The sequence below is a fragment of the Paraburkholderia caffeinilytica genome (assembly GCF_051027425.1).
Lineage (GTDB): Bacteria > Pseudomonadota > Gammaproteobacteria > Burkholderiales > Burkholderiaceae > Paraburkholderia > Paraburkholderia caffeinilytica_A.
Window position 1 is genome coordinate 1,773,216 of record NZ_CP186552.1, and the last position, 57,102, is coordinate 1,830,317.

Below are 57,102 nucleotides of genomic sequence, written 5' to 3' on the forward strand. Positions count from 1 at the left end.
TGACGAATATCGCTTACATGGGCGGCTATTCGCTGTATCACGTGAAGCTCGAGGCGGGCAAAACGGTGATCGCCAACGTAACGAGCCTCGCGTTGACGGAGATCGATCCGCCCACCTGGGGCGACGAAGTGTATGTGCGCTGGAGCGCATCGGCCGGCGTGGTGCTGACGTCATGAAGCGCGCGATCAGTTCCTTCGCGTCATGGCCGGTGCGTCGTTTCAATCTGACGGGCCGCACCGCCGTGGTGGCCGGCCCGTTCATCTGGCTGCTGCTGTTTTTCCTCGTGCCGTTCCTGCTGGTCGTGAAGATCAGCTTCGCGGATTTGCAGCTTGGCATTCCACCTTATACGGAACTCGCCACGTACACGGACGGTGTGGTTCACGTCGCGCTGGACCTGTCGCACTACGCGTTTCTGTTGACCGACAGCCTGTACTTCGCGACCTATGTGAATTCGGTGGTGGTCGCGGCGATATCCACGTTGCTGTGTTTGCTGATCGGCTATCCGATGGCGTACTACATTGCGCGCTCGAATCCGGCGAGCCGCAATCTGCTGATGATGGCGGTGATGCTGCCGTTCTGGACCTCGTTCCTGATTCGTGTGTATGCATGGATCGGCATCCTGAAGAACAATGGCTTGCTGAACAACTTCCTGATGTCGGTCGGTCTGATCCATACGCCGATCGAGCTGTATCACACGAACACCGCGGTTTATATCGGCATGGTGTATTCGTATCTGCCGTTCCTCGTGATGCCGTTGTACGCGCATCTGGTGAAGATGGACATGACCTTGCTGGAAGCCGCCTACGACCTCGGCGCGAAGCCGTGGCGGGCGTTCTGGCAGATCACCTTGCCGCTGTCGAAGAACGGCATCATTGCCGGGTGTTTGCTGGTGTTCATTCCGGCGGTTGGCGAGTACGTGATTCCGGAATTGCTGGGCGGCGCGAACACGCTGATGATCGGCCGCGTGATGTGGAATGAGTTTTTCGACAATGCCGATTGGCCGATGGCGTCCGCCGTGACGTGTGCGATGGTGTTGTTGTTATTGGTGCCGATGGCGTTTTTCCAGTACGCGCAGGCGAAGGCGATGGAGGAAAGGCGCTGATGAAACCGAACCGGATGTTGCAGTTTATTGCCTTGGGGATCGGGTTTCTGTTTCTCTATGTTCCGATCGTGAGTCTGATTGTGTATTCGTTCAACGAATCGCAGCTGGTCACGGTATGGACGCGGTTTTCCACGCGCTGGTATGCCGCGTTGTTGCAGGACGACGAGTTGATCGCGGCGGCGTGGCTGTCGTTGCGCGTGGCGTTGCTGACGGCGTTTGCGTCGGTGATTATCGGCACGTGGGCCGGGTTTGTTCTGGCCCGCATGGGGCGGTTTCGCGGTTTTACCCTTTACACCGGGATGATCAATGCGCCGCTGGTGATTCCCGAGGTGATTCAGGGGATTTCGTTGCTGCTGCTGTTCATCGAAATGGCCAAGTGGCTGGGATGGCCCGCCGGGCGTGGCATTTTCACGATCTGGATCGGGCACGTGATGCTGTGTATTTCTTATGTGGCCATCATCGTGCAGTCGCGTGTGAAGGAGTTGCATCCTTCGCTTGAGGAGGCAGCGCTTGATCTTGGGGCTACGCCGCTCAGGGTGTTTTTCTTCATTACGTTGCCGTTGATTTCGCAGGCGCTGGTTTCCGGGTGGTTGTTGTCGTTTACCTTGTCTATCGACGATCTGGTTTTGTCCGCGTTTTTGTCGGGGCCTGGGTCTACGACGCTGCCGCTGGTTGTTTTTTCTCGTGTTCGGCTTGGGTTGAATCCTGAGATGAATGCGCTGGCTACTTTGTTTATTGCGGTGGTTACTGTTGGGGTTGTGGCTGCTAATTATTTTATGCAGCGGGCGGAGAGGAAGAGGGCTGTTATGGCGGTATAGGGTTTTTTTTGCCTGCGCGGCGCTTGGTGATGTATGCCTACGGCGGTGGCCTTTCTCCTTGATCTGTTTGTCCGCGCAGCGCTTGTTGTCTGTGTTTTTAGGGTGTTGGCCTTTCCTTGTTTTCTTCGTGGTCTATTAGCGTTCGCCCCTGTGCGGGGCAGGCACTTACTTTCTTTGCCGCCGCAAAGAAAGATAAGCAAAGAAAGCGGCTCAAACCGCTAACTCTTAAGTGGGTCCCCCGCACAGTCGCGGTAGTGGTGCATCTGGAATCCGTGCTCCCGCACATTCGGCGTGAGTGACAAGGGCGTCATACTTCCGGCGCGCGCTGCGCGCGCCGACGCGCACTTCATAGAACCAATCGCCGCATTTCCGTACTCATGTTTCGCTCAGTACCGTGGCTCGCCATTGCCAGTTTCATTTCATAACAGCAGCGTTTTTTTGGCCAGTGGCTTCGTACGTTGATTCGAGTGAAACGCTCGTCTTTTGGGCGCGTAGGCATTTCGCCGAGGTGAAGCCGAGGGCTTCCACAGCATCCAACCGAAGCCCCTGGTTTCCCAGGCAGACCCGTCCGCGACGCACGCAGTGCGGAGTGGGAGCGGATGACACCTTTGTCACTCTGGCTGAATGTGCGAGGGCACGGATTCCAGATGTACCACTACCGTGACTGTGCGGGGGACCCGCTTAAGAGTTAGCGGTTTGAGCCGCTTTCTTTGCTTATCTTTCTTTGCGGCGGCAAAGAAAGTAAGTGCCTGCCCCGCACAGGGGCGAACGCTAATAGACCACGAAGAAAACAAGGAAAGGCCAACACCATAAAAACACCGACAATAAGCGCTGCGCGGACAAACAGATCAAGGAGAAAGGCCAACGCCATAGGCACACAACACCAAGCGCCGCGCGGGAAAAACCAGAACTAAAACCAGAACCTCAAACCTTATACCCAATCCGAACCCCACCCCAATGCCGTCCGGCAACAAACACAGGCGCCGAAGCATCCTTCATCAAAACAAACTGCCCCCCACCCATATCGCGACGATAAGTCTGCAACAAAAACTTCTTGGTATGCGACGCAGCCGCAATCCCGGTACGATCGTCGAACATCCGCCGGTTCCGGCAATTCGCCATATTCCAGACCACATCCTCGCGCTGCGGCAAAGAAAACTTCAGATTGTGAGTCGGAAGATAACCGCGCACATCGACAGCAGCACAAAACGCCACGCGTGGATCAAGCGCCAGTAACGGCTCCTGAATGGCAGGCAAAACCCGATCGGTAAAAGCCGTAAACCGGGTAACGAACTGAGCCGGATTGCTCCCTGCAACAGGCACGTAACGCTGATCGAACAGATCCTCAATCGATACGTCGCCCCGAGCGACGGCCGTTTCGAATGCCTTGCCCACTGCGGCCGCAACCCGCTGGACGGCATCGATAAACGGCGTATCGGTCGTCTCGACCCCCGTTTCCGCAGTCAACTCGATCAAGGTCTCGGACACGCCGAGCAAATTCCCCAGCCGGTCCTTCGCCTGCGCGAAGTTCTCGCTTGAATCTTCGACACCACTCGCCATTTCCAGCACCTGCGCCTCGAGCCCGTTGCACTGGGTTTCGATCTCGCCGGTCAACGCGGCGATCTGCCCGGCCTCGTCGTTGAGCTGCGTAATCGCATCGCCCGTTGCATGGACGACGTCGCCGATCTTGCGGGTGCCTTCGCGTACCCGGTGCGCGCGCGCCGTGTTCACCGAACCCTCGTTGATCAACTGCTCGGTCTGCTGGGTGAGTTGTGCCAGCGTGGTCTCGATCTGGCCCGTCGCCTGAGCGGTTTTCGCCGACAGGTTCTTCACCTCGGCGGCCACCACCGCGAAACTCTTGCCGGAGTCGCCAGCGCGCGCGGCTTCGATCGCGGCGTTTAACGCCAGCAAATGTGTCTGGCGGGCGATCAGCGAAATTTCCTCGGAGACGCGGCTCACATGCGCCAATGCGCTGCGCAACGCGCCGATCTGGCTCTCGATCACCGTCACGCCTTCCACCAGCCCGTGGATGTCGGCGAGCGACGCTTCCAGCGTTTGCTGCGACGCCTGCACACCGGTCGCGGCTTCGGCCGATACGCTGCGCATGGCGCGCGCGGCAGTGGCAATGCGATGATTGCCCGCGAGTGTCTGTGCGGCGGACTCGCGCAGTGCGCGGCAAACCTGCGCCTGATGTTGCACGCGTGTCGCAACTTCCTCGACGTGGCCCGATACGTCGCAGATCTCAATTCCCAGTTTGCCGGCTTGCGCGGCAATATCGCCAACGACCGTGTGCGAGCGGCCGGCCCGGCGAAAGCTGAAACGCGTCATGCTCGTCTCCATGATGGCGCGGTTGGCGCAGTCAATTGGCGCGCTCACCCAATGCGGATGTCGCGTCTTCTCGACACGTTTACGGCAAGCCTGCCAGGGACTTGATACGGAGTATCCCGCGGTCAGTCGTTATCATGTGCGCTGAGCCTGCACCTCCGCAGCCATTTTTTTTCGTCACCGGCAATCCATGATCGACTCTTTCGCGCGCGTTTCGGGCTGGCAACAGCTCTATCACCTGTGGGAGCTGATTGTGATGCTCTGTAAGTTTCTTTGGAGCTTGCTGCGCCTGCTAGGCGGAGGGTGAGGATGGTGGGATGAGGTGTCGGAAGCGTGTACGGGGAGGGCGCATGCAAGGAGATCGTTGCAGGAGAAGGTGCTAGGAGGGCATGCAGGGAGAACGTGCCTGGAGAGGGTGCTGGGAGAACCTGCCTGGAGATGGTGCCGGAAGATTCCTCCGGAAGAGCCTGCCAGAAGAACCTGCCGGAAGAGTTTGCCGGAAGAGTTTGCCGGAAGAGCCTGCCAGAAGAGCCTGCCAGAAGAGCTTGCCAGGAGAGCTTGCCAGGAGAGCTTGCCAGGAGAGCTTGCCAGGAGAGCTTGCCAGGAGAGCTTGCCAGGAGAGCTTGCCAGGAGAGCTTGCCAGGAGAGCTTGCCAAGAGAGCTTGCCAAGAGAGCTTGCCAAGAGAGCTTGCCAAGAGAGCTTGCCAAGAGAGCTTGCCAAGAGAGCTTGCCAAGAGAGCTTGCCAAGAGAGCTTGCCAAGAGAGCTTGCCAAGAGAGCTTGCCAAGAGAGCTTGCCAAGAGAGGGTACTTAGGAGGACGAGCAAGAAAAACGCGCGCAGTCGCGCGCGTACAGACGAACAACTGGAAAAGCCTGGGTCAGACGGATATGCTGCGCGTGCCTTCCGCAGCGGGAGCACCTGCGCCACCCACGCCACCCCCGCCGAGAAATGCCCGCAGATCGACCATCACGCGCTCGGGCGCTTCTTCCATCGGAATGTGACCGAGCCCGGCGTACATCACCGATTGCGCACCAGGAATGCGGCTCGCGAATTCGGCTGCGTGCGCGGTCGGAATCCAGCGATCCTTCGCGCCCCACAGGACCAGCGACGGCACCTTCACCGTCTTCAGTACGTCGGTATCGACGTCCTTGAAGTCGAGTGTCGGCACCATCTTGCCGATCGCCTCACGCGTGCCTTCGCCGTGGAAGAATTCGACGTAACGCCGCAGCGTCACCGCATCGATCTTGCGCGGATCGCCATACACATTGCGTACCGCGCTCTTGATAATGACTTCGGGCAGCCACCATGGCGAACTCACCCGCACCAGTGCGCTGTTGAAAAGGCCAATGTAAATCGGCAGCTTCATCGGAAAACCGGCCGAGTCGATCAATACGAGCCGTTCGACGGCCTCGCGATGACGTACCGCGTAATCCCATGAAATCAGGCCGCCGAGCGAGTTGCCGATCAGCGTCGCGCGGGAGATGCCGAGCGCCTGCATGAAGGTATCGATGAAACGCCGGTAGGTCGGCAGATTCATCGTTTCGATTTCACCGGAGCTCGAGCGCAGCGGTCCGGTCACGCCGAATGGCGGCAGATCGAGGCGGATCACGCGATGCCCGCGCTTGAGTTCGTCGGCGACGCGATTCCACGTATGCAAGGAAGACGCGAAACCGTGAATCATCACGATCGTGTCGCCGCTGCCTTCATCGACGTAGTGCACGTCGGCCCCCATGATCTTGACGAACTTCGACCCGCTTTGGGTGTAGCGCCGCTGCAATTCGGCCCGCGGCACGCTGGTGATGCCGAGGCGCGCGGCGAGCGAGCGGGGCGGCAGTGGCGCTGTTGATGCGGATGTCGCGGAGTCGATGCTTGCCATGGTTGTTGTCTCCCTTTAGTTCGAGTTCGATCGTTTCTGCGGCTACGTGTACGTTTGCATCTGCATCTGTGTTGACCGCAGCGTCACCTTGAGCTTTAGTCTCGCATCTGCATCGCGATGCCTCGGCACAGACCTCCGCACATGCCTCTGCACCCGCCTCGGCATTCGCACGACCCCTGCCTCTGCACCCGCCGCTGCATTCGCACGACCTCTGCCTCTGCGTCCACCACACGAGCGGCCCCTCGGCCTAAGGCGCGAAGCGATAATCGTGCGGCCGCACACGCCGCGTGCGTTTGCGAAAGCTGAATGTGAAGCCCGGCCACAGCGCCGTGACCTTGCCGCTCTTCGTCTGATACCAGCTATGGCAGCCGCTGACCCACACGGAGTGCTGCATTTCCTTCTGCAGACGCTGGTTGAAATCGCGCTGCACGTCGGGCCGCAGGTTCATCGTGCGCGCCTTGCGTCGGCGCAATACGCGCAGGCAATCGGCGATGTACTGCACTTGCGACTCGATCATGTAGATCATCGAGTTGTGGCCCAGCCCGGTGTTCGGACCGACGATCATGAAGAAGTTCGGGAAGTTGGCGACGCTCGTGCCGAGGTAGGCCTCCGGCCCGTCGCGCAGCCATAGCGCGCCGAGATCGGCGCCGTCGAGGCCGGTTACGTCGAACGGCGCGCCCACGTCGTTCACCTGGAAGCCCGTGCCGCAGATGATCGTATCGGCCTGGTGATGCGCGCCGTCGTCGGTGACGATGCCGTCGGCGACGATTTCGCGGATGCCGGTCGTCACCACGTCGACGTTCGGCTTGCCGAGCGCCGGATAATAATCGCTCGACAGCAGCACGCGCTTGCAACCGAGCCGGTAGTTCGGCGTCAGCTTGGCGCGCAGTGCGGGATCCTTGACGCGCCGTTCGAGGTAGCTCATGCCGAATTTCATCGGCAGCTTCATCAGTTTCGGATTGACGACGAACGCAATCGCACGCGATTCGAGTTGCCAGTAAATTGCATTGCGCACGAAGCGCTGTGTGAACGGTAGATGGCGAAATAGCCAATGCGCGCGCGGACCGATCGGCTTGTCGGGCTTCGGCATGATCCACGGTGCGGTGCGCTGGAACAGCTCGAGTTGCGCGACGCGCGGCTGGATCTGCGGCACGAACTGGATCGCGCTGGCGCCGGTGCCGATCACCGCGACGCGCTTGCCTTCGAGCGGGTAGTCATGATCCCAGCGAGCCGAATGAAACAGCTTGCCTTCGAAACGATCGAGCCCAGGGATTCGCGGCATCGCCGGGCGCGACAGCGGACCGCTCGCCGCGATCACGACGTCGGCCTCGATGCTTTCGCGCGTGTCGTTCGAATCGATGTCGACTTGCCAGGTCTGGCGCACTTCATCGAAACGCATTGCCGCCACGCGCGCATTGCAACGCACGTACCGATCGACGCCGTATTTGCACGCGCAATGCTTGAGGTAAGCGAAGATCTCCGCCTGGCCGCCGAACGAGCGTGACCAGGCCGGATTCGGCTCGAACGAAAACGAGTACAGATGCGAAGGCACATCGCAGGCCGCGCCCGGATAGGTGTTGTCGCGCCACGTGCCGCCAACATCGCCGGCGGCCTCGTAAATCGTGAACGACGTGACGCCCATCCGCAGAAGGCGGATCGCCATGCCGATGCCCGCAAATCCGCTGCCGACAATAGCAATGCGTGGCGCGGCGGGTTGGGCGGATGAGGCAGGCGTCACGACGGGTCTCCGGGGCAGGCAAAAAATCGGGTGTCTACATATGTCTACACCACCATAACGCGCAGGGTAGACAACTGTACACTTCGCGTCAAGATCGTTTAGAGTACGACTATTAAACGCGCACGCCGCGCTCTGACTGAAAGCCGATGAAACTCGCCCCCGACGCGGCGTCCGCCGCCGACCATGGCGCTTTTGCCGGGCAGGACCTCCCGCCCGGCAAGCGCAAGCTGATCGAAGCCGCGTTGCGTCTGACCGCGGGCGGGCGCAGTTTTGCAAGCCTGGGTTTGCGCGAACTGGCGCGCGAGGCGGGGCTGAATCCCAACACGTTCTATCGCCATTTCGACACGCTCGACGACCTGGCGCGCGAAGCGGTCGAATCGGTGAGTCGCCGCCTGCGGCCGATGCTGCGGCGCGAGCGCTGGCTGGCCGCGCACGACGAGCCGCAAAGCGTGCCGCGTCGCGCGTGCGTGGCGTTCTTTGCATTTGCGTTGGAGAACCGCGAGGCGTTTCTGAGCGCGCTGGCCGAGTATCACGGCACGTCGCCGGTGTTGCGCGAAGCGGTGCGGGCGAACCTTCACGAGGTGTCGGCGGAAATGGCGGACGACGTCGTCCAGCTGGAATTGATGCCGACGCTCGCCCGTGCAACCGTCGACGAAGTCTGCACGCAGATCGTGTTGCAACTGTTCCATTTGTCTGCGGAGTACATCGACGCGGACGCCGCGCGCCGGGAAGCGCTGGTCGCGTATGCGGAGCGTTTTATTGTCCGGCTGTTCGCGGGTTCGATGCTGCTGGCGCAACATGAGCCGGTGAGGGCGCCGGCGTCAGCAGGGGCGTAACGGGCGCCGGCATAAAAAACAGGCTCCATGCAGGAGCCTGTTTTCGTTACAGCTTGAGCGATTGGCGTTTGCCTGACTGCATCTCAAGCAATACCGCGTTGCTCAGGTATCGCTCCAGCCGCCGGAATCGTCGTTGCTGCCCATGTCGACGCCACCGCCGCTGTTGTCGCTCCAGTCGTTCGAGCCCTGACCGAAGTCGAGGCCGCCGCCATTGCCGCCGTCAGCGCCGCGGCGGCGTGCTTCATCGTCGACAATCACGTCGCGCTCCACGACGCGTTCACGCCCGGAATTCAGCGCCTCGCCGAGCAGCACGCCGGTCAGCAGACCGCCCATGCCGCCGCCGAAACCGCCGCCACCTTGTTGCACGATGACCTGCGGCTGCTGCTGATACGGACCTTGTTGCGGATACGGCTGCGGCGGGTTGCCGAAACGCTCGGCTTCCTGCGCATACGGCGACTGCTGCGTGCCGGCGGCCGGAGCGGCATACGGATCAGGCCGCCCGTCGGCGCGGGCACGCATGCTGCCGATGCGTTGCTCCAGTTCGTCGAGCTGATACGGCGGCACGGGATTCTTGCCGTTCGACAACGTTTCGACGACGCCGCGCAACTGCTCTTCAGTCGATTCGACTTCCTTCTCCAGTGCCTCATGACCTTGCACGGTGGAGAGTTTCACGTCGAGCTTCAACGAGCGCACGGCGTTGAGCATCTCGGTCGCGCGCTTGAGCTGCACGCGACGATCGTCGTCGGCACGCGAATCGTCTTGCGAGCGGGCGCGGCGCAAGGTCCAGCGCAACACTAGCGCGATCACGCCGATCAGGAGAATGATGCCGACCCACATGCCCATTCCGGGGCCATGCCGTTGCGGTGCTTGCGACACCATCGCCGACTGTTGTTGCACTGCCGGCGAAGTCTGCTGCACGAACGGGTTGGCCGCGCGGCTCGTGGTGTTGCCGCCGGCGGCGCCGGCACGTTCCGCGTTCTTGCGGATACGCGCTTCGGTTTGGGCGAAACGGGTCGGGTCGGTGAAGCGGATTTGCGGGTCGAGCGTTTTGGCCTGCTGCACCTGGGCGAGGGCGTCGGCAGAGCGGCCTTCGCGATCGAGTACCTGGCTGTACAGGTAGTGTGCGCGTGCGTTGTTCGGATGCGCCTGCAGCACTTCACTCAAACCGGCATCGGCTTGCTGCCAGTTGCCTTGCGACATGGCGGATTCGATCTGCTGAACCGTCGGCACAGCGAACGCCGCGGCCGACACGAACATCAGCGAGGCGAACGCGCTTGCGAGAAATTTTTTCATTTGCGGACCGGGTGCGATGCACCCGTCTCCTTCAGTCTTCAGTCGATTCCTGCTGCGCTCGTACGGCAGCCGGTATTTACTGCTGACGCACTTACTGGGCCGGCGTGTTGATCTGCTTCTTCAACGCTTCGAGACGGTCTTCGACGGACGGGCCACGGTTCAGATCCGCGAGCTTGTCGTCGAGTGCCTTGCCGCTCTTCACGTCTGCCGAATTCAGGCGCGCGTCGGAGCGGGCATTCGACAACGCAACCTTGTCTTCCAGTTTCTGGAAATCTTCGGACAGATTCTTGCCGCCGATACCGCCCAACGCGGTGGCTGCTACATCTTTGGCCTGAGCGATCTGCTGCTTGGCCTGCAGGATGTTCGAGCGCGCGTTCAGGTCGTTGCGACGGCCGCGCATGTCGTCGATCTGGCTCTTCAACTGCTCGACCGAGGGCTCCAGCGTGACCAGTTCCCTGGCCAGCGCATCGCGCTCGGCTTCGGCTGTGGCCTGCGCGCCGAGAGCTTCGCGTGCGAGTGCTTCGTCGCCGGATTGCAGGGCGCGCTTCGCGCCGTCTTCGTACTTCTTCGCCTTGTCGGCGGCAACATCGCGCTTGCTCTGTTGTGTGGCGACTTGCGCCTGAATCTCGATCAGCGAGTTCTCGGCTTTAGCAATGCTCTCATCGAGTTCGCGCACGATCTGGCGCGAATCGCGCGACGGGTCCTGCACGGAATCGGCTGCGTCGTTCAGGAGACCTTTAAGCGTGCGCGAAATGCTGTCAAAAAGCGACATGAAAACCTCCAAAGAATGAAATCGGCGCTGAATAATTCCACGCGCTTTAACTGCTTTCCAATGCTACTTTACGCCGCTGCGCGCAAAGCTGCGCAGCGTTCGGACCGGAGTTCGGGGCGCACATGCCAATTGCAATAGCGGCGCCGTAAATTTACGGTTTTGAAACGAATTGCAAAGCGCTTGAAAAACGCGCGGTGGGTTAATCAGCCGCTCGCGGATATTACACCACGCATTCTCTTAAAACGGCCTTAAAGGGCACGATGACGTAATCGCCGACTTTACGCATGGCGGGCAGGGCGCGACGACGTAATCGTCCACTCTGCGCGCGGCGGGTGTCGTGGATGTGAATAGGCGTGGCGTGTGAGCGGCGTTGCCGGCGCTTCACCCGCAACGTGTCGATGCGCTGCGGGTCGGGCGTTTGCCCTTACCACGTTCGATTCAGGCGAAGCGGCCGCCTTCCGTGCTCGGATCGTTGCGTGGATCATCGTCTTCGTCGCGCGCGGGGTCGAGGCGCGGACGCTTGAGCACGTTGCGCAACGGCGTGTCCACGTCGGCCGGATTCTGCGCCGAATCCGCAATGGATGCCGCCTTGGCCGCGGCGACGCGCCCCACGGCTTCGGCGGCTGCGGCGGCTTCTATTTCCTCGTCGGTAGCGGTAAGCGCGGCCAGAACGCCGGCCGGCAGCAACGGTGCCGGGCTGGCACCGGCGGGTGTGCCCAGCAATTCATCCGCATGCGATGCGGCTGCGCCCGCCGCCGGCGCAGCGGATTCGTTTTTACCGTGAGTCTGCAAGGCCGTCGGGAGCGCCGCCCGCGCATGGCGGGTGCCGCGGGCAACGCGCTGCAGCGCCGCGTTGAGCGGGTCCGGCGCGCGCGGGGCATTCAAGCGGTCGACAATACCGGCCGCTTTCACCTGCTCGCTGGTCGCGCCGAAACTCAACACCGCGCGCCGCATCAGTTCGCTGACGCTAATTCCCAGGTTTTCGGCAGTAGCGGCGATCGCGCGTTTCTGCGCGGTCGTGACAAATACGACGATGCGTTCGCTGGGCTTGTTCATGGTCGGCTCGCATACTTGTTGGCATGGGCGGTTCAAGGCGTGTATCCGGCGCACGCCGCCGCGCGCGCCGGTAACGGCTCGCGCGACGAGTCCATCATATGACGAGTTGCACCGATGCGGAACGGGCGCGACATGAAAATCCCGTGACATCAATGAGTTGTAGCGTTTCCAACGGGCTTGTCCACAGGCCTGTGAACATTTTCTGTTGATAACCCCGCATGCGGCGCCGGACGCTTGTGTATCTGCCACGATCTACCGCCAGGACGCCGCGCGAAGGGAATTCTTACAAAAAAACTGTCTTGGACGGCGCTTGATTTCTTTAAAATGCGCTGTTACGTTGCGCCGGACGATCTTCCAGGCGTGCCGTGCGGCTGCCCGGGGACGTAGGGCCGCGCGGTGTTTTGCGCCTCATGCAGTCCGTTTGCTATTGTCGTGTGTTGTGCCGCCTGGTTTGCCGTTACTGTGAGCCTTGGGTTCGCTGTCAGGCCTGGCGTGCGGCAACGGCGTTCGCGCTACGACCACGATCCATGCACGCGCCAGGAGCGTGTGCAGAAAGGCGTTCAGTTACGCGCCCACTATTCCAGTCATGCCAATCATCAAACGACCGCATTCTTCAAATTCTCCGGCTGGTGAAGACCGGGACTCCTACCACCGCACTCCAGGACGCAACGCTGCTTCGCGCGACGGGGAGGCCGGCCGCCGTTCGATCGGTACGTCCATCGCCCTCTGGTTTATCGGTCTGCTGGCGACTATCGCCGTGGTGGGCGCGCTGATTGTCGGTTACGCGCTCGTGGTGATGGGGCCGCAACTGCCGTCGCTCGACGCGCTGACCGACTATCGCCCGAAAGTGCCGCTGCGGGTGTACACCGCGGATCATGTGCTGATCGGCGAGTTCGGCGAAGAGCGGCGCAGCATCGTGCGCTTTCAGGACATCCCGGACCAGATGAAGAAAGCCGTGCTCGCGATCGAAGACTATCGCTTCTACGAGCACGGCGGCGTCGACTTCGTCGGCATTCTGCGCGCGGGCATTTCCGACATCACGCATGGCGGCGCCTCGCAGGGCGCGAGCACGATCACGATGCAGGTGGCGCGCAACTTCTTCCTCTCGAGCGAGAAGACCTACACGCGCAAGATTTACGAAATGATGCTGGCGTACAAGATCGAACGGGCGCTGACCAAGGATCAGATCCTCGAGGTCTACATGAACCAGATTTATCTGGGCGAGCGCTCGTACGGTTTTGCCGCGGCCGCGCGCGTGTATTTCGGCAAGGATCTGAAAGACATCACGCTGGCTGAAGCCGCGATGCTGGCGGGTTTGCCGAAAGCGCCGTCGGCGTATAACCCGGTGGTCAATCCGAAGCGCGCGAAGATCCGTCAGGAATACATCCTGAAGCGCATGCTCGAGCTGAAATACATCACCCAGGATCAGTACGATCAGGCCGTCAAGGAAGAGATTCACACCAGGAATCCGGGCAACGAATACAGCGTGCATGCTGAGTACATCGCTGAAATGGTTCGCCAGATGATGTACGCGCAGTACAAGGACGAAACCTATACACGCGGCCTGAACGTCACCACCACGATCGATTCCGCCGACCAGGACGCGGCCTATCGCGCGGTGCGCAAGGGCGTGATGGATTACGAGCGGCGCCACGGCTATCGCGGACCGGAAGGCTTCGTGCAATTGCCCGCACCGGGCGACGACCGCGATCAGACTATCGACGACGCGCTCACCGATCACCCCGACAACGGCGAAATCATCGCCGCGGTCGTGACGGATGCGAATCCGAAGCAGGTGAAAGCGCAACTGGTCGACGGCACCGAAGTGACGATCAGCGGCGACGGTCTGCGCTTTGCCGCCGGTGCGCTCTCCGCACGCGCGGCGGCGGCCACGAAGATCAAGCCGGGCTCGATCGTGCGCCTCGTTGCCGACGACAAGGGCAACTGGCAGATCACGCAGCTTCCGCAAGTGGAAGGCGCACTGGTTTCGCTGACACCGCAGGACGGCGCGATTCGCGCACTGGTGGGTGGCTTCGACTTCAACAAGAACAAGTTCAACCACATCACGCAGGCGTGGCGTCAGCCGGGTTCGAGCTTCAAGCCGTTCATCTATTCGGCCGCGCTCGACAAGGGGCTCGGACCGGCCACGATCATCAACGACGCGCCGCTGTACTTCCCGCCGAGCACGCCAGGCGGCGATGCGTGGGAGCCGAAGGACGACGACCAGCCGGATGGTCCGATGCCGCTGCGCCTTGCGTTGCAAAAGTCAAAGAACCTGGTGTCGATCCGTATCCTGTCGTTCATCGGCACCAAGTACGCGCAAGACTTCGTTACGCAGCGTTTTGGTTTCGACGCCGACAAGACCCCGCCGTATCTGCCGATGGCGCTCGGCGCCGGTCTCGTCACACCGCTGCAGTCGGCGGGCGCATACTCGGTGTTCGCGAACGGCGGCTACCGCATCAATCCGTATCTGATCAACGAGGTGACGGATGCGCGTGGCGAGCCGCTATCGAAAGCGCAACCGTTGACAGCGGGCCAGGACGCGCCGCGTACGCTTGAACCGCGTAACGCCTACATCATGAACAGCCTGCTGCATTCGGTGGCTACCGCGGGTACGGGCGCGGGCACCAACGTGCTGCATCGTTCGGACTTGCAGGGCAAGACCGGTACGACCAACGACGCGAAGGACGGCTGGTTCGCCGGTTATCAGCAATCGCTGGTCGCGGTGGCGTGGATGGGTTACGACCAGCCGAAGAGTCTCGGCAGCCGGGAGTTCGGCGCGCAACTCGCGTTGCCGATCTGGGTCGAGTACATGCAGCGTGCGCTGCGCGGTGTGCCGCAAAGCGAACCGGCGCAGCCTGACGGCGTGACCTCGGTCGATGGCGAACTGTTCTATACGGACATGACGCCGGGCAATGGTTTCGTGGCCAGCATCGGTCTGGATTCGGCGAATCCGACCGCTGGTGCGAGCGATGCGGTCGGCGGTGTAGGGCCGGCGGGTATGACGCCGCCGGCGGTGCCGCCGCCGAGCGTCTCGTCGAATGAAAAGAAGCAGATCATGGATTTGTTCGAGACGAACAAGCCTTGATGTCCGCGAGTCCCCCGAGGGATTTCCTTCGGGGGGGCGCTTGGGGGCGTAGCTCGGGGACGTAACCTGGGGACGTAACTTAGCGACGTAGCGAGTGTGTGCGGCCTGCGTTGGGCTGCACACGCAAGTTTTTGAAAGAGTAGGGAGGTCACGCGTCGGCGCGGGTTTTTGTCGCGCTACCCGGGTCTCGTCGAGCAGATTTTGTGCCCGCCCTTCGCAGTGTGTTTTAATCACGCCTACGGTGCTTTTATATTGGGTCCTATACGGACGCACGATTCCTAAGCGGTTTCGGCCTCCAGCACTGCAGCGCCTTGCCGCGAGCGAGGCGCCCATCTTCGAAAGTCGCGCCGCGCAAGACCCGTTGACGCGCGCACATGCCACTTCACTCGTGGACAACTGCCAGGTTGCCGCGGCTGGAGTGTTTGTTACACAGCATCCACCGGGTCGTTGCCTCGTGAAAAGTCGAATACTCATCTGTCTGATGACAGGTCTGCTGCGCGCGTTTGCGTTTCTGCCATATGGGGTTGTCGCGCGCATCGGCACCGGCATCGGTGCGTTGCTGTACCGGATTCCGAGCGCGCGCCGGCGCGTCGTGCATACCAATCTGAAATTGTGTTTCCCCGACATGAGCGACGAGGCGCGCGAGCGGCTCGCGCGCGCGCATTTCTGTCATGTGATCCGCAGCTATGTCGAGCGCGGTCCGCAATGGTTCGGCAATGCGCAGGCGCTGGCACGTCTGGTCGAAGTGGAGAGCGCGATCGATCTGACCGACATGCAGGGCAAGCCGACGATTTTTGTGGGCTTCCATTTTGTCGGTATCGAGGCGGGTTGCATGATGTATTCGACGCGGCATCCGGTTGCTTCGCTGTACACGCCGATGTCGAATCTGTTGCTCGATGCGATGGCCAAGCGGCAGCGCGGGCGCTTCGGTACGGAGATGATTCCGCGTAGCGATAGTGTGCGGCGTGCGTTGCGGGTTTTGCGTGACGGCAAGCCGGTCATGCTGGCTGCGGATATGGATTTTGGGCTGCGGGATTCGGTGTTTGTGCCGTTTTTTGGGGTGCCGGCTTGTACGCTGACTTCTGTTTCGCGGATGGCGAAGGCTGGGAATGCGCGGGTGGTGCCGTTTGTGACTGAAGTCCTGCCGGATTATCGTGGCTATAAGCTCACTATTTTTGATGCGTTAGCTGATTTTCCTTCGGATGATGTGGCTGTGGATGCGAGGCGGATTACCGAGTTCCTCGAGACGCAGGTGCGGCGGATTCCTGATCAATATTATTGGGTGCATAAGAGGTTTAAGAATCGGCCTGTGGGGGAGGCGGGGGTTTACTGATGTTGTTTTGCGCGTGGCGTGTTGGGTGAGGTTTTTTTACTTTTTGCCTTCGCGGCGCTTGTCTGTATGCCTGCGGTGTTGGCCTTTTCTTGTTTTGTTATTGGTTTATTAGCGTTTGCCCCTGTGCGGGGCGGCACTTACTTTCTTTGCCGCCGCAAAGAAAGATAAGCAAAGAAAGCGGCTCACACCGCCAGCTTATAAGTGGGTCCCCCGCACAGTCGCGGTAGTGGTGCATCTGGAATCAGTGTCCTCGCACACTCCGCCCTGGTGACAAGGGCGTCATACTTCCGGCGGCGCTGCGCGCGCCGATGCGGTATCTCAAACAGCAACTCGCTGTTTTGGGCGCGTCCTGAACATCTATCCCTGATTTCGTTGCGCGCTCAAGCACTTACCCCGCATGTCCAGGTGTTATCAACAGGCCTTTCAACAAAATCTGTGGATAAGGCGCCCTCCGTAATACACCCGTCCTCGCGCGGCGCGTAGTCGATCACTCCCTGCATCAGCTCGCACCCCGAGCAACAAATCGATCCGCATCAAGCACTTAAGCACGTAGCCCCGTAGTTATCAACAACCCTGTCAACATAAACTGGGGATAACGTTGGGGCATCTTGAGGCCTCCCAATGGCTTCGGCCAGAATCAAAAGGCACATTCCGCACCCCCTGGTTCATTCCGCACCGCATCCAAAAACTACAGCGCGCTCAACGTGTTAGTCCGCTTGTCAGATAGTTTTCAACAGCCTCATCAACATAAACTGGGGATAAGTCCGTAGCCATCACTACGGAATCCCAGGTTTAGTTCGATATGCCCACGTTCGCCGTGGAAACACTCGGCACCGTGGAGGTCGCCTCCGCAGATGCAGACGCCGCAGACGAAGACGTAGACGTAGACGTAGACGTAGACGTAGACGTAGACGTAGACGTAGATGCAGACGAAGACGCAGACGGCCCCGGCTCCAATGGCGGGTTTCCCATTGCCTGGAACAAGGCCGCCGTGTCCGTCAGCCGCGCGCTCGTATAGCGAATCTCATCGAGCTGCGCATTGCGAAACTGCTGCTCGCTCGAACGCGTGGATGCGATCGGCACTGCGCCCAGCCGGTAGCGTCCCGACGTTTCGTCGAAAATTCCCTGCGCCGAACGTGCTGCTGTGTTCGCGGCGTCGAGCGCCTGTGCGTCGTGCTCAAGCGCTGCGAGCGTATCGGCAACGTTCTGGAACGCGGCCAGCACTGTTTGCTTGTATTGCGAAACCGTGGCGTCGTACGTGTCGACTGCGGCGCGGCGTTGTGCGAACAGGGCGCCGCCGTGAAACAACGGCTGTGACAGGGACGCGCCAATACTCCAGATTGCCCCCGCGCCAGATAGCGCCACCGGCCAGCTAAAGCCGCCTTGTCCCATCGATGCACTCAGCGAGAGGCTCGGGAACATCTGCGCCGTCGCGACGCCGACGTCGGCTGCTGCGGCCTTCAAGGCGGCGTCCGCGGCCTGAATGTCGGGGCGGGTGCGCAGCAGCTCGGATGGCACCACCACCGGCACTTGTTCGGGTACATGCAGTTGCGCGAGATCGAGGTCGTCCGGGGCCGCGTCCGGCGTGCGGCCGAGCAGCACGGCCAAAGCGTGGCGTGTCGTCAGCCATTGCTGTTTCAAACCCGGCAAACTCGCGGACAGGCTCGCCGCACTTTGTTGCGCGCTCAACTGGTCGGCATGCGAGACGGCACCCAGGACGTAGCGCCGTTGCGTGTCGCGCGCCTGATCGTTGGCAATCGTCACGAGACGCTCGGTTGTGTCGATCTGCGCCCGCAACGCCGCGCTCGTGATCGCCGCCGTCACGATGTTGGCAGCCAGCGCCCGGCGCGCGGCATCGAACTGATACGCCTGCACATTCACGCGAGCCGCAAGCGCGGCATCGGCGAGACGTGAAGCGCCGAACAGGTCGAACGTGTAGTGCGCCTGCAATTGACCGACGAAGATGTTGTACAGAAACGTATTCGGACCGGCCTCGGGAATCGCCAACGCACGGTTGCGGGTGGCCTGGCCACCCAGGTCGATGGTCGGCAGCATCGAACTGCCGATCTGTGCGCGCAATTGCTCGCGCGCGGCGGCAAGGCTCTTGTCAGTGGCGGCGAGCGTCGGACTGTTGCGCAAGCCTTCGTCGACCAATGCGTTCAGCGCCTCCGATTGATACAGCTTCCACCATTCGGGCACGGGCTTCGCGCCGACCACGAATTGCTGGGTGACGCCTTGTGCGGACACGGTTTGCGCCGGTTGTGCCTCGGCGCCGTAGTGAGCCGGTTGCGGCATCGCGGGCGGCTTGCCGTTCGGCCCGAACGAGCAGGCGGCCAGTGCCAGTGCGGCGGCGGCGGGAAGCGTGAGGCGCAGATGTCGAGGGAGTGCAAAGGTAGCCATGATCTCAGTTCCCCGAATGCGTCGTGCCGGACGGCGCGGGCGGCTCGCGCTCGTCGCTGCGTACTCTGAACGACATGGCGTACAGGGCCGGCAGATAAAACAGCGTGAGGATGGTCGCGCTGGTGATGCCGCCCATCAGCGCGGTTGCCATGGGGCCGAAGAAGTTCGAGCGCAACAGCGGAATCAGCGCGAGCACGGCAGCTGCCGCGGTCAGCGTGATAGGCCGGAAGCGCCGCACCGTTGCGCCGACGATCGCGTCGAAGCGCTTATGTCCCGCGGCAATGTCCTGCTCGATCTGATCGACCAGAATCACCGAGTTGCGCATGATGATGCCGAACATGGCGATCACACCGAGCATCGCGACGAAGCCGAATGGCTGGCCGAACAGCAGCAGCGTCAACACCACGCCGATCAGGCCGAGCGGCGCGGTCAGCACCACCATCAGCACGCGCGCGAAACTCTGCAACTGGATCATCAGGAGCACCAGCACGGCGATGATCATGATCGGCATCTGCGCGTTGATCGATGTCTGCCCTTTGCCGCTTTCCTCGACCGACCCGCCGATCTCGATCCGGTAGCCGACCGGCAGCGTGCTGCGAATCTGGCCGAGGGCTTTGTCGACCGCATGCGTGACGTCGATCCCTTGCGCGCCCGGCGCGACGTCGGACTGCACGGTGATGGTGGGTTGCCGGTCGCGTTCCCAGATCACACCGTATTCGAGGTCGTTGCGCAGATGGCCGAGCGTGCCGAGCGGCACCGGGCCGTTCGGCGTGGGCATCGCCAGCGTGATGAGCTTCGCGGGGTCGACGCGCTCCGCTTTGGGGGCGCGCAGATCGACGCTGATCAGCTTGTCGCGTTCGCGATACTGCGTGACGGTGTAGCCGGAGAGCGTCATCGCGAGGAAACTCGAAATGTCTTCGGAGGTTACGCCGAGTTCGCGCGCCTTCTTCTGATCGACTTCGAAGCGCACCGAGCGCTCGGCGGGCTCGTCCCAATCGAACTGGACATTGCGGGTGCCGCTGTCGGCGCGCATGGTCGCGGCGACGCGCTCGGCGATCGAACGCACAGTGGCGATATCGTCGCCGCTCACACGGAACTGCACGGGATAGCCGACCGGCGGGCCGTTCTCGAGGCGCGACAGGCGGGTGCGGATCGCCGGAAAGTTGTTGCGCAATTCCGGTTCGAGCCACTGCGCGAGTTTCTCGCGGTCCTTCACCGATTTCGCCGTGATCACGAACTGCGCGAAATTCGGTTGCGGCAATTGCTGATCGAGCGGCAGATAGAAACGCGGCGCGCCGGTACCGACGAAGTTCACCGTGTGATCGATTTCCGGACGGCCCACCAGCGCTTTCTCCAGCCGCTCTGCCTGCCGCAACGTCGCGTCGAACGACGCGCCTTCGGGCAGGCGCACATCCACCAGCAACTCGGGACGGTCCGAGCTCGGGAAGAATTGCTGCGGCACCAGCGTGAATCCCGCCATGGCCAGAATGAACAGCGCGACGGTGATCGCCAGCACGACGAAACGCCGCTCGATGCACCAACCGATCCAGCCACGCAGCCGCTGATAGAACCGGGTGTCGTAGATGTCGTGTTCGTGGTCCTCTGCTTCGTGTGCCTGACGTTTGCGCTCCGGCAGCAAGTGATAACCGAGCAGTGGAATCAGCACGACGGCCGCGAGCCACGACGCGATCAGCGCGATCGCCGAGACTTCGAAGATCGAGCGCGTGTATTCGCCGGTGCTCGACTTGGCCAACGCAATCGGCAGGAAGCCGGACACGGTCACGAGCGTCCCGGTCAGCATCGGAAACGCGGTACTGGTGTACGCAAAGGCGGCGGCCCGCGTGCGGCTCCAGCCTTGCTCGAGTTTCACCGACATCATTTCGACCGCGATGATCGCGTCGTCGACCAGGAGTCCCAAGGCAAGCACCAGCGTGCCCAGCGACACCTTGTGCAGGCCGATGTCGAACAGATACATGCACAGCGCCGTGACGGCGAGCACCACAGGTATCGAGATCACGACCACCATGCCGGTGCGCACGCCCAACGACAGCAGGCTGACCACCAGCACGATCGCAATCGCCTCGGCGACGGCTTCGAGAAAATCGTCGACCGAATGCGCCACCGCGTTCGGCATGCTCGACACTTCGACCAGGTGCAAACCGGCGGGCAAGGAGGCCCGCAGCGTGACCATCTGCTGATCGAGCGCCTTGCCCAGACGGATCACGTCGCCGCCCGGTTGCATCGTGACGCCGATGCCGAGCACGGCCTTGCCGTCGGCGCGCATTTGCGTGGCGATCGGATCGTCGTAACCGCGTTTGATGGTCGCAATGTCGCCGAGACGGAACGAGCGGTTGTTGATGCGGATCAGCGTGTCGGCGAGCGCATTGACATCCTTGAACTGGCCGGTGGGGCGCACGAACACGCGGTCGTCGGTGGTGGTCAGCGTGCCTGCCGGCGAGACGCTGTTCTGCGAATTGATTGCCTGGCCGAGTTGCTGCGGCGAGATACCGAGGCGCGTAAGTTGCGTGTTGGCGATCTCGATGTAGATGTGCTGATCCGGATCGCCGAAATAGTCGACCTTGCCGACGCCCGGCACACGCAGCAGCACCGTGCGCAACTGGTCGGCGTAATCGTGCAGTTGCGCGGCGGAGAACCCGTCGCCTTCGAGCGTCCAGATGTTGGTGTAGACGTCGCCGAATTCGTCGTTGAAGAACGGGCCCTGAATGCCTGGCGGCAAGGTCGCGGCGATATCGCCGACTTTCTTGCGCACCTGGTACCAGGTTTCGGGCACGTCCTTGACCGGCGCCGAGTCTTTCATCGAGAAGAACATCAACGATTCGCCGGGGCGCGAGTAGCTGCGCACGAAATCGATCGCGGGCGTTTCCTGCAATTTCCGGCCGATGCGGTCGGTGACCTGTTCCTGCACCTGGCGCGCGGTCGCGCCGGGCCAGAAGGTGCGGATCACCATCACGCGGAACGTGAAAGGCGGGTCTTCGGATTGGGCGAGACGGGTATAGGCGAGGATGCCGAAAGCGGTTGAAAGCGCGATCAGGAAGACGACCAGCGCCTGATGGCGCAGCGCCCATGCGGACAGGTTGAAGCGTCCTTCTTCATGCGTGGTGCTCATGAAGCGAAGTCCTCGGGATGCAGCGGCGGGATCACGTGGACTTTTTCACCGGCGGTCACGGTGTGCACGCCTTGCAGCACGACGCGTTCACCGTCCTTGAGCCCCTGGCCGATCACGATCGTGCGCTCGTTATAACGCGTGACCGTGACGCGGCGCAGTTCCAGAGCGTTATCCGCGGCACGCACAACCCACACGGCCGGCTGCGTGCCGTCGTGGAACAGGGCGGTGGCGGGCACGGTGAAGGCATTGCCCTGGTCCGCGGAATGTGAAGCGGAAGGCGCGGCAAGCGCGATGTCGGCGGTCATGCCGAGGCGCACGTCCGGGCCGGGATTGTCGAGCGTGAGCTTGGCGCGGTAGGTACGGCTCTGCGGATCGGCGGCGGGCGACAGTTCGCGCACGCGCGCGTTGAAGCTGCGGCCCGGCAGCGCGGCCAGCGTGACCTGCGCGGTCTGCCCGACCGAGAGCGCGGCGAGCGCGCTTTCCGGCACGTCGCAGACCACGTCGATATCGCCGCTCCATGCGAGGTTGTAGACGGCTTGACCCGCGGACACATTCTGGCCGGTGTCGGCCTGTTCCGCGGTGATCACACCGGCGTGGTCGGCAATCAGCGTGGTGTACTGCAACTGATCTTTCGACAACGCCGCCTGCTGCGCGGCCTGGTCGCGCTGCGCGGCGGCCGACGCGTAGGCGTTGGTGGTCTGTTCGAGCTGCGCGGGCGCGATCAGGTTTTCTTTGGCCTGGGCCTGGTCGCGATCGAGTTGCTGCTTTGCATACACGAGACTGTGTTGCGCGGCTTCGAGTTGAGCCTGCGCGCTGGCGGCATTTTTCTGCGCATCCGCCGGATCGAGCCGGGCGACGATCTGCCCGTTCTTCACCACGTCGCCCAACCGCACGCGCCGCTCGACGATTTTCCCGCCGACGCGAAACGACAGCGGCGTGGAATAGCGCGCCTGCACTTCGCCAGGCAGCGATGCCGCCGCCGTTGCACTGCCGTCCGCATGCACGGCGACGGCGACCACGGGACGCGGTGCGGAAGTGGACACCTCTTTCTTCGAGCACGCGGCGAGCGTGACGATACCGGCGAGAGCGAGGACGAATACCGCGCGGCGCAGGCGCGCGGCACGGCCATACCGATGGGACTGCTGGCGCATCGCAGACGATGCGGGAGAACCGGGACGCTTCACAATTACCCCAACTGGAGACAGCGAACGAACACGGCAAGCCGCAGCGGCCCGCCAGCGAAGACTCGCGGCCGAAAACATGCAATCGGCATACGCGTCTGACTTCGAATGAATAGATGCATTCTAATACACACATGTATTTGAATGTTGTGGTGAATCGGGATTCTTTTCGGTGCTAGACTTGCGCCCATGAAACGGCAACGACTTACACGTGAGCAAAGCAAAGACCAGACGCGTTTGCGTCTGCTCGACGCTGCGCAAGCAATTTTTATGAAGAAAGGTTTTGTCGCGGCGAGTGTCGAAGACATCGCGGCGGCGGCGGGCTATACACGCGGCGCGTTCTATTCGAACTTCCGCAGCAAGAACGAGTTGTTCCTCGAACTACTGCGGCGCGACCACGAGACCATGCAGGCGGGTCTGCATGCCATTTTCGAAGACGCGATCTCGCGCGAGGAAATGGAAGGGCGCGTGCTGCGCTACTACAGCAACCTGCATCGCGAGAACAAGTGCTTCCTGCTGTGGGTGGAGGCGAAGCTGCTCGCCATACGCGACGGCCGCTTCCGGATACGCTTTAACGCGTTCATGCACGAGAAGCTCGAACAGTTGAGCGCGTACATCCGCGAGTTTTCGGTACGGGTCGGCACGCCGCTACCGTTGTCGGCGGAGACCCTGGCGATGGGCTTGATGGGGTTGTGCGACGGCGTGCAGTTCTTTCACACGGTCGATCCGCAGAATGTGTCGGCGGAGATGACTGAAACGGTGCTGGCGGGATTTTTCGCGCGCGTGGTGTTCGGACGCGACGCGTAATGTTCTGACAAAGGCGCATCGGACCGATGCGCTCTGACAGTTGCCGGCGAATCAGCTCGCCGGCAACTGCGCGCAGGCGTCCGCAACCGGCGTGGCGCAGACGAACGAATATTGCCCGCTGTAGCGCAGGACTTCTTCGCCGGCGTGCAGCACGACCTTGATCTCCGGGCACCGCTCATAGGCGATGAAGGCCGAACAGGCTGCGGCAGACCAGCAAACCAGTGAAAAAGCGATTTTTTCGAAAAGCTGAAAACGATGTGGCATAGCGATTAATTCCTCTCGGCCGCTATGTTACCAGCATCTAAGGGTTTATACCTACTTAATATCCACAATAAGCCTCGCAATCGTGTCGCGAGCGCCTCGGAAAGCTGACCGGATTGTCATGTTCGGGTCAGGGTTGGGACATGTCGGATCGATACAATCGAATCGTTGGGCAAACCCCTGCGCGCCTTGTCGCACGGGTCGACACAGGCGGCAGCGTTGCGCCGGCCCGGCTTTACCGAGGCAGGAGTCGTCCCATGAATCAATTGCAGTCGATGCGCGTATTCGTCAAGGTGGCCGACCTTGGCAGTTTCGTCGGTGCAGCGGGTGCGCTGGATATTTCCACTGCCGTTGTCACGCGTCATGTTGCCGATCTGGAAGCACGCCTCGGCACGCGGCTGCTCAATCGCACCACGCGGCGTCTTTCGCTGACCGAATCCGGCACGACCTATCTGGAACGCGTGCGTCACATTCTCGAGGACCTGGAAGGCGTCGAGCAGATGGTGGTGGCGCGTAATCACGAACCGGTCGGCACCTTGCGCATCGTCGCGCCAGTCGTGTTCGGGTTGCATAGCCTCGCGCCGGTAGTGCAGTCGTATGCCGCGTGTTATCCGGATGTGATGCCTGACGTTACGCTGGCGGATCGCCATGTCGATCTGGTGGAGGAGGGTTTCGACGTCGGCATTCTGGTCGCGCGGCAGATGCGCAGCGCGAGCATCGTCACGCGGCGTTTGACCACCGGCTACATGACGGTGTGCGCGACGCCCGCTTATCTGGCGCAGCACGGTACGCCGACCCGTCCGGAGGATCTGCTGGCGCATCCGTGTCTGAGCCGGCCGGCCGAGCAGGGCGGCGACGAGCGGGTGTTCACCGGACCGGAAGGCGAAGTCCGGGTGAGGCCCACCAATGCGATCGCCGCGAACAACGCCGAGATGCTGAGGCAGTTCGCCCTGCTAGGCATGGGCGTGGCGATTTTGCCGAGCTATCTGATCGGCCGGGATCTGGCGTCCGGGCGCCTTGTGCCGTTGCTTGGCGATTACCGTCTGCCGCAAGTCGAGATCACGATTGCTTATCCCAGCCGCCTTCATTTGCCGGCCAAGGTGCGTACCTTTATCGACCACCTGGTCGCGCATTTCCAGCGAACCGACGAGTATGCGCGCGATCCGCGCGACCTGATGCCGCGGCGCGCCGTCGAGAGCGCGCCGGTTTATGCCGACGACCTGCCGGTGTCCGCCTTGCCGGACGACGCGCCGCGGCCGAAGCATCCGGTTTCGCGCGCGCGGATCGTGGCGTCGTCGCCGCTGTGACGCGTGCGAGGCACGCAAACGTCTGAGGCGTAGCCTCGCTGCGCCTGGAATCTGCGTGCACGTCGCGGTTATTTATTCGCTGTGCCCGGCGCCCGCCTGCACGTTCCGGTTATTCCATCGCTTCCGAAAGACAGGGCGGTGCCGCGTGCGTCTGCCGCTTTTATCCAAAGCCGGCAGCACGCCGGCCTAGATCCACACGTCATTCGCCGCCGTGCGTTCGTTGCTTTCTTCACCGGTGTTCTTCACGCCACGCGGCTCGATCAGCAGCAGCTTGACCTCGCGTTCGGCATACGGCTTGTGCTCCGTGCCCTTGGGCACGACGAACATTTCTCCTGCCGAAAGCAGTACGGACCCATCGCGCATGTCGATGCGCAACTGCCCGTCGAGCACGATAAACGTTTCGTCGGTGTCGGCATGTTCGTGCCAGAGAAAATCGCCTTCGATGCGCACCAGCTTGAACTGGTAGTCGTTCATTTCCGCGACGACGCGCGGTTGCCATTGGTCGTTGATGAGTTGCAGCTTTTCGGCGAAGTTGATGGCGCGGTGAAGCGGTTGAATCGTTTGATGAGCGGACATCGAAGTGCTCCTCCTGAGCGGTAGGTGTCAGCCACCAGCGTAGGGCGCAAGGCGCTATCGGGTCTTGTACGTTTGTGCGCGCGGTTGGTGGGCGGTGAGCGATGGACGATGAACAAAGAGCGATGAATGTGGCGGGATATCCGCCGGGTTGCCGCTTAACGCGCACCGTGCGTCGACGGCCCCAGCATCTTGAGCCAATGCGCCGGCGCCACGCCCCACGCGCGCTTGAAGTGCCGCGTCATATGGCTCTGATCGGTAAAGCCGGCCGCCGCCGATGCGTCGGCGAGCGCCACACCCTGAACCGCGAGGCGGCGCACGAGATCGAGGCGGCGCATGGTCAGATAACGGTGCGGACTCGTGCCGAACAGCGCACGAAAATCCCGCGACAGGCTCCAGCGGTCGCGGCCGGCGGCTACCGCCAGTTCGTCGAGCGTCACCGCGCTATCGAGCGAGCCCAGCATATACTCGCGCGCCCGTTCCGCCGCGAGGTAATCCACTGGACGGCGCGTCGCCGCCACGCCAGCTCCGGCGTCGAGCGCGATGGCCAGTTCGTAGAGCGCGTCGTCCTGTTCGAGCGAGTCGATTGCGCAGTCCATTGCGCGCAACAGGCTTTCGGTGGCCGCGAAGAGACGCGGATCGTTCGACAGGCCGCCTTCGAGAAATGGCAGTGGCTTGCCGCCGAGCACCTGCTGGAACAGTGCCGGGTCGACATAGATCATCCGGTAATGAAAGCCGTCGCGGGTGCCGGCCTGGCCGTCGTGCGGTTCATCGGGATGCAGCACCATCGTGCCGCCGGGCAAACTGTTACGCATGCTGCCGCGATAACGGAAGCTTTGCACGCCTGCCAGCGTGCGGCCGATCGCATAGGTATCGTGCCGGTGCATGGCATAGCCGGCACGATGAAAGAAGGCTTCGATTCGCTCGATGCCGCCTGTGCCGCTCGTGCCACCCGAATGCGGCGAGCGATGGATCCAGTCGGCAGCGGGTTTCGGATCGGACGAAAGCGAACTCAGCCTCAAGATCTGCTTTCCGCTCATGCCCCCAGACCCGGCCCGTAATTGCCGCCGATCAGGCGCGTGATCGACGCCACGTCGGCGTAATCCTGTTCCGGCAAACCGTCGAGCATCGACAGGACTTCGTTGCTTGCGCCGGCTTCGCGCGCGGCGTCGACTAGCGCGTCTTTGTAGGTCGGGAAGCTGACTTCGCGCAAAACGTCGGCGATCTGCAGATCAATCGATTCGCCGGGAATAGCCGATGCGGTCATGCAAGCGCTCCGAGGGAGAGTGTTGTCAGGTCTGCAGGTGCTCGTTCTGGCCCGTGAAGCTTCGCTCCGGATGCCGCGACTTGGGCAACGCAATATGCTGCCATTGTTGCGGACGATTCTCGTCCGTGACGGCGACGTCCGGGGCCGCGGGGGCGACGGGTGCGGAGTCGGCGCGTTCGGCAAGGCTATTGGCGGCCGTGCTGTCCGGCGCGGTATGAACCGGCGCGGCAAAACACGAGGCTGACAGCGTCACCATGGTCAACAGTGTCGAGGTTTTCATCGCCCGACCTCCTAAGCTCATGCGGCGCTGACAGTTGAGCAAGTGCCGTGCCGTCCCCGCGTCGAAGGGAGGGCGCAACTACACGCGGCGTCGCGCAATGCGGGCAGCGTGCATTTACCATCTTAGATGGCAAACCGCCGCGGCGCGCGCGCAAAAGAAACAAAACCTGATTGTAGATTTCAGATGATGGCAGGAACAAGGCAGCACCGTCGCGAACGGTCGTTCAGAGTTTGTGTTGCAGTGCGGTAACGGCTGCTGCCTGAATCCGCGTGCAAGCCCCTGATCTGCCCGGTGCAACTCGGTCCAATAGTCCGGCGGCCGGGTAAGCGCAATCTTCTAGCGCAGCACGTCGAACCGCGTCCACGGCCACGACGGCCGGTCGCGCATATAGCCGTTGAGCCAGTTCCACTGAGGATGGCGTTTCATGAACGCCTGCGCGTCGAACGGGCGGCCGCACGGATGTCCCCAGCGCGCGCTGAACGCCATATTGCGCGCCATCTCGCTGTCGACCACCTTGCCGTCGTTGGCGCCCCACGGATTGAACGGCCCTTGATCGGAGCCGCCGAAGCGCGCGTCGTCCAGTTCCAGATGCCCGCAGATGGTGCGCGAGCACGGGTTGTCGTTGCGGTCGAGGTAGACGTCGTGATGATCGGCGATCATCTCTTTCGCGAGTTCGACGTCGATCTTGCCGTGATGCATTTCTTCGAGCTGCATGAAGCGCAAGCGGCGCGCGCCGTTCTTGCGCACGTCCGTATAGTCTTCGCCTTCGCCGATGCATTCCTGGTTGCGGATCTTCAGATCGGTCGCCGTGTTGTAGCCGCTATAGAAACCGTCTTTCGTGCTTTCGAAGCCGGAATAATGCAGTCCCAGTTCGTAGCGCGCGATCTCGCCGGTCTTGGTGTCGCCGAGCAGCCAGCTGTTCGCATAGCCGCCGTTATTGGCGACCGCGAACATCTCGCACCATTCGCCGATGTTGTTTGCATACTGCGATGCGCGCCGTGAGCGATAGAACTCCGGCGCACCCGCTGCGTTGTAGCCGACAAAGTTGGAGATCGTGGTTTCGGTGACCATCAGGCCGGCCTGGGTGACCCAGAAATCGGTGAGGCTGGAGATGCAGCCTGGCAGGCCTTGCATCAGGATGCGGTTGCCGCGATCCGGCACGATGTCGAACACCACGTTGAAGGCGTCGCCCGCGGCGTAGCGGTCCCACGAGTTGTGCGCCATCACGATGCGGCCGTCGCGGGTGGCGTTGCCGGTGGCGATGAATGCGCTGCAGTGATGGCCGCGGCGTCCGCGCCACGGTTTCAGGCCGAGCTGTGGTTTCTGGGCTGCCGCATGGCTCGGCCACCAGCTTTGCAGCAGATCCATGTAGCCGTTCCAGGCCAGCACCTCGGCGAACGGCAGTTTCGCGCCATCCGCGATGCCCTGGATTTCGTCGGCGAATTCAGTGTCGAGTTTGTTGGCGAACTGGGCGACGGCCGCGTCGACGAAGGTATCGAAGTCTTCGCCGGTATCCCATTTCGCGAGGTAGCGGGCGGTGTGGATCGCGTTCCGGATTTCAGTGGCGAGCAACTGGCCGTGCTGCTCGCCGCGATCGTACGGCTCGCCTTCGATATGCAGAAAAATCCAGCCCGCCTGATCGCGGCGTACGGCATCGAGGGACGGTTCGCTCATCTTCGCTCCGATCGAAGGGCGGGCGTCTCGGTGCGCCCGTCTTGGCGTAACGCACGCTGCTCGCAATCGCTGCAGCGGTTTTCCCATTGTAGAGAATCTGCCGCGCTTTGCACGGAGGAGAAGGGCATGTGGGTGAGCCGCCGCGCCGTGCCGTCCGGCCTTGATGAACGGTTTAGCGATCAAGTAACTCAGTGCCCGAAAGCCCGAAAGCCCGAAAGCCCGAAAGCCCGAAAGCCCGAAAGCCCGAACCCCGGCCTAGCGCGTCGGATTCATGCGGAAATACGCATCGAGCAGCGAAGTCTTGTACACCACCCCCGCCAGTTTCGGATCCGCAGTGCTTTCGACAACCGGCAGCCGCTCCCCCTGGAATGCCATGAAGTGCTGCAACGCAACGCCGAGCGGCATATCCGGCGTGAGCACATCGAAATGCGGCTGCAGATAATCCGCGGCGGTTTTCGCGGCAGTGTCGCGCTTGTCGAGCAGATCGGAGGTGATGTCCTTGAGCGCGACCACGCCGAGAAACGCACCGGAATCGTTGGCAACGTACAGATACTTCACCGGATATTCGAGGAACACGCGCGTCATGTCCTGCACGGTCGCGTTGGGTGGCACGACAGTTTCGGCGGGACGGATCAGCTCGCGCATCTGCGTCGCGCGCAGACGGCTACGTTCCTGTTCCTCCTGATTGCGGCGCAGCGTGATTTCATACATCGACGTCTTGCCGATCGCGCGCGACACGAAATACGCGACCACGCATGACAGCATCAGCGGCAACACCACCTGATAGCTGAGCGTCATTTCGAAGATCATCAGGATCGCCATCAGCGGGGCCTGGGTGGCACCGGCGAGAAACGCGCCCATGCCGACCATCGCATACGCGAACGGCGCCGAGGTGCCGTCCGGCCACAGTGCGTGCATGCCGAGGCCGAATAGCGAGCCGACAACCGCGCCGACGAACAGCGTCGGCGTGAACACCCCGCCGATCGCGCCCGAACCCACGGTCGCCGACGTCGCGACGATCTTGAACACCAGCACGAGGACGAGCGCGGACCATGTCCACGGCGAATGGAGAATGGAATTGACGACGCTATAGCCGTTGCCCCACACCTCGGGCGACCACACCGACAGAATCCCGACGATCAACCCGCCTAACGCCAGCCGGATGGGCAGCGGCAAAGGCAGCTTGCGAAAGTTGGCTTTCGAAAAATCCATCAGCCGCAGAAACTGCGGTGCGGCCGCACCACAGAGCAGGCCGAGCCCGACGAACAACAGCACTTCGGCGCCCGCCACCGGCGGAAACACGGGCATTTCGTACGGCGGCTTGTAGCTGGTGAACTCGCGCATCGTGATGTTGGCGACCACCGCCGAGACCACCACGGGGCCGAAGCTTTCCATCACGATCGAGCCGAGCACGATCTCCGTGACGAAAAACGCGCCGGCAATCGGCGCACTGTATGCGGCGGTAATCCCGGCCGCGGCGCCGCATGCGACGAGCAGGCGCAGACGCGGCGGATCGAAATGCACCCAGCGCCCGATCAGCGACGCAGCCAATGCCGCCAGTTGCACCATCGGCCCTTCGCGGCCGATCGAGCCGCCGCTCGAAATCGTGAATAGCGACGAGACGCTGCGCCAGAAGCTCAGCTTGACCGGCACCACGCCATCGCCGATCGCGACCGCCTCCATGTAGTCGATGTGATTGCCCTTGTCGAGGTGACGCTGCGCGATCAGCAGAAAGAAGCCGGCGATCAGCCCGCCCGCGGCGGGCAGCCACACACGCACTGTCCACGGCAAGCCGCGCGCCATGGCGACGAAACTGCCGGACTTGCCGACAACCGCCAGTTGCAGCAGCGCGATGCCTTCGCGAAAGGCAATCGTTGCGAACGCGCCCGCGACGCCGACCACCACCGACCAGACCAGCATCGTATGGGCGTCGGACAGACGGAACAGGGTTTGGGCGCGGGTGCGCAGCTTCAGCAGGAATGAAAGCACGTCGGCAGGAGAGGGCGTGATGGGTGGATGAAATGTGCGTACGGTAACAGCATCGCGCCCGCTGTCGGAAGCGGGCGCGATGCTGAGGGTTCGCGAAGGAGGTCGGCGTGGATCAAGTCCCCGCCTTGTCGAGTTCCGGGTAGTGCCGGAAGACACAGGCCTCGTTATGCTCGATGCGCCGCTCGGACTGGAGATACGCAGCGATGTTCGGCCGCTCGATCACCGCGTCGTGCAAGGCCGCGAGGCGCGGATAGTGTTCGCCGAAACGCTTGAGCGCGCGAGGAAACGCGTACAGCAGACCGTCGATCAGCTGGAACATCGACAGGTCGACATACGTGAGCGCGTCGCCCACCATGAACGTGTCGCCGGCCGGGTTCTGTTTCAGCACGCGCTCGAAATACGTCATGAACTTCGGAATCCGGTTGTCGATGAAGTCGTGCGCGCGTACTTTGGCGGCGTCTTTCTGGTCTTCGTAATACAGGGCGCTGGCGAGCGGATGGTGCGTGTCGTGCGCTTCGGTCACCATGTCGGCGATCGTCAGTTGCAGTCCGTTGGCGACGTAGCGCAGGTTTTCAACCGATGGCGCGAGATTGAGCTTCGGGCCGAGGTAGAACAGGATGTTGGCGGTCTGTGCGATCACCAGATCGCCGTCTTTCAGAAATGGCGGGGCGAATGGCGGATAGGGCTCGTTCTTACTCTTCATGATCGCCATCATCGCGTTCGTGCCCAAGCCGTCCGACGGCTCGCCGCGCGCCACTTCCACATAGTCCGCGCCGGCTTCTTCCAGGGCCAGCCGCACGAATTCGCCACGGCCTTGCAGGCCGTCCCAATAGTAAAGTTCCAGGCTCATCGATCGATCCTCATTCCGGTTGCATGAACGGGTTTGCATGAATGGGTGACGTCAGCAACCAGTATGCCGCGCATGCGTGACGGATGGTTCTCCTGAATGCACAAAACCCCGCACGCGGCGGGGTGGATGAGGGGGCGAGGATGTTTTAGCCGAACAGGTGCTGGACGGTCCATGTGATCCCCAGTCCGCCGGCAATCAACCACACGTACAGAATGAAGCCGGTGGTCAAGGCACGGGGGCCGGCCTGACGGATCTGCGCGATACGGGTTTCGATGCCGAGCGCGGTCATGGCCATGGTGAGCGCGAAGGTGTCGAGCATGTTCAGCGTGCTGGTCGTGCTTTCCGGCAGAACGTGCAGCGAATTGATCACGACGAAGGCCAGGAAGCCGAGCGCGAACCAGGGAATCGCCAGCTTGCGCGGAGCGTGCTGCTTGCCGTCTTCGGCCGTCGCGTTGGCGGCGGCGCTGCGTGCCGAGCGGTTCACCCACATGCCGACGATCAGCAGCACCGGCACCAGCAGCATCACCCGGGTCATCTTGACGATGGTCGCGATGTGGGTCGCTTCCGGGCTCACGTTGCTGGCCGCGCCTACCACCTGCGCCACTTCATGAATCGTACCGCCGAAGAACAGCCCTGCGCCAACCGTGTCGAGATGCAGCCAGCCCGCCTTGAACAGCACCGGGTAGAGGAACATCGAGAGGGTGCCGAACAGCACCACGCTGCCCACGGCCATGGCGCTCTTATGCGGCTTCGATTGCAGCGTCGATTCGAATGCGAGCACCGCAGCCGCGCCGCAGATCGCGCTGCCCGCAGCCGTCAGCAGCGCCGTGTCGCGGTCGAGCTTCATGATCTTCATGCCGGCCCATGTGCCGATCACCAGTGTGCTCACGACGATCAGCACCGATTCAGCGAGACCGGGCAAGCCGACCTGGGCAATTTCCTGCAGGCTGACGCGCAGCCCGAAAAACGCCACGGCGATGCGCAGAAGTTTGCGCGCCGAGAAGTTGACGCCGGCCGCCCAGCTCTCGGGCATGCCGTCGCGCAGCGCGTTGCCATAAATGGCGCCCGCCACAATGCCGACGATCAGCGGGCTCAAACCCAGACCGGCAATGGCCGGGATCGACGCGATGCGCGTCACGGCCGCGGCAAACAGGGCGACGAACAGAATGCCGTTGAGCTGGCCGCGGGTGGAGGATCCCGCGGACCCGGCGGGTGTGGCAGAAGCAGTGAGATGAGCGGTGGACATGGCGTTAATGCCTTCCTATGACTGTCTTGATTCGATAGGTCTAATCCTAAATTAGATATATCGATATGAAAAATCGTGATTTAGAATGTAAAGTATCGGTTTCTCGGATACTTCAGCCGCCATGACCCCGGATCAACTTATAACGTTTGCCGCCGTTGCCGAGCATCGCAACATCAGCCGGGCGGCGGTGGCGCTGCATTTATCGCAGCCGGCGGTGTCCGGCCAACTGCGGCAGCTACAGGACGAATTCGGCGAGCCGCTTTACCTGCGCGATGGCCGCGGCGTGCGCCTCACACCCGCCGGCGAGCAACTCGCCAGCTATGCCATGCGGCTGCGCGATACATGGCGCCAGGCGCATGCGTACCGCGACGCGCTGCGCGGCCTCGAGCAGGGCACCTTGCGCATCGGCGCCAGCACCACGCCCGCGAGCTATCTGCTGCCGTACCTGATCGCCGACTTTCATCGCCGCTATCCCGACGTGACGCTGCATACCGCCGACGGCAATACCACGGAGATCGTCAGCGCGCTGGGCTCGGTGGATATCGCCCTGATCGAAGGGCCGGTGGGCGAGGATTTGCCGCCGGACACCGCGGTCCATGCGTGGCGCGAGGACGAGATCGTCGCGATCATGCCGCGCACACATCCGCTGGCGGCGCGGGCGCAGGGCGATGGGGCGGACAAGGCTGTCAAGGCTGTCAAGGCAGCCGGGGTGGGCGGGTTCGGCGTGTCAGGAACGGTAGAAAGCGGAGCGGACATCAACACCGGGCGAGCGGAACTGGCGGCGTTCGGCCCACATCCGCTGGTGTTGCGCGAGGCCGGGTCGGGCGTACGGCAAATCGTCGAGCGGGCCTTTGCCCGGGCGGGTGTGCCAATGCGCGTGGCGCTGGAGATTGCCGGCGTCGAAGGCGTCAAGGAGGCGGTGCGGGCGGGCATGGGCATTGGCTTCGTCTCGGCGATGTCGATGCGACACGAGGACGGCGCGCTGTGCCGCGTCTCGTTGAGCCCCGAGCCGCTGACACGGCGGCTGTCGATTCTGGTGCCTCACGCGAGTGCGCCGTCGCGGGTAGTCGAGCAATTCCTCGCGTTATGTCTCGCGGATGGGCCTTGATCGGATTCCCCTGGGGATTTCCACTATGGTGCACGACGTCGCGCCCGGCGCACTATTCGGGCATCGCAAGCGCCTCGGCGCTTTTTTTCGAAACGTGTTTGGAACCGGTTCCAAATGCCGATCAAGTGACAAGTTTGAGTAAATTCGACATGGTTGACGCAATTGACGTGGTGATCGTCGCAAGCGCTTTCGGGATGGATGCGGTTCGTACGCACGGTCATCTGAAGTGGGCCGAAGCGAGCAAACGGGCCGGCGCCACGGGCTTCGAAGTGCGTCGCGAACTGTTCGCGGACGAGGCCGACGCCGCGCCGCAGGCGCTGCGCGCGCTCGGCCAGGAGATTGCGGCACTCGGGCTGTGGTCGGTCTACTCGACGCCCGCATCGCTGTACGCGACGGACGGCACGCTCGACGCCGACGCTCTGCGCGTCTCGATTGAGGAAGCGATCGCGCTGGGCGCGCGCTTCGTGAAGCTGCAACTCGGCGGGTTCGGCGCTGAGGCCAACGCTTCGGTGATTGCCGATTACATGCGCTGCGCGAACCTGCGGCTTGTCGTCGAAAACGGTCAACTGGCCGAGGGCGGCTCGCTCACGCAGTTCGTCGGCCTGTTCGACGCGTTGGAGCGCGAAGGTTGCGCCGGCGTGCTCGGCATGACTTTCGACATCGGCAACTGGGCATGGCGCGATATCGCGCCGCTCGATGCTGCCGGGCCGCTGGCGGCGCACGTTGAATACATCCATTGCAAGACGACGGTAGGCGAGGGCGCACGGCGCTTTGCCGCCGCGCCGGCCGCCGGCGACACGCAGTTCGCCGCAGTGCTCGACAAGTTGCCGCGCCACGTGCCGCGCGGCATTGAATTTCCGTTCGATGCGAGCTGTATCGATGAGGACGCGGCGCACTACGTCGCGTGGCTGGCCGCCGCGTAAGCGGCGCGTAGGACCTGAGAGAGCAGTCGTCAAAAAACGCCCGGCAAAAAAGCGAGTGTGGAGACGCGCACGCGGTACGGGCGGAAACATGTAACGCAGCGCACGCAAAGCGGCACATCTGCGGCACACGTGCAGCCCACGCAAAAAAAACGGCAGCAAACAAGTCGCAAACCGGTAGCAAACAGAAACACGCAGGAGCGAAGGATGAGCAACACAACCGCAGCACTCGATGTCATCACCTACGGCGAAGCGATGGCCATGTTCGTGGCCGCCGAATCCGGCGCGCTCGCCGGCGTCGGGCAATTCACCAAGCGCGTCGCGGGCGCCGATCTGAACGTGGCGATCGGCCTGTCGCGATTGGGTTTCAAGGTGGGCTGGATGAGCCGCGTCGGCAACGATTCGTTCGGCCAGTACGTGCGCGACACGCTGACGAAAGAAGGCATCGATCAGCGCTGCGTCGCCACCGACGAGCGCTATCCGACCGGTTTCCAGCTCAAGTCGAAGAACGACGACGGCAGCGATCCCGCCATCGAGTACTTCCGCAAAGGGTCGGCGGCGAGCTACCTGTCGCTGGCCGACTACGCGGCCGACTATGTGCTGTCCGCACGTCATCTTCATCTGACCGGCGTGGCGCCTGCAATCTCGGCGAGCTCGCGCGAACTCGCGTTCCATCTGGCGCGTGAAATGCGTGCCGCCGGCAAGACGATTTCGTTCGATCCGAATCTGCGTCCGACGCTGTGGCCGTCACGCGCCGCGATGGTCGAAGGCTTGAATGCGCTTGCCGCCCTGGCTGACTGGGTGCTGCCCGGCATCGGCGAAGGCGAGATCCTGACCGGCTACACGCAGCCGGATGACATCGCCAGGTTTTATCTCGATCAGGGCGCGCGCGGCGTGATCATCAAGCTCGGCGCAGAAGGCGCGTATTTCCGCACCGCCACCGACGCCGCCGTAATCGCCGGCCAGCCGGTCGCGAAGGTGGTGGACACGGTCGGCGCGGGCGATGGCTTCGCCGTCGGCGTGGTCAGCGCGCTGCTCGAAGGCAAACCGTTCGCGCAGGCGGTTGCGCGTGGCAACCGGATCGGCGCCCTTGCGATTCAGGTGATCGGCGATTCGGAAGGTCTGCCGAGCCGCGCCGAACTCGACGCGCTTGAATGCGCCGACGTGCGGTGCGTTGCAAACGCGGCTTGAGTGCGCGTGAGTTATGCACAACGGTGCGTCCGGTGCGTTCAGTGCGTTCAGCGTATTCGGCGCATTCGGCGCATTCAGCACTAGCCAGTTCGATAACAGCAAGAGCGCTCGCACAGCGCCCCATGACCGCCCAGTTTTGTTTCGGGAAGCCGCAAAAGGAGACACACATGACTTCATCGCTTGCAATTCGCCGTTGGTGGACGATCATGCCGATCGTATTCATCACATACAGCCTCGCTTATCTCGACCGCGCGAACTTCGGTTTCGCGTCGGCCGCCGGTATCAACCAGGATCTCGGCATCAGCAAAGGGCTGTCGTCGCTGATCGGCGCACTGTTCTTCCTCGGCTATTTCTTTTTCCAGATTCCCGGCGCGATTTACGCGGAACGACGCAGCGTCAAGAAGCTCGTGTTCTGGAGCCTGATCCTGTGGGGCGGGTGCGCGGCGCTGACCGGCATGGTCAGCAATATTCCCTCGCTGATGGTGATCCGCTTCGTGCTCGGCGTGGTCGAAGCCGCGGTGATGCCGGCCATGCTGATTTTCATCAGCAACTGGTTCACGAAGCGCGAGCGCTCGCGGGCCAATACCTTCCTGATTCTCGGCAATCCGGTGACGGTGCTGTGGATGTCGGTGGTGTCGGGCTATCTGGTGCATTCGTTCGGCTGGCGTCATATGTTCATCGCCGAAGGTGCGCCCGCGATCCTCTGGGCGGTGTGCTGGTGGTTCATCGTGCAGGACAAACCGCAGCAGGTGTCGTGGCTCACGCAGCAGCAAAAGGACGATCTCGCCGAAACCTTGCGCGCCGAACAGGCCGCCATCAAACCGATGCGTAACTACAGCGAAGCGTTTCGCACGCCCGCTGTGATCAAACTGTGCGCGCAGTATTTCTGCTGGAGCATCGGCGTGTACGGTTTCGTGCTGTGGCTGCCCTCGATCCTGAAGAACGGTTCGACGCTCGGCATGGTCGAAACCGGCTGGCTCTCGGCGTTGCCCTATCTGGCTGCCACGATCGCGATGCTTGCGGCTTCGTGGGCATCGGATAAACTCAACCGCCGCAAAGTGTTCGTGTGGCCGTTCCTGCTGGTCGGCGCGGTGGCGTTCGCCGCGTCGTACGCGCTCGGCTCCACGCACTTCTGGTTGTCGTACGCGTTGCTGGTGATTGCCGGCGGCGCGATGTACGCGCCGTATGGGCCGTTCTTCGCGATCGTGCCGGAACTGCTGCCGAAGAACGTCGCGGGCGGCGCCATGGCGCTGATCAACAGCATGGGCGCGCTCGGTTCGTTCGTCGGCTCGTACGTGGTCGGCTATCTGAACGGCGCGACCGGCTCGCCGGCGGCATCGTATGCTTTCATGAGCGTGGCGCTGGTCGCCGCGGTGATTCTGACGTTGATCGTCAAACCGCAGCAGCAGGCGCAGACCCAGGCCGCCGCGCTCGCTACACCATTGCAAGGAAAATAAGCTGATGAAGAAGATCGTTGCCTGGAAGTCGCTGCCTGAGGATGTGCTCGCGTATCTGCAACAGCATGCGGAAGTCGTGCAGGTCGACGCCGCGCAGCACGACACGTTCGTCGCGGCATTGAAGGACGCGGACGGCGGCATCGGTTCGAGCGTGAAAATCACCCCGTCGATGCTCGAAGGTGCGAGCCGGCTGAAGGCCTTGTCGACCATCTCGGTGGGCTTCGACCAGTTCGATGTCGACGATCTCACGCGCCGCGGCATCGTGCTCGCGCACACGCCGGACGTGTTGACCGAGTCCACGGCGGATACAGTGTTTTCGCTGATTCTGGCGTCGGCGCGGCGGGTGGTCGAGCTGGCGGACTGGGTGAAGGCCGGGCAGTGGACGCACAGCATCGGACCGGCGCATTTCGGCGTCGACGTGCAGGGCAAGACGCTCGGCATCGTCGGGTTGGGACGGATCGGCGGTGCGGTCGCGCGGCGCGCGGCGCTCGGCTTCAACATGAAAGTGCTGTACACGAATCGCAGTGCGAACGCGCAGGCGGAACAGGCTTACGGCGCGCGCCGTGTCGAGTTGGCGGAGCTGCTTGCCACGGCTGACTTCGTCTGTCTGCAAGTGCCGCTTACGCCCGAGACGAAGCACATGATCGGCGCGGCAGAGCTTGGCTCGATGAAGAAAAGCGCGATCCTGATTAACGCATCGCGCGGCGCCACGGTCGATGAACAGGCGCTGATCGAAGCCCTGCAAAACGGCACGATTCACGGCGCGGGTCTGGACGTGTTCGAGACCGAACCGCTGCCGGCCGATTCGCCCTTGCTGAAAATGGCGAACGTGGTCGCGTTGCCGCATATCGGCTCGGCAACGCGTGAGACGCGTCACGCGATGGCGCTTAACGCGGCGGAAAATCTCGTCGCCGCGCTCGACGGCAAGCTCGCGGCGAACATCGTCAACCGGGAAGTGCTGAAGAAATGAGCACGACGCCGCAGGCCGCCACCCGACGCGCGACGATCACCGACGTCGCGCGCGAAGCCGGTACCGGCAAGACCAGCATCTCGCGCTACCTGAATGGCGAGATGAGCGTGCTGTCGCCGGAGTTGCGCGCGCGCATCGAGGCGGCGATCGAGCGTCTCGACTATCAGCCGAACCAGATGGCGCGCGGTCTCAAACGTGGCCGCAACCGCCTGATCGGTATGCTGCTCGCCGATTTGACGAACCCGTATTCCGTCGAAGTGCTGCAAGGCGTGGAAGCCGCCTGCCACGCGCTCGGACTGATGCCGCTGATCTGTCACGCGGCCAACGAAGTCGAAATGGAGCGGCGCTATCTGCAACTGCTGACCACGTATCGTGTGGAAGGCGTGATCGTGAACGCGCTCGGCGTACGCGAGGAAACCCTGCGGCCGGTGGGCGGCGGGGGGATTCCGGCGGTGCTGGTCGACCGTTCGGTGGACGGGCTTGTTGCCGATATGGTCGGACTGGACAATCGGGCGGCCGCTGAACTCGGCACGCGACATCTGCTCGAAAACGGCTTCGACGATATCTGGTTTGTCGTGCAGCCCTTCGAGCAGATCAGTTCGCGGCAACTGCGCGAGGCGGCGTTTCGCGAGGTGATGAGCGGCGTGGGCGGCGAGAGTGGGATTAGCGGGAAAGGTGAAGGCGGTACAAGCGGTACAACAGGTGTAAAAGGCGTAGAAGGGACAAAGGGTACAAAAGGTACAAGTGGCAGCAACAGCGGCGCGCGTGGACATACGCTGGTGCTGAACCTTGGAGAGCCTGCAGCCGTGGAGCGTGCACTCGCCGAACTGGACCGTGCAATCGATGCGAGTGGCGGCCTTGGCGGCGCCGCGGCCAGCGTGACAGATAGCGCGGCAAGCAGCGCCACAAATAGCACCCTCGGCAAAGCCAGGCGCATCGCCTTGTTCGCAGCCAACGCGCCGGTCGCGTTGTGCCTCGCCCTGCATCTGAAAGCGCGCTACGGCGCGGATTGGCAGGCGCGTGTCGCGCTGCTCTCGATCGACGATCCCGAGTGGGCCGAATTGACCGGCGTCACCACGATCCGCCAGCCGACCTACGAGATCGGCTACCGTGCGGTCGAGTTTCTCCATGAGCGCATCGAAGGGATTCAAACCACGGCGCGCGACTGCCTCTTGCCTGGCGAATTGATCGTCCGCGCTTCGACTTTGCGCTGACTTCGCGCTGATCTGCGATCATTCGGGCTGCGGCGTGCAGCGGGTGCGCGCCGGTCATCGCAAGGAAACTCATGGTTGTTGCACCGATTACCCTCTCGAGTCTCGCCGTCGCGACCCTGTTCGTCGCTGCTTTACCGTTCCTGATCTACCGTCGTTTGCGCCGGCCGCTCGCGCTGAATCCTCGCGATGCGATCACCGGTGTCGCCATATTCGCGCTGTTCGCCATGGTGATCGAGCGCGCGCTGAATGACTACGTGCTGCATCGGAACGAAGCGACCGCCACCTTCCTGTCCAATCCGCTGGCCTTCGTGGTGTACGGCGCGCTGGCCGCGGGTATCTGCGAGGAGGTGGGACGTTTCATCGGGATGCGCCTGCTGCTCAAGCGCGCGACGGCGAAGTCCGCGTCCGCCGTGGCAGGCACGGGCGACGGCACGGCACTGACGTATGGCCTCGGCCATGGCGGCGCTGAAGCGTGGCTCGTCGGCGTGCTGGTGCAGATTCAATGGATCCTGTTCGCCATCTTTGAAAATCGCGGCGAGCTGGACGGTTACCTGAGCAATCTGCCGACCGACTCGGTGATGCGCATCCACCTGATCCTCGCCAGCCTGACGCCGCAGACGGCCGGCATTTTCGCGCTCGAACGGGTGGCCGCGCTGGTGTTCCAGATCGGTTTGTCGGTACTGATGTGGCGCGGCCTGCGGGCGGGCTGGCGTGGCATCCTGCCGCTCGCGATTGCGCTGCACGCGCTGGTCGACGTGCCGGCCGCGTTGTTCCAGGCACAGCTCATGCCGCTCGCCGCCGTGGACGGTATGTATGCGGTGGGAGCGGTGATTGTGGCGGGTTTGTTGTTCAGGGTGTTCCGCCGCCCGGCGGTTGCCGCGTGAGCCTGTCGTGACGCGCCTGTTACGCAGACCCTTCGTGATTCACTAATTTTCGGCGTACCCTTCCGGTACGCCGTTCAGGCCTATCCTTTCGGCACACCTCATGGAAGAAGCTTACCAATACGACTGCGCGAATCCCGAGTTCGAGGAGTTGGCGCGCGTCATCAGCGATCTGTTTCCCGAGCAGACGCAGTTCATTCAACATGCGGGCGAAGACGGCACACCGACGCTGGCGATTCACTGGGTCGCCATGCGTTTCGGTGCGGCTGCGCGCCGCATCGTGATGACCGTGGTGATCGCGCCGACGGCGTTGGCGCGTTATCGCTCGTTGCCGGCGCGGCTGCGCGGCCGGAGTTTCGCGGTGCTGCGGGCGTATGTCGAAGCGAGCATCGGCTCGCTCGAAGAACAGTATGCGAACGGCGAAGCGGTGCCGCGCGATGTGACGGTGGATCTCGGCGACGAGTTTGCGTGAGAGGGGTGACTCAGTCCGCGAGCCGATAGACCTTCGCAAAGCGTGCGGCCTGCACCACGCCATAGTCGCCGGGGGCGTACTGCATGATCCAGTCGCCGGCAGCGCCGTGCAGCACGTCGCCACCACTCGCTGAGCGGGCCAGTGAAAACGCCTCATTCATCTGTTTGGCCAGCACGACGGCCGGACGATTGCGGTATGCACCGGGTTCGCCGTGAGCGAGGGCAGCGTCTTCCGGCAGGTATTTGGCATCGAAGCGTTCGCGTGAAACGACCCAGCGGTCGCCGGTCGATCCGGTGATCAGCGCATCGCCACGAGCATAGCGGTTCGGGCCTTCCAGGCTCATCAATTCGCCTTCGACGGCGGCAAATTCAACGCTCACGGTTTCGTTTTTGACGACGCGCCGGGCGTTTGCATCTTTACTCAGATCGAGATTTTTGAGTTCGGTCATGAAGCGAGTGGGTGTGGAAATATTGACAGCCGCGCCTGGAGGTTGCGTTGGAGGTTACGTCCAAGCGTACGTCCAGGCGCGGCATACTCGCATCATGCCAGATGCATGTGAGGATCGGATTCTTTTGGCCTACACATCGCACCACCAGAGGCAAAAGAACCAGGCGCGCGGCGTGGAAATCCACGCCGCGCGCAATCAACTACGCAACCAACCGCGCAATTAACCTTTTACGGCTTCACAGCCACGCCTTACAGCCAGGCTTCACCGTCGAACTTCACAGCAATATCACTCGGCGGCGGCCGGCGCCTTCTTGCTGCCGCCCTTGCCATGGTGGCGATGGCCACCTTCAGGGCCGCCCTGATGGAACGTCGTGTCGGCCAGCTTCTTCTGCTCCGGCGAGAAGCTGCTATACAGCGGATCGAATGCATCGACCAGTTTCTTCATGCCGTCCGCATGCGCCTGGGCGATCTCTGCATATTGCTTCATGTCGTCGACTGCCGACAGGCCCGTGTCAGCCTTGCGCTGCTGGAACAACTGTCCCATCGTCTGGCCATTGTTGCGCATGACGTCGGCAAAAGCGTTCCATTGCGTTTCCTGCGCCGAAGTGATCTTCAACTGTTTGTGCAGGTAAGCGATGCGGTCTTCGACGTTGCGCTCGTGACCCGCTTTGGCGGCAGGCGCCGAAGCTGCGGCGGCGACCGGTGCCGAAGCCGGTGCGGAAGTTTGTGCGAACGCGCCGCTCATGGCGACTGCGGTGGCCAGCATTACGAGTGCTTTTTTCATCGAAACTCCTGATGTCTGTTCGAATTATGACAAGGCGAGCATGGCGAGCGGCCCAATGCGCGACGCCATGGCGACGCACGGCGGCCGGCTGCCCACTTCACCGTCGCCGCTATTTGTATCACGATATCCCTACAATGCGGCTCTTGTGCGACAAACGCTTACAACCGAAACGAACAGGAAATAGCGGGTGGACAAATTCGTCAGCATGGAAATCTTTGTCGCCGTGGTCGAGGCGGGCAGTCTCACGGCGGCCGCCGAGCGCTTTGACATTTCGTCGGCGATGGTGGGCAAGCATATCCGCTCGCTCGAAACACGGCTCGCGACGCGGCTTCTGACGCGGACCACGCGTCGTCAAAGCCTGACTGAAATCGGCCGGCAATACTACGAGCAGTGCCGGCGCATTCTGACGGACGTCAAGGAGGCGGAGTCGCTCGCCGAAGCAATGGCCGCGGCGCCGCGCGGCGTGCTGAAGGTGACGGTGCCGCTGACCTACGGCGTCGAAGTCTTCGCTCCGGCGATGACCGACTACCTGAGCGCGTGGCCGGACGTGAGTCTCGAACTGGATCTGTCGAATCGTGTGATCGACCTCGTGGAAGAGGGCTTCGATGCATCGGTGCGAATCGGCCATTTGCCGGATTCCAGTTTCGTCGCGCGGCCGTTGAAGCCTTACCGGATGCGCGCGTGCGCGTCGCCGGCCTATCTGGAGCGGGCCGGCACACCACGCACGCCGGCCGATCTCATGCAGCACGAATGCCTGGGCTTTCTGCATTGGGGCCGCGAGGGCCTGTGGCGGTTAGGCGGCGAGAACGCGAACGAAAACCAGCTGCGCGCCGGGCGGTTTCGGGCGAACAACGGCCAGGCGCTCAAGGTTGCCGCATTGCGCGGCTTCGGGCTGGTGTTGCAGCCGGAGGCGCTGCTGGCGAGAGAGATCGCCAGTGGCGAACTGATATCCGTGCTGGAGGACTATCTGCCCGAGGGCGCGCCCGTCCATCTGATCTATCCGCGCGATCGTCGCGCCACGCCCAAGCTGACCAGCTTCATCGATTTCGTGATCGAGCGGTTCGGAGCGTGATCGCACCGCTTGCCACGCTCCGTCTGCCGCTTCACGCTTGTTGTTAGCCGTTCATCGTTGCGTTGCCCATGGTCGGGGTGGCCTCTGCTTGCCGCCTCATACCCAGGACGCGCGATAATCCGCCCACCGTTGACCAATTTCTTTCGCCCCGATGAGACCTCCGCGCCTCGACCAACTCGACGACCTCGACCGCAACCTCGTTGCGCTGCTGCAAGCCAACGCCCGTGAGAGCGTCGCCAATCTCGCGCGTCAACTGGGCGTGGCGCGCACCACCGTGATCGCGCGGATTGCACGGCTCGAACGCAGCAACGTGATCGGCGGCTATAGCGTGCGGCTCGGCCAGGACGTGCTCGACTCGAGCATCCAGGCGTACGTCGGCATCATCATCGCGCCGAAGTACGGGCCGGCCGTGCAGAAGCGCCTCGGCAAGATGCCCGAGGTGCAACTGCTATGCGCGGTGAGTGGTGATTTCGACTATGTCGCGTGGCTGCGTGCCGATTCGCCCGACCGCCTCAACGATCTGCTCGACGAGATCGGCGGGCTGGAAGGCGTGGAGCGAACCACGACGTCGATCATTCTTGCACGCAAGATCGACCGTGGCATGGTGTGATCTCGCTGCCCAATTTTTACGCGGTTTTAACATGTTTTCGACATATCAACTGATTGAATCGTCATAACGTCGAAGTTCATGGTCATAGCGCAGCATTTTGCGTGTATGAACTGTTTTTGCTTCTCCCTAAACTGTGTCTCAAGGGTTCAGCCCGCCGGGCGCCGCGCCTAAGCGCAGCGCACTTCCCATGCTGGAGACAGCAGACACAAAACCATCTTGAATGGGACCGGAGTAAGTGCTTTGCATGAGACCAGCGTAACGCGCTAAAGCGCGAACTCTGGTCGGCAGCTAAAGCGCCGGCTCCGGACGACAGAGGAGAAGCGACATGAAAGTTGCCATCGTTGGCGCAGGTTTGATCGGTCACACCATCGCGCATATGTTGCGCGAAACGGGCGACTATGACGTCGTCGCATTCGACCGCGATCAGCATGCGCTCGATAAGCTCGCCGCCCAGGGCATTCCGACCCGCCGTGTCGACTCCGCCGATGCCGCCGCACTGCGCGCCGCCATTCAAGGCTTCGACGCGCTCATCAACGCGCTGCCGTATTACCTGGCGGTGAACGTGGCCTCGGCTGCCAAGGGCGCGGGCGTCCATTACTTCGACCTGACCGAAGACGTGCGCGCCACCAGCGCGATCCGTGCAATCGCCGACGACGCCGATCATGCCTTCATGCCGCAGTGCGGTCTCGCGCCGGGCTTCATCGGCATCGCCGCGCATGAACTGGCGAACCGTTTCACGGAAATCCGCGACGTAAAGATGCGCGTCGGCGCACTGCCGGAGTTTCCGACCAATGCGCTGAAGTACAACCTGACGTGGAGTGTCGACGGTCTGATCAACGAGTACTGTCAGCCGTGCGAAGCGATCCGCGACAGCCGCACGCAGTGGGTGCAGCCGCTCGAAGGCCTCGAACACTTCTCGCTCGACGGTACCGAATACGAAGCCTTCAATACGTCCGGCGGCCTGGGCACGCTATGCGAAACGTTGTCGGGCCGTGTCGAATCGCTCGACTACAAGTCGGTGCGCTATCCGGGTCACCGTAACCTGATGCAGTTCCTGCTGGAAGACCTGCGTCTTTCGAGCGACCGGGACACGCTCAAGACCATCATGCGCCGCTCGGTGCCCGCGACGGCGCAAGACGTCGTGCTGGTGTTCATCACCGTGAGCGGCATGCGCGACGGTCAACTGGTGCAGGAAGTATTCACCCGCAAGATTTTCGCGAAGACGGTATGCGGTGTGGCGATGAGTGCGATCCAGATCACCACGGCCGGCGCGATGTGCGCGGTGCTCGATCTGTTCCGCGAGCAGAAGCTGCCGCAAAGCGGTTTCGTGCGTCAGGAGCAGGTGTCGCTGCGCGACTTCCTCGCAAACCGCTTCGGCCAGTTGTACGAAGGGCAGTCGCTGGATGCGATGGCGACGGTGTAAGCCGCGCCTGTCGCGTTGAGGCTCAAAACCGGGGGCCGTGCGATGACGCGGCAGTGACTGCCGCGAGTAACGAAGCAGGCCTCGCAGAAGGCCGCATGAAGAACGCCCCGCTTTGCGGGGCGTTTTCCGTTTGAGACGCCGATGCTATGCAGGCAACTGCACTGGCTGTGACATGGGCTGCGACGCCGACCGCTGCACAGGCAAGCTGCACAACCGGCGCAAGCTGCGCAGGCAACGGCGGCAGCATCGCAGACGACGCATACGGATCGCCAACGATGCGCGTGAGCAACGCTTCGTGGTCCGCGTGAGTTGGCGCGGTGTTGTCGAACATCAACAGGTCTTCGCAAATATCGCCGCTCGGCTGGAAGCGGCGCTGCCGGTACTCGTCCCAATGCGCGAGTTTGTAGGCATCGTTCGGATTGCCGCGATCGACGATACGTTGATGCGCCATCTCCTCCGATAGGTGGACCCACACCACCCGCAGCACCACGTCCGCGCCGATACCCAGCCAGGTGCGATCGAACAGGCGCCGCTCGCGCACTTCGCGCGACAGCGGCCCGACCACCAGCGCGCTGATGCCGAGTTCGAGATTGTCGCGGGCCGTATCGAGCAGACCGCGATATTCGGGATCGCGCAGGTGCTGGAGGAAAAGCGGGCTGTCGCGGTCGTTCGGATCGCCGGTCAGCATGGCCATGGCGGCCGCGCTGTAGCCGCCGAACAGCGTATCTTTGTCGAGCAGGCAGAAGGGCGACGCACTCGCCTGCATGAGCGGGCCGATCAGCTTCTTCGCCAGGGTGGTTTTGCCGGTGCCTGCGTGGCCGCAGAAGAAAACCAGATGAGTCACGAAGACGTGTCCTTGGGCGTAGCGGGCGAAGTGCCGGCATGCTGCGGGTCACGCACGAATTTGCCGCTCGCTTCCAGCCACATCACATTGATGATGCCAAAGCCCAGTGCCACGCCGATGCCGAGAATCCAGGTGAAATACCACATTGCAGTCTCCTTGATCGTATGTCCGGCGAGGCAGGCGGTGGGGCATTACGCATAGCCGGTACAGGAAAGCGAACATGCGGGGGGACAAAGATAGTGCGCAGCGGAGGCGGCGTGAGGGTAAATACCCAACACGGAGCTCATAGCGCAGCCCTTTGCAGCGATCATGAAGAAGAACGCGGCAACGCGCAAGAGGACGTGTAGACCGTTGGCTGTTCGGCCAGGATGGCAGAACAGCCGCGCGTTGCTATGATGCGTGGCAGTGTGTGAGCAGGAGAAATCAGGATGGCAAATCTATGGATTCGTGACATTGATCAAACGTTGTATGACGCACTCATTCGGGAAGCTGAAGCGAATGGCCGCTCGGTGGAGGAAGAGCAGCGGGCGATCCTGGAGGGGGCGTTGCAGAAGGTGTACAACCGGCAGTTCGTCAGGGCACTGATGAGCATCCCCGATGTTGGGGAGGACTCGGATTTTGAGCGGGTGAACGACAGGCGCGAGGCTCCCGTTGTATTTGATTGATACCAATGTCATTAGCGAAATCAGACGTTGGGAGCGTGCTAATCCGGGTGTACAGCGATTTTTCAGGCAAGCAGAGAAGGAGGAGCGCGAACTCTATCTTTCTGTCATCACTGTAGGAGAATTGCGACGCGGCGTTGAGCAGGTACGGCAACGTGGGGATCTGCCACAGGCAATCGTACTTGAACGATGGTGAATGCCGTGCTGACGAGGTTTGCCAGGAGCATTTTGGCCATCGACGAGGCCGCTGCCCATGCATGGGGCAGGCTGCGCGTGCCGCAATCGGAGCCTGCCGTCGACAAACTGATCGCCGCCACCGCGCTGACGTGCGACCTCGTAGTGGTGACACGCAATGTCGCCGATTTTGCGGCGCCCGGCATTCGTGTAGTCAACCCGTTCGACTGACCGTTCAACGGGCGGGCAAGAGCCAACGGGCGCACAGGATCGCGCGATGCGCCTATAACAAGAGCAACATCACCAGAAACACAACCCGCAACACGGGAGACCCAGCATGCCGATGCGCCCGATCTTCTATTACAAAGCCGCGTTGCTTGCGCTTGCCATCGCGTCGCTCGCCGGTTGCGCCTCCACGCCGGCCGAACCCGTCCCGTTCAAGCCGGTGCCGCAGGCGCGCATCGTTCAGCCCGGTTACACCGAGCCCGGCACCGGACTGGTTGCCGTGGACGTGCGGCGTGAACGTTCCCGCGACGTGATCGTCCGGTTACGCGATGCCCTGGTCTATATCGACGGCGAGCAGGTCACCGATCTGATGAACGGCGAACATGTGGTCTTCTACCTGAGCCCGGGCGTGCACCGCATCGGCGTGTCCACACAATTCGACCCGGTCGTGGAGATGCGCTTTATGGTCACGGCCGATACGCGCTATACGAACCGCGCGTCGGTCACCTTCGGTGAAGATCGCAACATCGCTTTGCGCAGGGTCGCCCGATAGCGCAGGGCAGGGACTGATAACACCGGATTGCGGCGGACAGCGTTGAACTGCGCCGAACTGAGTTCGCGGCCACCGCCCGCAAGCTTTAACAATTGGATACATGACGGTCACGCACAGCCCTTAACATGGCGGCTGTCGTGTATTCGTTCATACTGATCCGCCGCCAGGCTTACGCGTGGTGCGAAGCCGGCCGGGTTATTCCGTTTTCAAGGTAATTCAACATGCTGATCAATTGCGCCGCTTATCAGGACGGCCGGAAGCTGGGCGACATCGAGATCGAGAGCATCAGCGACTACGTGGCGCGGCCCGAGTGCTTCGTCTGGGTCGCGCTGAAAGACCCGGGACCGGATGAACTGGCCGTGATGAAACACGAGTTCGGCCTGCACGAACTCGCGATCGAGGATGTGCAAAACGGCCATCAGCGCCCGAAAATCGAGGAATACGGCGAGTCGCTATTCGCGGTCATGCATACCGTGGAAATGGACGAAGAAGGCGAATTGCTGATCGGCGAGGTTGACGTGTTCGTGGGGCACAACTATGTGTTGTCGGTGCGCCGCGGCACGCGCACCGGGTTCCAGAACGTCCGCAGCCGCTGCGAACGCGAGCCGCAACTGCTCAAGGAGGGCGCGGCGTTCGTGCTGTACGCGCTGGCGGACGACATCGTCGATCGTTATTTTCCGATCGTCGAGGCGATGAACACCGAGATCGAAGCACTCGAAGACCGTATCTTCGAGCGCAACAATTCGGCGGCGTCGCGCGCGATCATCGAGGATCTGTACTCGTTGAAACGCCGCCTCGTGATCTTGCAGCACCATATCGCTCCCCTGCAGGAAGCGATCAGCAAATTGACGGGCGGGCGCATTCCGAGCGTTTGCGAAGGCATGCAAGCCTATTTTCGCGACGTCTACGATCATCTGGACCGGATCGTCAGAATCATCGACGGCCGGCGCGAAATGGTCGTCACCGCGGTGCAGGTGAATCTGGGGATGATCTCGCTTGCCGAAAACGAGGTGACCAAGCGCCTTGGCTCGTTTGCCGCCTTGTTCGCGGTGCCGACCATGATCGCCGGTATCTACGGGATGAACTTCCAGAGTATTCCCGAGCTGCACTACAAGTTCGGCTATCCAGTCTGTATTGCCGTGATGTTCACCGTGGACCTGGTCCTGTACTGGCGCTTCCGCAGGGCGGGCTGGCTCTGACGAGCCTCCTCGCCCATCGCTGCGCTGTTCCTGCTTGCACCGTGCGCAATAAAAGTCCAGCATAAACGGCCCGCCGGCCGCCGAGTTTGCAGCCGGTGGCAAAATTGCCACGCACGGACCAAACGAGGAACCTTTGCCAACCTGCAGCCTGACGGCGCGCTTATCCGCTGCGCCGGATCGAATCCACCGAGCGTGCCGCATCGACGCACTTTTTGCGTACCGGCACGCCACAACGTTGCGATTCGTTGACAATTTGGGCAGGACGCGCTGAGAATAGCTCATCGCAAACGTTTGCGCGCAACTAAAAATACGGCTCGGCCGCGAGCCCGACAAACCCTGGAGATAGGCATGAGCCATCGCATTCGCCGCCGCATGCTGGCGGCCGCAGTTCTCGTCACCGCTACCGCCGCTTTGCCATTTTCCTCCGCTTACGCGCAAACCTCGTCCGCCCATAAGCCGAGGGTCGCACTGGTGATGAAGTCGCTCGCGAACGAGTTCTTCCTGACCATGGAAAACGGCGCCAAGGATTACCAGAAACACAATGCCTCCCAGTTCGATCTGATCACCAACGGCATCAAGGACGAAACCGATACCGCGAACCAGATCCGGATCGTCGAGCAGATGATCGTGTCGAAGGTCGATGCGATCGTGCTGGCCCCGGCTGATTCGAAGGCGCTGGTGCCGGTCGTCAAGAAGGCCATTGATGCAGGCATCATCGTCGTGAACATCGACAACCGGCTCGACCCGGACGTGCTCAAGTCGAAAGACCTGAACGTGCCGTTCGTCGGCCCGGATAACCGCAAGGGCGCGCAGAAGGTCGGCGATTACCTGGCCAAAAAGCTCAAGGCGGGCGACGAAGTCGGCATTATCGAAGGCGTGTCGACCACCACCAACGCGCAGCAGCGCACCGCGGGCTTCAAGGACGCCATGCAGACCGTCGGCGCCAAGGTCGTGTCGGTGCAATCGGGCGAATGGGAAATCGACAAGGGCAACGCGGTGGCGTCGGCCATGCTCAATGAGTATCCGAACCTGAAAGCGCTACTGGCCGGCAACGACAACATGGCGATCGGCGCGGTCTCGGCCGTGCGTGCGGCGGGCAAACAAGGCAAGGTGATGGTGGTCGGCTACGACAACATCGGCGCGATCAAGCCGATGCTCAAGGACGGCCGTGTGCTCGCCACCGCCGATCAGTATGCCGCCAAGCAGGCCGTGTTCGGCATCGACACCGCGTTGAAGGCGATCGGCGAGCACAAGAAGCAGTCGCAGTTGTCCGGCGTGGTGGAAACGCCGTGCGATCTGGTGACCAGGTAAGCGCCGGGTAGTCAGTGCCGGAAAGTACGGAAAAGTACCGGAAGAAGCATCACGGAACGCACCGCAACACGTTGGAGCACGCGGGTTCGCGCTGACGCCGCTGCAGCTTGGATGCACGGCAAAAATACGCGAATCCGCACCAATTCAATAAACGCTCAAGAAACCCGCTGCGCCGCCGTTAATTCCAGAGGTAAGCGTCATGACGGTGGTTGCGCGGCGGGAGGGTGCGCGGCCGACCGCACCTGCGCATTCCGCGCATTGGGCCGGCATGACACGTGGCTGCCGTTGGCGGCTTCATTCGAGCGAATCGCATGAAGCCGCGCCGGGAACCATGGAACCGGGATTGCAATGGATTCAACTGATCACGACGCCTTGCCTGCCGTACTGTCTGTCAGTGGTATCGGTAAGACTTATGCCGAGCCGGTGCTCGCTGACGTTTCGCTGTCGCTGCGTGCCGGTGAGGTACTGGCGTTCACCGGCGAGAACGGTGCTGGCAAGCGTACCCTGTCCAAAATTATCGGTGGCCTGGTCGAGCCGACCGCCGGCACGATGTGTCTCGGCGAGGCGCTCTTCGCGCCGGCTATCGCAGCCGCGAAGCGTTGCTGCACGCCTCCCGCCACCCATGAAGCAGGGAGCCTGTCATGACCGATCAACCGGTGCGTGAAGGATCGAGTGGGCAATCGGGTGCGGCCAATGTGGCCAGTGCGGCGAACATGATGCCGCCTCCGGGTTCGTCCGCGCCGCTGGCACGCGGCAAGCCGGCCGGCACGCGGCTCGGCTTTTTCGAACCAATTGGGTCTCGCGGGTGCGTTGCTGGCGGTGGTGCCGGATACTTATCGCCGCCGTAAGCGCGCATGAAGCCGGGACGGTTGTGAACAGCGTAGCGTATCGAAAGCAGTCGAAGCAGGAAGCGCGGTAAAGCGTAAGTATTCATGGGTGTGGTCTGTCTTCGATGAAGACGTCCGGTGGGTCGCCAGGTGGCGTGGCCGGCGGGAACAACAGGCAGGAGAGCAACAGGTTATGGCGACGATCAAGGATGTAGCGGCCGTGGCGGGCGTGTCGTTCACGACGGTATCGCACGTTGTGAACAATTCACGACCGGTGTCGGCCAACGTGCGCGAGAAGGTCGAACACGCGATCCGTCAGCTTCACTATGTACCGTCAGCGGTGGCCCGCTCGCTCAAGGCGCGGGCGACGGCGACGATCGGTCTGGTGGTGCCGAACAGTACGAACCCGTATTTCGCGGAGATGGCGCGCGGTATCGAGGATGGTTGCTCGCGCAACGGCTACTGCCTGTTCTTCTGCAATTCGGACGACGATCCGGCCAAGCAGCGTAACTATCTGCGCGTGCTGCAGGAAAAACGTATCGACGGGCTGATTGTCGCCTCCGCGGGCGACGACGCGGTGCTGGCGCAGACGCTCGCCGACGCCCGTGAGCCGCTGGTCGTCGTGGACCGCAATATTGAAGGCGTGAACGCGGATCTGGTGCAGATCGACCACGAGAAGGGCGGTTACCTCGCCACGCGTCATCTGCTCGAACTGGGGCATGTGCGGATCGGCTGCATCACCGGGCCGGTGAAAACGGCGGTGAGCGCCATGCGGGTGCACGGCTTCATTCGCGCCATGGCGGAGCGCGGCATCGAGATTCCGGCCGGGGCGATTGTCGAAAGCGATTTTTCGGGGACGGGCGGCCATCGCGCGGCCGGACAACTGTTCGATACCGTGAAGCCGTCGGCGATTTTTGCCGGCAACGACATGATGGGCATCGGCGCGCTGCGCGCCGCGGCGGAGCGCAATATCAGCGTGCCGCGCGATTGCTCGATCATCGGTTTCGACGATATCGAACTGGGACGCTTCACCTATCCCGCGCTCTCGACCGTCGGGCAATCAGTTCGCGCGCTCGGCGATATGGCCGCGCAGACGTTGATCGAACGGATCGCCGGGACGTCGGCCGGCACTGTGCGTGCACCGGCGCGCCGGCGCGTCGTGTCGCCGCGGCTGATCGTGCGCGAATCCACCGCGACCTGGGCCGGCTCGGCGAGGCGCGACCTGGCTGCCTGATCCAGCCGTACCGCGTTAGCGGACATCGAGTACTGCAGGACCGGATGCGAACCGCAAGACTTCGCGTCCGGTCCTGCGACCCGCTTCGGCCTGAAATCAATTCCCTCAATACCCCTGAACTCCCAGAATGCTGCGCGATTTTCGCGCTGGCGCCGCTCGTTAGTTGTTTGTAATTTCGTCTAATTTCTTACAACGTCTTTCTTCATACCATATAAATACTTCAAGTATGCAAGACGAGTGCCGTAAACGGGAGTATTAGAGCGCCCTCTCAAACAGGCGCCATGCACGCAGACGTCACACGTTACCCCGCGCTGCGAACACAGCCTCTCATTTGCCAGGTACAGGAACAAGCATGTTGAACAAAGGCATCACGATCAAGGCACGGATTGGCCTCACGACGGCTTTTCTCGCCGCACTGCTGGTCGCCATTGGCGTTTTCGGTCTATTCGGCATGAGCCGTTCGAACGATGCTTACCAGGACACGTTCACTAACGCCATGCCGAGCGCGGTCGCGATCGGCAACGCCGAGATCTATTCGGCGCGCGAGCGGCTGGCGCTCGACCGGGCGGCGTTCATGATGGGCACGCCCGAGGCGGCGCCCACGCTCGAGCGTGCGCATCTGATGCGCGTCACGTCCGACACGTGGTGGAAAAAGTATATGGATCTGCCGCGCGACGCCGAGGAAGAGCGTCTTGCACAGATCGTCATCGTCAAACGCGACGCGCTGCATCAGCAAATGGACGCGTTTGCGGCGATCGTCGCGCAGAACAACCCGAGCAAGGTCGTCGACGGCGCCAAGCAGATGCAGGTGGCGTACAACGATCTCGGCAACGCGGACGACGCGTTGCGCAAGTACCAGTTCGTATCGGCCAGGCAAGGTTACGACTCCGCGCAGAACAACTTCGAAGTGTTCCGCATTGTGAGCGGCGTTGCTCTGCTGGCCGGTGTGCTGGCCGCCGTACTGTCCTATCTGACGCTGAGCCGCGCGATTGGCCGTCCGCTCGATCAGGCGCTCGGCCATTTCGACGCAATCGCCGCAGGCGACCTGCGCCGCCCGGTCGTGGTCACCTCGCGTAACGAAATGGGGCAGTTGCTCGACGGCATTGCGAGGATGCAGCGCAGCCTCACCGAAACGGTGCGCGCCGTGCGCAGCGGCAGTGAATCCATCGCGACGGCCACGCGCCAGATCGCAGCCGGCAATATCGACCTGTCGTCGCGAACGGAAGAGCAGGCGTCGGCGCTGCAGGAAACCGCATCGAGCATGGAAGAGCTGACCGGCACCGTTAAGCAGAATGCCGACAACGCCCGTCAGGCGAGCGCGCTGGCCGCCAACGCATCGGAAATCGCCAATAAGGGTAGCTCGGTGGTCAGCCAGGTGGTCGGCACGATGGGCGACATCAACCAGAGTTCGGCGAAGATTGCCGACATCATTTCGATCATTGAAGGGATTGCGTTCCAGACCAACATCCTGGCCCTGAATGCGGCCGTGGAAGCGGCGCGGGCCGGCGAAGAAGGGCGCGGGTTCGCGGTGGTGGCAGGCGAAGTGCGCAGCCTCGCGCAGCGTTCGTCGGCGGCGGCCAAGGAAATCAAGGAACTGATCGACACCTCGGTGGAGCGCGTGCAGTCCGGCTCGGCGCTGGTCGACGAAGCCGGCCGCACCATGACCGAGATCATCGGTGCGGTGCAGCGTGTGACGGACATCATGGGTGAGATCGCGGCGGCCTCGGAAGAGCAAAGCAGCGGCATCGACCAGGTGGCGCGCGCGGTCACGCAGATGGACGAGGTGACGCAGCAGAATGCCGCACTGGTCGAAGAAGCGGCCGCGGCGGCGTCTTCGCTCGAAGATCAGGCCGGCAAGCTGCGCACCGCGGTCGCGGTGTTCCACCTCGACGAAAGTGGCGTCAAGGCGCCGGTCAGTGCGGCGCCGAAGCGCGCGGCCGCGCCGGTGCGCACGGCGGCGGCACCTAAGGTGTCACGCCTGTCACAATCCGGTGCGCAGGCTGTCACGGCAGCCCGGGCATCAGCGGCTCCTACGGCGGCGCCGGTTGCGGCCGCACCGAGGACACCGGTGAAGGCCGTGGCAAGTGCGGGCAGCGATCAGGATTGGGAAACCTTCTGATCGGATACATACAGCCAACGCTACCTGGTAACCATGGTAACGGGCGGGAACGCCCGCAACGTGTAGGGACGTACGACGCCCGCGCCGCGTTTTGAACGCGACGCCAGGGCATACGGACGGTGATGCAACGGCCACGACGTTGCAACATTCGTTCCCGCTGGAGCATTGGACGGAAAGCGTGCTTATGCGGATTGACCGCATGACGACAAAGACCGCGATTGCGCATGCAACCGCGGTCTTTTTTTTGCAGTCTGCTCACTAAGTAACGTTTCCATGTGTTGTCCACGCCCTGGCGAGCGTCGTGATCCGGTACATTGACGGACGCGACTATGGCCTGCTTCGGCAAGGTCGCGGCTTCAGGCAGTCAGCGCGCGGACCGTCAGCCCGCTGTTTTCAACTGCCGCAACTCTGCGCGGCAACCCAACGCTCAACGCGCCAGCCATAAAGGACCGACATGACGCAATACGACCTCGCGCACCGCCTCGTCGAAGCCCGCCGGCAGCATCGCCCGATCGATGCGCCTCCGCTCGACAGCCTGCCGCCTGACGCGGCAACCGCCTATGCGATCCAGCAGGCTGTCATCGCGGGCCTCGGCGACTCGACGGGCGCGTGGAAGATCGGCGCCAGAGCGCCCGGCGGAGCCGCAGGCGGCGCGCCCATTCCGGCCTCGCTGGTGCTGCCGTCGCCGGCGCGGGTAGCCCATACCGGCTTCTTCCGGGTGCTGGTCGAGCTGGAGATCGCCTTTCGTTTCGCCGAGGCGATCGAACCGCGCGGCCGGGCTTATGCGCGCGACGAGGTGCTGTCGAAGGTCGGCGTCGTGCTGCCGACCATCGAGATCGTCGATAGCCGTTTTGCCGAATGGCCCAATGTCGCGCCGCTCGCGCAACTGGCCGACGCGCAGAACAACGGCGCGTTGATCACCGGCCATCCGGTTGCCTATGCGGGCCTCGCACGCGGCTTCGATTTCGTATCGCCCGAACTGGAGCTGAGTTTCGACGGCAACTCGCTGGTGCCGGAAGCCACCGGTAATCCGGCGGGCGATCCGCGCGAACTGCTGGTCTGGTTCGTCAACCATTGCGCCGCCATGGGCATCACCATCGAACCGGAATGGACCCTTACCACCGGTTCGTACGTCGGTGCGCACAATGTGGGCAAACCGGGGGTTGTGCGCGGCCACATCGACGGTCTCGGGGAAGTGGAGGTCGAGCTGACCTGAGCATGTCACATGCGCACTTGTAACGGTTCGACGGCAATCGTCGATTACGAAACGTCAGAACGCATCAGGAAGCATCAAGACGCATCAAGACGCATCAAGCAAACGGCTGCCCGCGGGCAGCCGTTTTACATTTGCCGCATCTGCGTTGGGTGCTTTGCCGTATACACCTATCAAGCGGCCCGTTGCGCCGCCGTGATCCAGTTATACACGCGACTAACCATGCCGCTGACGCGGTTAATCCGAGGGGCGGGCGGGCGCGGCAACGCGCAGTGGCCTCAGCGGCCTCAGTGGCCTGTCACGCCCGATGTTAAACGTGATGTTAAACGTTAAGCGGTATGGAACAAAACCGCTCGCGCGTTGACGAACCGCTTGATGACGTGCCGGTGTGCAGCGCCTCCAGGTCAGCTTGGTGAACGAACATGTAACACAGTGCCTGTCGCTGTAGACCGAATGGCAACGCCGCGCGTTGATGAAAAATGACCCGGGCACAGAAACGCATGACGTCCGCGCCCGATGCGACAAAACGTGCGCGCGCAGACGGGCTGTCCGGTGTAACAGTGAGATTGTTCGATGAACGAGACGATTCGTGTAACGGTGCATGATGAACTGTGCTGAACAGCACAGCAGGCAGAGGGCGCTGTCGAAATGGAATGGCAGGGGAAAGGCTGCAACGTGGGTCTGCAATCGTTGCGCGATAGCGGTGATGCGAGCGCAAAATTGTAGGTGAGCGAATCTGCGTTTCCAAGTGAGGAATGTTGGGAGGCGGGTACGGCGCGATTTTCGCAACGTAGTTCGTGAAAAAAAATTTAAAAGGGTTTAGGATGAATTCGAGCGATGTCGTTTCCGAATAGCGCGCCGCGCACGACATCGGTCTAGACTTCGGCGAGGAGGTAGCATGGATATCTACAGCAGTTTCGCGACCCGCTTCGAGAAAACGCGAGAAGATGAACTCTCGCTCGAGGAGTATCTCGCGCTCTGCAAAGACAATCC

The 57,102-nt window shown here is 62.4% G+C and carries 50 protein-coding genes and 2 pseudogenes (2 of these 52 running past the window's edge); 30 read left to right on the forward strand and 22 right to left on the reverse strand.

Annotation, left to right across the window (positions count from 1 at the left end):
• The 3 genes in view from ACOSV0_RS07780 to ACOSV0_RS07790 are tightly spaced (each overlapping or abutting the next) and all read left to right on the forward strand, a layout consistent with a single transcriptional unit that may run on beyond the window.
• Positions 1-176 carry the final stretch of an ABC transporter ATP-binding protein gene (locus ACOSV0_RS07780; protein ID WP_434109714.1) on the forward strand. The gene continues 991 nt to the left of window position 1, outside the view, so only the last 176 of its 1,167 coding nucleotides appear in the window; the start codon falls outside the window, past its left edge; it ends in the stop codon at positions 174-176.
• Entirely contained in the window at positions 173-1,102 is a 930-nt protein-coding gene (locus tag ACOSV0_RS07785; protein ID WP_434109715.1) for an ABC transporter permease subunit, read from the forward strand. Before ACOSV0_RS07780 ends, ACOSV0_RS07785 begins: the two co-directional genes overlap by 4 nt.
• On the forward strand, positions 1,102-1,920 hold the full coding sequence (locus tag ACOSV0_RS07790; RefSeq protein ID WP_434109716.1) for an ABC transporter permease subunit: 819 nt from the start codon (positions 1,102-1,104) through the stop codon (positions 1,918-1,920). Before ACOSV0_RS07785 ends, ACOSV0_RS07790 begins: the two co-directional genes overlap by 1 nt.
• A gap of 924 nt (positions 1,921-2,844) precedes the next feature.
• Here ACOSV0_RS07790 and ACOSV0_RS07795 read toward each other — a convergent pair.
• From ACOSV0_RS07795 to ACOSV0_RS07805, 3 genes are all read right to left on the reverse strand, one after another.
• Entirely contained in the window at positions 2,845-4,248 is a 1,404-nt protein-coding gene (locus ACOSV0_RS07795) for a methyl-accepting chemotaxis protein (RefSeq protein WP_434109717.1), read from the reverse strand.
• 874 nt (positions 4,249-5,122) lie between these two features.
• Positions 5,123-6,121: an alpha/beta fold hydrolase gene (locus tag ACOSV0_RS07800; RefSeq protein WP_434109718.1), complete on the reverse strand. Its 999-nt coding sequence runs from the start codon at positions 6,119-6,121 to the stop codon at positions 5,123-5,125.
• A gap of 247 nt (positions 6,122-6,368) precedes the next feature.
• Positions 6,369-7,859, reverse strand: a complete 1,491-nt coding sequence (locus ACOSV0_RS07805) for a flavin-containing monooxygenase (protein WP_434109719.1) — start codon at positions 7,857-7,859, stop codon at positions 6,369-6,371.
• A gap of 146 nt (positions 7,860-8,005) precedes the next feature.
• Here ACOSV0_RS07805 and ACOSV0_RS07810 point away from each other — a divergent pair, with 146 nt between their 5' ends.
• Entirely contained in the window at positions 8,006-8,695 is a 690-nt protein-coding gene (locus tag ACOSV0_RS07810; RefSeq protein WP_434109720.1) for a TetR family transcriptional regulator, read from the forward strand.
• A 102-nt stretch (positions 8,696-8,797) separates the two neighbouring features.
• Here ACOSV0_RS07810 and ACOSV0_RS07815 read toward each other — a convergent pair whose 3' ends face one another.
• The 3 genes from ACOSV0_RS07815 to ACOSV0_RS07825 form a co-directional block, all read right to left on the reverse strand.
• The gene (locus ACOSV0_RS07815) at positions 8,798-9,988 is read right to left on the reverse strand and encodes a tetratricopeptide repeat protein (protein ID WP_434109721.1); all 1,191 of its coding nucleotides are present in this window, start codon (positions 9,986-9,988) and stop codon (positions 8,798-8,800) included.
• Positions 9,989-10,079: 91 nt separating this feature from the next.
• Positions 10,080-10,760, reverse strand: coding sequence for a PspA/IM30 family protein (locus tag ACOSV0_RS07820; RefSeq protein WP_434109722.1), 681 nt, complete (start codon positions 10,758-10,760; stop codon positions 10,080-10,082).
• Between the two features lie 438 nt (positions 10,761-11,198).
• Positions 11,199-11,816 carry a hypothetical protein gene (locus ACOSV0_RS07825; RefSeq protein ID WP_434109723.1) on the reverse strand — a complete coding sequence of 206 codons (618 nt, stop codon included), beginning with the start codon at positions 11,814-11,816 and terminating at the stop codon, positions 11,199-11,201.
• Positions 11,817-12,402: 586 nt separating this feature from the next.
• On the opposite strand from ACOSV0_RS07825, the gene ACOSV0_RS07830 reads away from it, so the two are divergent.
• Positions 12,403-14,904: a penicillin-binding protein 1A gene (locus tag ACOSV0_RS07830; RefSeq protein WP_434109724.1), complete on the forward strand. Its 2,502-nt coding sequence runs from the start codon at positions 12,403-12,405 to the stop codon at positions 14,902-14,904.
• Between the two features lie 481 nt (positions 14,905-15,385).
• Positions 15,386-16,237 carry a lipid A biosynthesis lauroyl acyltransferase gene (locus ACOSV0_RS07835; RefSeq protein WP_325042702.1) on the forward strand — a complete coding sequence of 284 codons (852 nt, stop codon included), beginning with the start codon at positions 15,386-15,388 and terminating at the stop codon, positions 16,235-16,237.
• A gap of 792 nt (positions 16,238-17,029) precedes the next feature.
• Here ACOSV0_RS07835 and ACOSV0_RS07840 read toward each other — a convergent pair.
• The 3 genes from ACOSV0_RS07840 to ACOSV0_RS07850 are packed head-to-tail and all read right to left on the reverse strand — an operon-like array spanning position 17,030 to position 22,915.
• Positions 17,030-18,637 carry an efflux transporter outer membrane subunit gene (locus tag ACOSV0_RS07840; RefSeq protein ID WP_434109725.1) on the reverse strand — a complete coding sequence of 536 codons (1,608 nt, stop codon included), beginning with the start codon at positions 18,635-18,637 and terminating at the stop codon, positions 17,030-17,032.
• Between the two features lie 4 nt (positions 18,638-18,641).
• Entirely contained in the window at positions 18,642-21,764 is a 3,123-nt protein-coding gene (locus ACOSV0_RS07845) for an efflux RND transporter permease subunit (RefSeq protein ID WP_434109726.1), read from the reverse strand.
• Positions 21,761-22,915, reverse strand: coding sequence for an efflux RND transporter periplasmic adaptor subunit (locus ACOSV0_RS07850; RefSeq protein WP_434109727.1), 1,155 nt, complete (start codon positions 22,913-22,915; stop codon positions 21,761-21,763). The genes ACOSV0_RS07845 and ACOSV0_RS07850 overlap by 4 nt, the downstream gene beginning before the upstream one ends.
• A gap of 219 nt (positions 22,916-23,134) precedes the next feature.
• On the opposite strand from ACOSV0_RS07850, the gene ACOSV0_RS07855 reads away from it, so the two are divergent.
• Positions 23,135-23,752 (forward strand): TetR/AcrR family transcriptional regulator, encoded by a 618-nt coding sequence (locus ACOSV0_RS07855; RefSeq protein WP_434109728.1) that lies wholly within the window; start codon positions 23,135-23,137, stop codon positions 23,750-23,752.
• 51 nt (positions 23,753-23,803) lie between these two features.
• On the opposite strand, the gene ACOSV0_RS07860 is transcribed toward ACOSV0_RS07855, so the two are convergent.
• A complete protein-coding gene (locus tag ACOSV0_RS07860) occupies positions 23,804-24,016 on the reverse strand; it encodes a hypothetical protein (RefSeq protein WP_434109729.1) in 213 nt (70 codons plus the stop codon).
• A gap of 254 nt (positions 24,017-24,270) precedes the next feature.
• On the opposite strand from ACOSV0_RS07860, the gene ACOSV0_RS07865 reads away from it, so the two are divergent.
• Entirely contained in the window at positions 24,271-25,320 is a 1,050-nt protein-coding gene (locus tag ACOSV0_RS07865; protein WP_434109730.1) for a LysR family transcriptional regulator, read from the forward strand.
• A gap of 186 nt (positions 25,321-25,506) precedes the next feature.
• Here ACOSV0_RS07865 and ACOSV0_RS07870 read toward each other — a convergent pair whose 3' ends face one another.
• The 8 genes from ACOSV0_RS07870 to ACOSV0_RS07905 all read right to left on the reverse strand — a co-directional run bounded on the left by ACOSV0_RS07870 (position 25,507) and on the right by ACOSV0_RS07905 (position 33,199).
• Positions 25,507-25,896: a cupin domain-containing protein gene (locus ACOSV0_RS07870; RefSeq protein ID WP_434109731.1), complete on the reverse strand. Its 390-nt coding sequence runs from the start codon at positions 25,894-25,896 to the stop codon at positions 25,507-25,509.
• Between the two features lie 155 nt (positions 25,897-26,051).
• Positions 26,052-26,933, reverse strand: a complete 882-nt coding sequence (locus tag ACOSV0_RS07875; RefSeq protein WP_434109732.1) for an AraC family transcriptional regulator — start codon at positions 26,931-26,933, stop codon at positions 26,052-26,054.
• Entirely contained in the window at positions 26,930-27,160 is a 231-nt protein-coding gene (locus ACOSV0_RS07880) for a DUF2795 domain-containing protein (RefSeq protein WP_434109733.1), read from the reverse strand. Before ACOSV0_RS07880 ends, ACOSV0_RS07875 begins: the two co-directional genes overlap by 4 nt.
• A 25-nt stretch (positions 27,161-27,185) precedes the next feature.
• A complete protein-coding gene (locus tag ACOSV0_RS07885) occupies positions 27,186-27,440 on the reverse strand; it encodes a hypothetical protein (RefSeq protein ID WP_434109734.1) in 255 nt (84 codons plus the stop codon).
• Positions 27,441-27,776: 336 nt separating this feature from the next.
• Complete coding sequence (locus ACOSV0_RS07890) at positions 27,777-29,114, reverse strand: C45 family autoproteolytic acyltransferase/hydolase (RefSeq protein WP_434109735.1); 1,338 nt, start codon at positions 29,112-29,114, stop codon at positions 27,777-27,779.
• A 255-nt stretch (positions 29,115-29,369) separates the two neighbouring features.
• Positions 29,370-31,103: a ClcB-like voltage-gated chloride channel protein gene (locus ACOSV0_RS07895; RefSeq protein ID WP_434109736.1), complete on the reverse strand. Its 1,734-nt coding sequence runs from the start codon at positions 31,101-31,103 to the stop codon at positions 29,370-29,372.
• A gap of 112 nt (positions 31,104-31,215) precedes the next feature.
• The gene (locus ACOSV0_RS07900) at positions 31,216-31,953 is read right to left on the reverse strand and encodes a glutathione S-transferase (RefSeq protein WP_434109737.1); all 738 of its coding nucleotides are present in this window, start codon (positions 31,951-31,953) and stop codon (positions 31,216-31,218) included.
• Between the two features lie 145 nt (positions 31,954-32,098).
• Complete coding sequence (locus ACOSV0_RS07905; protein WP_434109738.1) at positions 32,099-33,199, reverse strand: YeiH family protein; 1,101 nt, start codon at positions 33,197-33,199, stop codon at positions 32,099-32,101.
• Between the two features lie 121 nt (positions 33,200-33,320).
• Between ACOSV0_RS07905 and ACOSV0_RS07910 the strand changes: the two genes are divergently transcribed.
• From ACOSV0_RS07910 to ACOSV0_RS07945, 8 genes are all read left to right on the forward strand, one after another.
• Positions 33,321-34,307: a LysR family transcriptional regulator gene (locus ACOSV0_RS07910; RefSeq protein WP_434109739.1), complete on the forward strand. Its 987-nt coding sequence runs from the start codon at positions 33,321-33,323 to the stop codon at positions 34,305-34,307.
• A gap of 149 nt (positions 34,308-34,456) precedes the next feature.
• Positions 34,457-35,230 carry a sugar phosphate isomerase/epimerase family protein gene (locus ACOSV0_RS07915; RefSeq protein WP_434109740.1) on the forward strand — a complete coding sequence of 258 codons (774 nt, stop codon included), beginning with the start codon at positions 34,457-34,459 and terminating at the stop codon, positions 35,228-35,230.
• Positions 35,231-35,434: 204 nt separating this feature from the next.
• Positions 35,435-36,418: a sugar kinase gene (locus ACOSV0_RS07920; RefSeq protein ID WP_434109741.1), complete on the forward strand. Its 984-nt coding sequence runs from the start codon at positions 35,435-35,437 to the stop codon at positions 36,416-36,418.
• A gap of 167 nt (positions 36,419-36,585) precedes the next feature.
• Positions 36,586-37,875, forward strand: a complete 1,290-nt coding sequence (locus ACOSV0_RS07925; protein WP_434109742.1) for an MFS transporter — start codon at positions 36,586-36,588, stop codon at positions 37,873-37,875.
• Positions 37,876-37,879: 4 nt separating this feature from the next.
• Positions 37,880-38,845, forward strand: coding sequence for a 2-hydroxyacid dehydrogenase (locus ACOSV0_RS07930; protein ID WP_434109743.1), 966 nt, complete (start codon positions 37,880-37,882; stop codon positions 38,843-38,845).
• Positions 38,842-40,059, forward strand: coding sequence for a LacI family DNA-binding transcriptional regulator (locus ACOSV0_RS07935; RefSeq protein ID WP_434109744.1), 1,218 nt, complete (start codon positions 38,842-38,844; stop codon positions 40,057-40,059). Before ACOSV0_RS07930 ends, ACOSV0_RS07935 begins: the two co-directional genes overlap by 4 nt.
• 71 nt (positions 40,060-40,130) lie before the next feature.
• The gene (locus ACOSV0_RS07940; protein WP_434109745.1) at positions 40,131-40,943 is read left to right on the forward strand and encodes a YhfC family intramembrane metalloprotease; all 813 of its coding nucleotides are present in this window, start codon (positions 40,131-40,133) and stop codon (positions 40,941-40,943) included.
• A 100-nt stretch (positions 40,944-41,043) separates the two neighbouring features.
• Complete coding sequence (locus ACOSV0_RS07945; protein WP_434109746.1) at positions 41,044-41,412, forward strand: DUF3022 domain-containing protein; 369 nt, start codon at positions 41,044-41,046, stop codon at positions 41,410-41,412.
• Between the two features lie 10 nt (positions 41,413-41,422).
• Here ACOSV0_RS07945 and ACOSV0_RS07950 read toward each other — a convergent pair whose 3' ends face one another.
• The gene (locus ACOSV0_RS07950; protein WP_434109747.1) at positions 41,423-41,860 is read right to left on the reverse strand and encodes a PGDYG domain-containing protein; all 438 of its coding nucleotides are present in this window, start codon (positions 41,858-41,860) and stop codon (positions 41,423-41,425) included.
• A 285-nt stretch (positions 41,861-42,145) separates the two neighbouring features.
• The gene (locus ACOSV0_RS07955; protein WP_434109748.1) at positions 42,146-42,643 is read right to left on the reverse strand and encodes a Spy/CpxP family protein refolding chaperone; all 498 of its coding nucleotides are present in this window, start codon (positions 42,641-42,643) and stop codon (positions 42,146-42,148) included.
• A 187-nt stretch (positions 42,644-42,830) separates the two neighbouring features.
• Here ACOSV0_RS07955 and ACOSV0_RS07960 point away from each other — a divergent pair, with 187 nt between their 5' ends.
• From ACOSV0_RS07960 to ACOSV0_RS07970, 3 genes are all read left to right on the forward strand, one after another.
• Positions 42,831-43,715 (forward strand): LysR family transcriptional regulator, encoded by an 885-nt coding sequence (locus tag ACOSV0_RS07960; RefSeq protein ID WP_434109749.1) that lies wholly within the window; start codon positions 42,831-42,833, stop codon positions 43,713-43,715.
• A 151-nt stretch (positions 43,716-43,866) separates the two neighbouring features.
• Positions 43,867-44,325, forward strand: a complete 459-nt coding sequence (locus ACOSV0_RS07965) for an Lrp/AsnC family transcriptional regulator (RefSeq protein ID WP_434109750.1) — start codon at positions 43,867-43,869, stop codon at positions 44,323-44,325.
• Positions 44,326-44,650: 325 nt separating this feature from the next.
• A complete protein-coding gene (locus ACOSV0_RS07970) occupies positions 44,651-45,748 on the forward strand; it encodes a saccharopine dehydrogenase C-terminal domain-containing protein (protein WP_434109751.1) in 1,098 nt (365 codons plus the stop codon).
• A gap of 229 nt (positions 45,749-45,977) precedes the next feature.
• Here the strand turns inward: ACOSV0_RS07970 and ACOSV0_RS07975 are convergent.
• Both ACOSV0_RS07975 and cydX read right to left on the reverse strand, forming a co-directional pair.
• Positions 45,978-46,592: pseudogene (locus ACOSV0_RS07975) on the reverse strand (AAA family ATPase); the annotation flags it as partial.
• The gene (gene cydX / locus ACOSV0_RS07980; RefSeq protein ID WP_434109752.1) at positions 46,589-46,738 is read right to left on the reverse strand and encodes a cytochrome bd-I oxidase subunit CydX; all 150 of its coding nucleotides are present in this window, start codon (positions 46,736-46,738) and stop codon (positions 46,589-46,591) included. The pseudogene ACOSV0_RS07975 and the gene cydX, both read right to left, overlap by 4 nt.
• Before the next feature lie 282 nt (positions 46,739-47,020).
• On the opposite strand from cydX, the gene ACOSV0_RS07985 reads away from it, so the two are divergent.
• From ACOSV0_RS07985 to ACOSV0_RS08035, 11 genes and pseudogenes are all read left to right on the forward strand, one after another.
• Entirely contained in the window at positions 47,021-47,257 is a 237-nt protein-coding gene (locus tag ACOSV0_RS07985; RefSeq protein ID WP_434109753.1) for a FitA-like ribbon-helix-helix domain-containing protein, read from the forward strand.
• Between the two features lie 186 nt (positions 47,258-47,443).
• A complete protein-coding gene (locus ACOSV0_RS07990; protein WP_434109754.1) occupies positions 47,444-47,659 on the forward strand; it encodes a hypothetical protein in 216 nt (71 codons plus the stop codon).
• A gap of 106 nt (positions 47,660-47,765) precedes the next feature.
• Positions 47,766-48,206, forward strand: coding sequence for a hypothetical protein (locus ACOSV0_RS07995; protein ID WP_434109755.1), 441 nt, complete (start codon positions 47,766-47,768; stop codon positions 48,204-48,206).
• A 221-nt stretch (positions 48,207-48,427) separates the two neighbouring features.
• Complete coding sequence (gene corA / locus ACOSV0_RS08000) at positions 48,428-49,405, forward strand: magnesium/cobalt transporter CorA (RefSeq protein WP_434109756.1); 978 nt, start codon at positions 48,428-48,430, stop codon at positions 49,403-49,405.
• 348 nt (positions 49,406-49,753) lie between these two features.
• Positions 49,754-50,716: a sugar ABC transporter substrate-binding protein gene (locus ACOSV0_RS08005; RefSeq protein ID WP_434109757.1), complete on the forward strand. Its 963-nt coding sequence runs from the start codon at positions 49,754-49,756 to the stop codon at positions 50,714-50,716.
• Between the two features lie 348 nt (positions 50,717-51,064).
• Positions 51,065-51,298, forward strand: a pseudogene (locus tag ACOSV0_RS08010) (ATP-binding cassette domain-containing protein); the annotation flags it as partial.
• Positions 51,299-51,357: 59 nt separating this feature from the next.
• Entirely contained in the window at positions 51,358-51,564 is a 207-nt protein-coding gene (locus ACOSV0_RS08015; RefSeq protein WP_434109758.1) for a hypothetical protein, read from the forward strand.
• A 172-nt stretch (positions 51,565-51,736) separates the two neighbouring features.
• Positions 51,737-52,777 carry a LacI family DNA-binding transcriptional regulator gene (locus ACOSV0_RS08020; RefSeq protein ID WP_434109759.1) on the forward strand — a complete coding sequence of 347 codons (1,041 nt, stop codon included), beginning with the start codon at positions 51,737-51,739 and terminating at the stop codon, positions 52,775-52,777.
• Between the two features lie 352 nt (positions 52,778-53,129).
• A complete protein-coding gene (locus ACOSV0_RS08025; RefSeq protein ID WP_434109760.1) occupies positions 53,130-54,896 on the forward strand; it encodes a methyl-accepting chemotaxis protein in 1,767 nt (588 codons plus the stop codon).
• 454 nt (positions 54,897-55,350) lie between these two features.
• Positions 55,351-56,112, forward strand: a complete 762-nt coding sequence (locus ACOSV0_RS08030) for a 2-keto-4-pentenoate hydratase (RefSeq protein WP_434109762.1) — start codon at positions 55,351-55,353, stop codon at positions 56,110-56,112.
• A gap of 895 nt (positions 56,113-57,007) precedes the next feature.
• On the forward strand, positions 57,008-57,102 hold the 5' portion of the coding sequence (locus tag ACOSV0_RS08035; protein WP_434109763.1) for a PrkA family serine protein kinase. Its footprint extends 1,828 nt past the window's final position; 95 of the gene's 1,923 nt are visible here — the first part of the coding sequence; its start codon is at positions 57,008-57,010; its stop codon lies beyond the right edge, outside the window.

Excerpts from the sequence above, each read along its gene's own strand:
- ACOSV0_RS07820 (WP_434109722.1), bottom strand. The coding sequence starts at position 10,760 with ATGTCGCTTTTTGACAGCATTTCGCGCACGCTTAAAGGTCTCCTGAAC.
- ACOSV0_RS07925 (WP_434109742.1), top strand. The coding sequence starts at position 36,586 with ATGACTTCATCGCTTGCAATTCGCCGTTGGTGGACGATCATGCCGATC.
- ACOSV0_RS07870 (WP_434109731.1), bottom strand. The coding sequence starts at position 25,896 with ATGTCCGCTCATCAAACGATTCAACCGCTTCACCGCGCCATCAACTTC.
- ACOSV0_RS07865 (WP_434109730.1), top strand. The coding sequence starts at position 24,271 with ATGAATCAATTGCAGTCGATGCGCGTATTCGTCAAGGTGGCCGACCTT.
- ACOSV0_RS07915 (WP_434109740.1), top strand. The coding sequence starts at position 34,457 with ATGGTTGACGCAATTGACGTGGTGATCGTCGCAAGCGCTTTCGGGATG.
- ACOSV0_RS07905 (WP_434109738.1), bottom strand. The coding sequence starts at position 33,199 with ATGTCCACCGCTCATCTCACTGCTTCTGCCACACCCGCCGGGTCCGCG.
- ACOSV0_RS07890 (WP_434109735.1), bottom strand. The coding sequence starts at position 29,114 with ATGAGCGAACCGTCCCTCGATGCCGTACGCCGCGATCAGGCGGGCTGG.
- ACOSV0_RS07815 (WP_434109721.1), bottom strand. The coding sequence starts at position 9,988 with ATGAAAAAATTTCTCGCAAGCGCGTTCGCCTCGCTGATGTTCGTGTCG.
- ACOSV0_RS08015 (WP_434109758.1), top strand. The coding sequence starts at position 51,358 with ATGACCGATCAACCGGTGCGTGAAGGATCGAGTGGGCAATCGGGTGCG.
- ACOSV0_RS07790 (WP_434109716.1), top strand. The coding sequence starts at position 1,102 with ATGAAACCGAACCGGATGTTGCAGTTTATTGCCTTGGGGATCGGGTTT.
- ACOSV0_RS07860 (WP_434109729.1), bottom strand. The coding sequence starts at position 24,016 with ATGCCACATCGTTTTCAGCTTTTCGAAAAAATCGCTTTTTCACTGGTT.
- ACOSV0_RS07910 (WP_434109739.1), top strand. The coding sequence starts at position 33,321 with ATGACCCCGGATCAACTTATAACGTTTGCCGCCGTTGCCGAGCATCGC.
- ACOSV0_RS07840 (WP_434109725.1), bottom strand. The coding sequence starts at position 18,637 with ATGGCTACCTTTGCACTCCCTCGACATCTGCGCCTCACGCTTCCCGCC.
- corA (WP_434109756.1), top strand. The coding sequence starts at position 48,428 with ATGCTGATCAATTGCGCCGCTTATCAGGACGGCCGGAAGCTGGGCGAC.
- ACOSV0_RS08005 (WP_434109757.1), top strand. The coding sequence starts at position 49,754 with ATGAGCCATCGCATTCGCCGCCGCATGCTGGCGGCCGCAGTTCTCGTC.
- ACOSV0_RS07880 (WP_434109733.1), bottom strand. The coding sequence starts at position 27,160 with ATGACCGCATCGGCTATTCCCGGCGAATCGATTGATCTGCAGATCGCC.
- ACOSV0_RS08025 (WP_434109760.1), top strand. The coding sequence starts at position 53,130 with ATGTTGAACAAAGGCATCACGATCAAGGCACGGATTGGCCTCACGACG.
- ACOSV0_RS08030 (WP_434109762.1), top strand. The coding sequence starts at position 55,351 with ATGACGCAATACGACCTCGCGCACCGCCTCGTCGAAGCCCGCCGGCAG.
- ACOSV0_RS07970 (WP_434109751.1), top strand. The coding sequence starts at position 44,651 with ATGAAAGTTGCCATCGTTGGCGCAGGTTTGATCGGTCACACCATCGCG.
- ACOSV0_RS07855 (WP_434109728.1), top strand. The coding sequence starts at position 23,135 with ATGAAACGGCAACGACTTACACGTGAGCAAAGCAAAGACCAGACGCGT.
- ACOSV0_RS07920 (WP_434109741.1), top strand. The coding sequence starts at position 35,435 with ATGAGCAACACAACCGCAGCACTCGATGTCATCACCTACGGCGAAGCG.
- ACOSV0_RS07850 (WP_434109727.1), bottom strand. The coding sequence starts at position 22,915 with ATGCGCCAGCAGTCCCATCGGTATGGCCGTGCCGCGCGCCTGCGCCGC.
- ACOSV0_RS07885 (WP_434109734.1), bottom strand. The coding sequence starts at position 27,440 with ATGAAAACCTCGACACTGTTGACCATGGTGACGCTGTCAGCCTCGTGT.
- ACOSV0_RS07835 (WP_325042702.1), top strand. The coding sequence starts at position 15,386 with ATGACAGGTCTGCTGCGCGCGTTTGCGTTTCTGCCATATGGGGTTGTC.
- ACOSV0_RS07930 (WP_434109743.1), top strand. The coding sequence starts at position 37,880 with ATGAAGAAGATCGTTGCCTGGAAGTCGCTGCCTGAGGATGTGCTCGCG.
- ACOSV0_RS07985 (WP_434109753.1), top strand. The coding sequence starts at position 47,021 with ATGGCAAATCTATGGATTCGTGACATTGATCAAACGTTGTATGACGCA.
- ACOSV0_RS07825 (WP_434109723.1), bottom strand. The coding sequence starts at position 11,816 with ATGAACAAGCCCAGCGAACGCATCGTCGTATTTGTCACGACCGCGCAG.
- ACOSV0_RS07995 (WP_434109755.1), top strand. The coding sequence starts at position 47,766 with ATGCCGATGCGCCCGATCTTCTATTACAAAGCCGCGTTGCTTGCGCTT.
- ACOSV0_RS07845 (WP_434109726.1), bottom strand. The coding sequence starts at position 21,764 with ATGAGCACCACGCATGAAGAAGGACGCTTCAACCTGTCCGCATGGGCG.
- ACOSV0_RS07955 (WP_434109748.1), bottom strand. The coding sequence starts at position 42,643 with ATGAAAAAAGCACTCGTAATGCTGGCCACCGCAGTCGCCATGAGCGGC.
- ACOSV0_RS07935 (WP_434109744.1), top strand. The coding sequence starts at position 38,842 with ATGAGCACGACGCCGCAGGCCGCCACCCGACGCGCGACGATCACCGAC.
- ACOSV0_RS07950 (WP_434109747.1), bottom strand. The coding sequence starts at position 41,860 with ATGACCGAACTCAAAAATCTCGATCTGAGTAAAGATGCAAACGCCCGG.
- ACOSV0_RS07900 (WP_434109737.1), bottom strand. The coding sequence starts at position 31,953 with ATGAGCCTGGAACTTTACTATTGGGACGGCCTGCAAGGCCGTGGCGAA.
- ACOSV0_RS07810 (WP_434109720.1), top strand. The coding sequence starts at position 8,006 with ATGAAACTCGCCCCCGACGCGGCGTCCGCCGCCGACCATGGCGCTTTT.
- cydX (WP_434109752.1), bottom strand. The coding sequence starts at position 46,738 with ATGTGGTATTTCACCTGGATTCTCGGCATCGGCGTGGCACTGGGCTTT.
- ACOSV0_RS07990 (WP_434109754.1), top strand. The coding sequence starts at position 47,444 with ATGGTGAATGCCGTGCTGACGAGGTTTGCCAGGAGCATTTTGGCCATC.
- ACOSV0_RS07940 (WP_434109745.1), top strand. The coding sequence starts at position 40,131 with ATGGTTGTTGCACCGATTACCCTCTCGAGTCTCGCCGTCGCGACCCTG.
- ACOSV0_RS07795 (WP_434109717.1), bottom strand. The coding sequence starts at position 4,248 with ATGACGCGTTTCAGCTTTCGCCGGGCCGGCCGCTCGCACACGGTCGTT.
- ACOSV0_RS08020 (WP_434109759.1), top strand. The coding sequence starts at position 51,737 with ATGGCGACGATCAAGGATGTAGCGGCCGTGGCGGGCGTGTCGTTCACG.
- ACOSV0_RS07800 (WP_434109718.1), bottom strand. The coding sequence starts at position 6,121 with ATGGCAAGCATCGACTCCGCGACATCCGCATCAACAGCGCCACTGCCG.
- ACOSV0_RS07945 (WP_434109746.1), top strand. The coding sequence starts at position 41,044 with ATGGAAGAAGCTTACCAATACGACTGCGCGAATCCCGAGTTCGAGGAG.
- ACOSV0_RS07875 (WP_434109732.1), bottom strand. The coding sequence starts at position 26,933 with ATGAGCGGAAAGCAGATCTTGAGGCTGAGTTCGCTTTCGTCCGATCCG.
- ACOSV0_RS07785 (WP_434109715.1), top strand. The coding sequence starts at position 173 with ATGAAGCGCGCGATCAGTTCCTTCGCGTCATGGCCGGTGCGTCGTTTC.
- ACOSV0_RS07830 (WP_434109724.1), top strand. The coding sequence starts at position 12,403 with ATGCCAATCATCAAACGACCGCATTCTTCAAATTCTCCGGCTGGTGAA.
- ACOSV0_RS07965 (WP_434109750.1), top strand. The coding sequence starts at position 43,867 with ATGAGACCTCCGCGCCTCGACCAACTCGACGACCTCGACCGCAACCTC.